This window comes from Sphingobacterium spiritivorum ATCC 33861 (assembly GCF_000143765.1).
Classification (GTDB): domain Bacteria; phylum Bacteroidota; class Bacteroidia; order Sphingobacteriales; family Sphingobacteriaceae; genus Sphingobacterium; species Sphingobacterium spiritivorum.
The window spans coordinates 865074-922744 of record NZ_GL379771.1 but is presented as its reverse complement, the minus strand read 5'-3'; the positions used below and the strand labels follow the sequence as shown (position 1 = coordinate 922744).

Sequence of the window (57671 nt, the reverse complement as noted above, 5' to 3'; positions counted from 1 at the left end):
CTGGTAGAACGATTCCTCCTTTTTCTGCCATCATCTCCTTTGCGGTGATTTCCAGTACATCTATTTTCCGGCTTGTGATGACGATATTGGCTCCCAATTCCAGGAAATAAGTTGCCATTTTACGTCCAAGTCCTGTTCCTCCTCCGGTGACGACGATTGTTTTTCCTTTTAACGCATTTTCTTTTAAGGCTCCTTCTACTTTTGACTGTTCCATATTATGCTTTTTTTGCGGTTAAATTTTCAATAATTGTTTTGAGTACTGCCCGGGTTGCGGGGGCCCACCATTGCTTGAGTACCTGATCAATAGCAGCTTCCTGCTGTTGAGTGATACTTTCGAGTAATTCTTTTCTTAGATTCTGTTTGGTACTTCTCCAGGAGTTCTTTTCAAATTGTGTTACTGACTTTATCTTACGTAATGCTGCGGTTCGAATACGGTCCGGGTCGACCACTTCATCTATAAGGCCGACTTCAAGCGCCTTTTCCGGATTAAGTAATTTCCCTTCTAAGAGGTATTGATAAGCCAGACGTTGTCCGATCCAGAAACTGTACAGTTTAAAGATACTTGGCGGAACAACAATGCCCACCGGTACTTCATTAAGACCGATAATAAATTCACCACGGGCCATTACCCGGTAGTCGCAACAGATCCCAAGTACGCATCCTCCTGCGGGGCTATGGCCGGATATCGCTGCTACAGAAGGTTTGGAAAAAGAGGTGAGTGTATGTATCAATGTCATAAACCTGGACCAGAAGATCTTCATCTGCTCCTCATTGTATTGATACAGGGTGATCAGATCGAGTCCTGAGGTGAAAAAATTCTCTTTTCCATGTAAGATAATGCCTTCAATAGCGGGATCTTCCTCTGCTTCGAGGATAGCCTGTGTAAGCTCGTCAATCATTTCCATGTGCATGGCATTAGACTTTCCTCTGTCCAGTGTAATGTGTGTGATCCGTTCTTCGGTACTGATAGTGATAAACTGCATATTCTAATTATTTTACATCAAATTTTAAGACTTTTCTTCCAATGCGTCCCTTTGTATCAACGCCTTCAAGTGTAATTTGGTATGTTCCTTTTTCATCTGAAGTGAAGAATGAAAAATTTGTTCCTTTCTCATCTTTAATAAGAAGATTAGGCTCCCAGTGAATTGTTGAGCGGTAATCTCGGGCAAAAGCTTTTTCAGGATCATTGACTTCGTAATCCGGCTTAAAAAAGGTCTTGTTAAGGTGAAATCCTTTTGGTGTGGCTGTCGCTATTCCTTTTGGATCAAAATTGCTGGTCATGGAAGCTTTTCCGGTTTTGGATGAGATAACAATCAGACCTCCGCCTCCGTATGAGCCGTAGATAGCGGTGTACATAGGACTGCGGAGTACCTCAATACTTTCAATATCGAATGTATTAATCATACTGAGTTGATCAGCTTCAATGTACATGCCGTCATATACAACCTGCATAGGTACATTTCCCCGTGTATTGTATGGAATCCCTCCCTGAAAATAGACACCCATTAACCGGCCGTTAAGACACATTTCCAGAGTCGGACAGGTTTGCAGATCTTCTTCCGTCAGAATCTGATCCGCACGACCGGAGCCGTTGAGATTGCGGGAATTTTCGGCAGCTTTTTTCTCTACACGTCGTGTAATAGCGACTTCTTCCAGAAAAATAGTCTTTTCCAAAAGCCCTTTTTGCTGCATTTCTGCAAACATCCGCTGGTTTTCTTTTATAGTTTTTTGAAATGTAAAGTTTACATTGCTCGATTCTTCAGGGGCATTTTTATTTTCTTTTACAAACGGAGCGACGGTAGGATCAATATCGATCTCCACATTTTTTTTGCCTTTCTCATCTGTCGCAGAGATCAGGAATTTGACGCTGTCCGGAAATACGAGGTCATCGAAGTTGAATCTTCCGTCTGCATTCGCTGTGGTATCAATAAAATCCATAAAATTTCGCGTGGAGATCAATTGTAGTTTGGCATTCGGGACAGTCGCTTTGCGGGCATATTTCCTTACCACACCTTTGATAGACAGCATTTTTTCGGGTTCAAATGCAGGTTTAGTATTTGCTAATGAGTCTATTTTCTGCCATTCAATCTTTCTCCAGCCTTGTGTGATCATGAGATTGTCGAGATCCGTAATATTAATGCTGTCCGGATTTTCAAAATAGTATCCCGGACGTTCAATATATCCTTTTATATCCGAAGATAGCAGTAATTGGGAGTAGATATTCGGAGCATCTTTATCGTATGGCTCATTCCGGTTAAGGTTAATGACGGATGCCGAAAGACTGGCAAAATTGGATGCCTCCTGAATGGCGTCATCCAGACGAACGTTTACTTTACTGCGTGTTGTGTAATCGGTCTTGTCCGTACTTATTTTTAGCGGAAGGATGTTTTGCGGATTGGAGCTGAAGACCATTCTTTCGACAAGAGGCAGGCCAGCTTCAGAAAGTAATGTGATCTGATAGATACCGGTTGGCAGATTTTTTTTCGGGATCATAAAAAGCAATTCGCTTTTACTTACTTTTTGCTTAGCCACGTAAAGGAGTTCTCCTAAGTGCTGTACCAGCAGATAGACTTCTTTCTGATCTACACGATCGGGGGAAAAACTGTACTGTGCTGCAATACGGTCCTGCATAAACGGGTTTACAGCAACGCTGATACCGGAGCTCTGTGTTTCGGGAAGTTTTGCAGATGAGACGGATCCGTCTTCAAAAGTGACTTCGGCCATGTATTGCTGATCTTTGAACGGATTAAAAGTGAAGCTGCCTATACCGAGTTCGTTGGTTTCAAATTCAGCGACGACTTCTTTTTTATTGTCCATTACCTTGCCTTTGACCTTTATACCCATGCCGTTTGGCTTCAGGGCTTTGACACCGATCTTTGATAATGTATTATCCAGTAGAATTCCGCCCTCAGGTAAGAGTTGCAGGCTGTTGTCGGAAGGTTTCTGAAGTGGAATAATCTTCTTTACCGGGCGCTTGTCTGTAGATTCGAAAGTCAGAAGAATGTACCCTGAAGTGAGTTTTTTATCTGTTTTGAGTGTCAGATCTCCTTTATCATCTGTTTTTTCTCGGCCTTTGTCTTCTGTCTTGTCCCCCATATAGATGCGGTACTGTACATTTGTATTGATCAATGGGGCTCCTGCGAAATTTTTCAGATTGATCACATAGGTGTTTTTCTTTTCTGCAGGGTCTGAGGCAGGGATAAAAGAGGTGGTCGAAACAACATTGTCACTTCGGCCGTTTGATATTTGTATGGTCCGGTCGTAAAAGTAAGCATCATCATTATTGCGCATCCAATTGGTATAGGCGCGGATACGGTAAGAGCCTTCTGTCAGGGTATCGATGAGTTCAATGTCACCAATGCCAAGACCTGCAGTCATAGGAATGGTCAGGGATTTAATGATTTTCTTTTCAGGACCGATCAGTTCGACGTAACCCACACCACTCATATTTGACAGCAGGTTTTCTATTCCGACTGTAGTGTAGGCCTTAAACCAAATAGTCTCCCCCGCACTGTAATGTTGCTTATCAAGATGGAGATATATTTTTTCCTGAATATTGTTGCTTAGATAGGTGTCGAGTTTTTGGGTGACATTGTCAATGACTGCTGTTTGTGCCATCGCTGAGATTGAAAGCGATGTAAACAAACACAGGTAGAAATATTTTAGACTCATGATCGGTTTTTTTAGAAAATTAAGAAAAAATACAGAAAGTATAAAGGTTATTTGATAATTAGCAGATTAGACTCAAAAATATCCTCGCATTCCGGCCAAAACAAATATATTTGCGGTATGAATATCCTAATCATTGGTTCAGGCGGTCGGGAATCTGCCTTTGCATATAAAATTGCTCAAAGTAAAAAATTAGACAAATTATTTATTGCTCCGGGAAATGCAGGTACATTGGCCTATGGAGAAAATGTGCCTTTAAAAGTAACTGATTTTGAAGGACAGGCGCAGTTTGCGCTGGATAATAAGATTGATCTGATATTGGTCGGACCTGAAGAACCTCTTGTAAAAGGAATTCATGATTATTTTCTCAGCAGAGAAGATATAAAGCATATCCCTGTTATCGGCCCTCAGCAGGAGGGAGCACAATTGGAGGGGTCAAAAGATTTCTCCAAACAGTTTATGCAACGCCATCAGATTCCTACAGCGGCTTCCCGTTCATTTGATCGGTCTAATCTGGAAGAGGGACTTGCTTATCTGGAAACACAGAATCTTCCGATTGTACTAAAGGCGGATGGTCTTGCTGCAGGTAAAGGGGTATTGATATGCGAAAGTCTTCAGGAGGCAAAAGATGAGTTGAAAGCGATGATTGCGGATGCGAAATTTGGCGCAGCCAGCGATGTTGTAGTCGTTGAGGAGTTTTTGAAAGGAATAGAGCTGTCTGTATTTGTTCTTACAGACGGGACTTCATATAAGGTGTTGCCATCGGCAAAAGATTACAAACGCATCGGTGAAGGCGATACAGGACTCAATACAGGTGGTATGGGCTCTATTTCTCCTGTTCCGTTTGCAGATGAGATTTTTCTCAGCAAGGTGGAAGAACGGATTATTAAGCCTACGGTAGATGGTCTGAAGAAGGATAATATTCCTTACAAAGGATTTATTTTTATCGGTTTGATGAATGTAGGCGGAGAGCCTTTTGTGATCGAATATAATGTACGCATGGGGGATCCGGAAACAGAATCGGTATTGCCTCGTATTGAATCCGATCTGGTTGATTTACTTGAAGGTGTTGCACAGGGAAATCTGGATACCCGCTCGTATACTGTTTCATCAAAAACGGCTGTTACGGTAATGTTGGTTTCTGGTGGATATCCGGGTGATTACGAATCCGGGAAAGTGATATCAAACATAGAGAATGTAAAAGAGTCTATCGTATTCCATGCAGGTACAAAGGAGCAGAATGGCGAGGTGTTAAGTGCCGGAGGACGTGTTATTGCAGTGACTACTCTGCAGGATACATTATTTGATGCTTTGCAGCAGGCGACAGCTGATGCAGGCCGCATATACTTCGATGGTAAGTATTTTCGCCGTGATATTGGCTTCGATCTGATCTGATTTAAAAAACATTTTTCTCAGTCTCAATAGCTTACGTTGTGACTGAGAAAAATATTTTGGAAGCAATGAAAATCCTCTTATATTTGCATCACCAAAAAAATAATGGCCCGTTCGTCTAGGGGTTAGGACGCAAGATTTTCATTCTTGAAACAGGGGTTCGATTCCCCTACGGGCTACGAAAGCGACTTCAAAAGAGTCGCTTTTTTGCTTCCTTCCCTTTTTTACAAGGCATAATATTTTTATTTAGTAACGGATAATTTTTAAATACGGAGAATTAGGATGCTTATATTTTATTATTAAATTGCGGCTAATTATTAAGCTGGAAAATATAATCGAAATATGAAATCACTACTCTTACTGGTCTTCATTCTGGCCGGATCTATTTGCTGTGCACAGACTATCCGAAAAGAAAGATTAGACTCAGTACTCAACCATATTGAACAGTACAATCAGAGCCTTGGAAATGTATCTGTCTATAAGGACGGAAAGGAAGTGTATAACCGAAGTTTCGGACAGTCAAAAGTCAGGGATCTAACCTTTGATGAACATACAAGCTACCAGATCGGTTCTGTGACGAAACTGGTAACGTCTGTACTTCTCTGGAAATTGGTTGAACAAGGTAAGTTAAATTTAGAGGAAAAACTGAGCACCTATTTTCCTGATATCCCCAATGCAGATAAGATTCATTTAAGTCAGATTCTCAGTCACAATAGTGGTTTGGGAGATTATACAAGTATTGGAGAGGGCGAACCCTGGCTAATAGAGAAAAGATCTGTGGATACCATATTGAGTGTTATACGACATGGAAAACCTCTTTTTGAGCCCGGAACCGACATGCGGTATTCAAATTCAGGATTCTATTTATTAACGAAGATCATAGAAAAATGCTATAAAAAACCTTATGCAAAGATCGTTGAAAAGGAGATTGTCAAACCATTAAAATTGAAGGATTTCAGATCTTTTGACAATTATAATAATAACTATTTCCGGTCTTACAAATTTATTAAAGAGTGGATTGAGGTGCCGGATTTTTATCCTCAGAATATTATCGGTGTGGGGGATATTCTTGCTACTCCACGGGATCTGAACAATTTCCTTGAAGGGCTGTTCGCAGGTAAGCTGCTGAAAAAGGAAACGCTCGAAAAAATGAAGGCAGGTAAAGATAACAATGGTTTTGGAAAAGGGTTTATGTATATTCCTTATAAGAAGAATGTCTTTTTGGGACATGGAGGAGATACCTATGGTACGCACACCTTAGCGGGATACAATGTGCAGGATAAGATAGCTATTTCTATTACAATTAACGGTCAGCGGTATGAACATAATGCTGTCTATATTGCTATTTTGGGTGCTATCTATGACCCTGAACTTAAATTACCCGAATTTGAAACTAATGTTCTGAAACTTTCTCCGGAACAGTTAAAGCAGTATGAAGGACTGTATTCATCTGCAGATTTTCCACTCAAAATAAAGATTTTCCAGGAAGATGGAGAGCTGTACGGTCAGGCCGACGGTCAGGGCGCATTTCCGTTAACCTGTTATAAAGAGGACAAGTTTATGTTTGAGGCTGCTCAAATCTATATGGATTTTTCCCCGGCTCAGGATAGTATGTTCTATCGCCAGCGTTCGAATGAAGTCAATTTCAAACGCCTAAAAATAGAACAGGTTAAAGAGTAAATAATTAGTTCAACTATGTAAAAAGAGGCTTCTTATGAAGTCTCTTTTTTTGTGCTTTTATTTATTTCTGAGAATTTGATTCCCCTTTCTAAATTAAATCATATTTCTGTGATTTAATTTTTAAATTTTGAATGAAAGTTGTTATAATTGCAGTCATTGTTAATTATTGTATGTTTTCTGTTAAGAAAATGTAATGAATTTATTGTGAAGTAATCACAACGTTTTTGTTGTTTTTTTTCACGATATAATTTTGCAATGAATAACTGGTTTATTAAACTAAATATTATTAAAGGTCGTGAATTTATATCTGAAGCAACTGTTTTCGAAAATTAAATGTCTTATTTTAATTTATTCTTTTTTCTCTTTTAGTTTTAATCTGTTTGGTCAGACGGACCAATATAAAATCAAGCCGCAGATAGCTTCCCCTGATGTCGCAGCTTTTCTCATGTATGGAGAATATAATGTTGGTGTAAATACCGGAGTTCCGGATATAAAAATTCCGTTGTTTAAAGTACAGTCCGGATCTCTTTCTTATGACGTAGATGTGGACTACAATGCCTCCGGGATAAAAGTTTCTCAGGTCGCCTCTTCGGTAGGGCTGGGTTGGTCATTAAATTCTGGAGGAGTTATTAGCCGGTCAGTAAGAGCTTTGCCTGATGAGTATGCACAACGGGGATATATTGATTTGAATGTTAGTTATGAAGAAAAATACAGCTATACGACAAACCAACAAAAGCAAGTGTATGCGGACTTATTCTATGATGGAGAGCCTGATGTCTTTAGTTTCAGACTTCCTACAGGTGAAGGTGGAAAATTTATTTATGATGTCTCAAAAAGAAAATTTATCAATGATTTTGATCCCGGAATTAAAATCGATTGGATAAACAAATCTTCTTATCAGTCAAGTTCATTTGTGCTTACAACGACTAATGGCAACCGATACTTTTTTGAAACGACTCAGGTTACTTTTGATGATTCCGCCTGGGAAATACCATTAATATTAAAGTCTTATACTCAATCCTGGTTTTTGTCCCGGATTGAGAATATTAAGGGTGAATCGATTGCTTACCAATATGAAACGGTTTCTGCATATGCCTCACTTCCTTCGGGTTCTTCGGTAAAACCGGAATGGCTGGTTCAAAAATCATTTGTGAAGAAATTTCTGTATCAGGCTGATAGTAGAGATTATGGTATGCCAAGAGAGGTTTATGAGCAAAATTTGAGCTATTATACTCAGGTTGAGCCACGCATTAAGGAAATTACAATGAAATCAGGCAAAGTCCTTTTTAACTATACTGTACCCCGTTATGATTTCCCCGGTCATCAACTCAATTCTATTGATATTTACGCAGACCAGCAGATTATTAATAAGGTAGTCTTTTCATACGACTACTTTGTGGGAAATAACCCGGTTACGCAATTTGACTATCGATTGAAATTAAATTCTTTATCTATCGGAGTGTCTAATGATCAAAGATACGGATTCAGATATGACATGTCTCACCCTTTGCCGGCAACCAATTCAACCGCACAGGATTACTGGGGATATTATAATGGACGGATATCTGACTTTTTACCAAAAATAAAACCTCTTGCTTTACCGGGAATCGATACAGACCGCTATGTCGGAGGATCGGACAGAAGTGTAGATACATCTTTAATACAATCCGGTATTCTGAAAGAGATTGTCTATCCGACTGGAGGAAAAACAATATTTACATTTGAACCGAATTTTTATAGCGGGCAAAGTAATACAGAATTAAATAAAGTTTACGGAAATTTAAAAGTAACGGGTAAATCCAAAAGGATCCCGGTTCATGATACAGTAGATTTTGTTGTGAATGAGAACGTCCTGAATAACACAGGCTATTTAAAGATTTACTTTTCACCATTAAAACCTCCTGGACCATATTACTCTCCACCCGATATGCAGGTTGTTAGATTGATTGATTTGACAACTAATCAAAATGTTATAATAAAGAATAGAAGTACTAATTATACACAGTCAGAATCTCATAACTTACAGGTTTCGCTGATAAACGGTCGTATTTATCGTCTTATAACTACAGTTGTTGATGAACCTTCCGATAATTTATTTAACGCTTCCTATGTTGAGGCCTCTGTTAGTGGTAAATATCACGCTACTGCAAATCGTAATATTTTTGCTGATGGCGTACGTATTCAAACTATTGAAAATTTTGATCATACAGGTGTTCTTGTTAATATGGATAAATTTAATTATTCGGAAGGAAAAGTTCTTAGAGAGCTTAAAGAGGTTGATGATAATCATTATTTTCAAAAATTAAAGATTGATTATCAATGCGCAGAAATGATCCCTTGTGCCTGTTTCTATGACCGTAATTATCTGGTGTATACAGGACAGGCAAATATTCTTGGTCCCAATATTTTCGGAAGACATATTTATTATGAATCTGTACAAAAAATACAGTATAATAATAAAAGAGAAATAACCGGTAAAATAGGTTACAGCAAAAATCTGAGCTTAGCTGTTCCATATAGTTTCCATTCTCCTAATTCTCCTTATCAGAAAGAGTTTGTAAACAATATGGTATTTATCGGAAATGCACCATCGGAGTCTTATTATAAATGGGATAATGTTTCCGGGAAATTTATTCTCCAGCGGATGGTTGAACGTAAGTATGATCTTATCAGTAATCCATTACGTGTAATGAAGTTTTTCAGAACAAAGATATATGTCAATCCAACTTGTGCGGCATCTCAGGTATCTATTGATTCTGATTTGTTTGGTCAAACTCCATTCATGTTGTATATCCCTGTTTACAGACTTTCAAGAGAGACGATCTCAGAATATGATGCTAACGGCACTACTATATCCACCACAAATAGTACGGAGTCCACATATGATGATGTTTTTGGTCAGCTAAGGACGAATAAAATACAAACAAGTGATGGAAAAGTTAAACGTAATTATTTCATTTATCCCTATGATTATATTGACAGTACTCCATTTTTAGCTAAACTTCTTGAAAAAAATGTAATTGCAAATCCAATTGAAAGTGTGACGCTTGTCGAAAATGGAGGAAGTAAACGAATTTTGGGAGGTAAGCACTTTACGTATGATAACTTTAATCGTTTACATTCGATTTATGAACTCCGGATCAATTCTAATGGCATTGTTTCAAATGATTTTAAATTTAGTAATCGAATAAAAGGCGTTATTTTTCCGGAGGGTGAGCAAACAGCCTTCCTGCCCGATGAACAATATGAAAAACGACTTGAATGTATCCTTTATGATAATTTCAATAATCTGTCGGAGGTTCTTGAAAACGGAAGCCTTTCGACCAGTTACCTCTGGGGTTACAACGGCCAGTATCCAGTTGCCGAAATTGTCAATGCACATTATAATGATGTCGTTTCAGCCATTGGTGGACAAAGTGTAGTCGATGCACTGAACAGCGGAACCGTCACAGCGGATTATATCCGTCAGAAGATGGAGATTTTACGCTCCAACCTTCCCGGTTCTCAGGTTACTTCCTATACCTACAAACCCCTAGTCGGCATGACAAGTAAGACCGATGCCAGAGGGCAGACAGAGTATTATCAATACGATGGTCTGCAACGCTTGCAACATGTCCTGGATCAGTTTCAGCAGCTCAGACAAAGCTACCATTACCATTACCGCCCCCAATAAGTCCGATTATGAAAAGACCTCTTATATCCACGATATTAACCCTATTAACCTTATCAACGGTTAGTGCACAAAATACAGATCTGATCCTGACCAGCTACAGCGGCCAGAGTCAGATCAAAGCTCAGGGCAGTGTTACGCTGAAACCGGGCTTCCATATCCCTTCAGGCAGTACAGTTCGGATCTACACCAGCAGCAGCCTGCAGACACATCCCGTTTTACAAACCCAGCCGAGTGGAAACCAGAACTACATCCTGACACGCACCTTTCGCAAGGCAGGAGTGACACTCGCCAACCTATCCCAGTCCCGCACCGTAGAAGAAGAAAACCAGAGCATCCAGTACTTTGACGGCCTGGGCCGGCCCCTGCAAAGTATACAGGTCATGGCTTCCCCTACCCACAAAGACATTGTACAGCATGTAGAGTATGACGGCTTTGGCAGGGAGAGCAAAAAATATCTTCCCTATGCCACTTCGGGGAGTATGGATGGCAGCTATAAACCCACAGCCGGAGTGGATGTGATGAATTACTACAGTCCCACTGTGGGCTGGGATGCAGCCGTAAAGAAAACAGGCTATCCCTATGCAGAGACCCGGTTTGAGAACAGTCCGCTGAACCGGGTACAGGCTCAGGGCTCACCCGGCGAATCCTGGCAGCTGAACTCAGGCCATACCGTCCGCACAGACTATGGCACCAATGAAACTAATGATGTGAAACTCTGGCAGCTCAATGCATCCGAAAACGGCGCTACAGCCACTTATTACCAACCGGGCAGGCTGTACAAAACCACCATCAAGGATGAGAACTGGAGCAGTGGCAAAAGCGGCACCGTAGAAGAATACAAAGACTTTGATGGAAGAGTAGTCCTGAAACGTGTCTGGGAAACAGAGAGCAAAAAACTGGAGACCCATTATGTCTACGATGACTTCGGCGACCTTCGCTATGTGATCCCCCCTGCAGTAACTGTTAACACATTCAGTGAAGATCCTGCAGACCCCAGCTACGATGCATACATCTATGGCTATAAATATGACGGACGCAGACGGTTAACAGAGAAAAAGATCCCCGGCAAAGGAAAAGAAGAACTGGTGTATAATAACAATGACCAGGTAGTACTGAGCCGTGATGCCAACCGCAGAGCAGCCGGAGAATGGCTGTTCAGCAAATACGATGCATTCGGCCGGGTGATTATGACCGGTATCTATACCAGTACAGAGAGTGCAGTTGCGCTGACTGCCCAGATCAACAGCAATGGCCAGACAATAGGCCGGCTCTGGGAAAACCCTGCAACCACAGACCAGGGGTATACCAATGCTGTCTTTCCGACGAATATTGCGTATTACCATACGATCAACTACTACGACCGGTATGACTTTCCGGAGAACAGCTTTGGCGCTCCGACAGGAAATCAGGCTTCCGGAGCACGGGTCAAGACCTTACTGACCGGCACCAAAACCACCACACTGGGCACAGGTACTATGCTGCTGACCACCCACTATTATGACGACTATGGCAGAATAATCCAGAGTAAGAGTCAGAACCATATCGGCGGTACAGATATCACCGACAACAGTTACAGCTTCACGGGAGAACTGGAAAGCAGCACCCGCAGACATACCGTTAACGGACAAACCACCACTATCACCACCACCAATGAATACGACCATGTCGGCCGTCTGGTCAACAGCAGGCAACAGATCAACAGTCAACCGGAAGTCACTTTATTGACCAATAGTTACAATGAAATCGGTCAGCTCAAAACAAAGACAGTAGGCGCAGACCAGCAGGGGAATAACCCGGTGAATACGACAGACTATCGGTACAATGAGCGGGGCTGGATGACAAGCACGACCTCACCCCACTTCAGCCAGCAACTCAGTTATCAGGATCCGGTCAAAGGAGCAGCAGCACAATGGAACGGTAATATCTCCGAACAACAATGGGGTCCGACGACAAGCCTCAACCAACACTTTGTGTACAGTTATGACAAACTGAACCGGTTGACAAACGGAAACAGTCCCACATCCGGCATGTCCGAAATCCTGAACTACGATGATATGGGTAATATCACCCATCTGACCCGTGACGGATCCGGGATCAGCTACAGCTATACCGGCAACAGACTGCATACCGTATCCGGTGTTATCAATGGCAGCTACAGCTATGATGAAAACGGCAATGCAAAGACCGACCGTATGGGTATGAATCTGAGCTACAATCACCTGAATCTACCACAGCAGGTGACAGGAGCAGGGAACACGATTACCTACCTGTATGATGCAGGGGGTAATAAACTTCGAAAAACAGCCAGCACCACAGGACAGCGGGATTATGCAGGCGGAATAGAATACCAGAACGGAGTAATTGAACTGATCCATACCGCAGAAGGGGTAGCCTACCGGAATGCAAACGGCACATACAGCTACCGATACAACCTGACAGATCATCTGGGCAATGTCAGAGCCACCATCTACCGGAACCCGAATACAAATGCAGTGGAAGTACTGCAAAGAGATGACTACTATCCGTTTGGTTTACAGAAATCCCCAAATCCTGTATATGGAAATAATAAGTATCTTTATAATGGCAAAGAGAAACAGGAGGAGTTAGGTGGCCAGCTGGAATACGGAGCCAGATTCTATGATCCTGTGATGGGAAGATGGAATGTGATGGATCCTATGTCAGAAATGTATTCTTCTTATTCTCCTTATGCCTATGTAGGAAACGATCCTATTCTGTTTCATGATCCGAATGGCATGTACCGTGTGGATGCAAACGGTAATATAACCATAGATGATAGTGATGAAATTTCTTCGTTCTTCAATTATCTGAACAATACCAGTGGAGCTTCTATAAATGATATTTCTAATCATGTTATCAGTGCTGGAAATGGTTTTAGTTGGGAATTGGATGCTGTTAATGTAACGGGAACATCCTCTTTTGAGAGTGGGAGATGGCTAAGTAATGTACAGGGGCAGGTTAGTAATGCTGTTGGTATAATGGGAAATATTAAATCTGTTTCAACTGCAAACTTTGGATTTGAAGGCACTAAGTCAGCCTTAGATATGACAGGGGAACTATTAGGTGCATCGGAAATATTGGTTGCTCCTGGCAACAAATGGCTCGGTAAGAATGGGAAATACTATAATAGCTCTTGGGGTGGCAATCAATATGCGGGAAGTCGCTCAGGAGCATACAAAATAGCCGGGATGTATAAATGGGCAGGTAGAGGAACCGTCATTGCTTCTGTACTCGTTGGAGGTATAGAAACATACAGAGGGTACCAGATGGATGGTGAACAATTTGGTTACAATGCTCAAAAAGCAGCAGCAAGCAGTGCTGGAGGAATAGTTGGAGGATTGGCTGGAGCCAAAATTGGAGCATCTGCTGGTGCTGCTATTGGTGTTTGGTTTGGTGGTGTAGGTGCAGTTCCTGGGGCATTGATTGGTGGTTTTATTGGAAGTTTAGCCGGAGGATATATGGGTAGCAGTGCGGGAGAGCAGTCCGTTAATTATTATTATGAGAGGTAGTTATGGAGAAATATTTTAATACGCTACATTTTTGTATTTACAGAGCTTTTCATAAGGTACATTTGTTTACCGAAAGAATTAACCCTGCAAATCTTATACATAAATTGCCTTTTCAGAGAAAGCGCTATGAAGAGCTTGGAATTGACATTCATCAGGAAATCAACAAGGCATGGGGAGACAAGCGGTTTGGTCTTAGTACTGTCGCTGCGGGCGGTTTCCTTTGGGGTGGTTTGGCTCTCTTCTTTTTTTCTGTTCTGATGATGTTGAAAGTAAGCATATCCACATTGCTTATAATAGGCTGTGTGGTTGGCTCTGGCCTGATCTGTTATGTGTTTGTTTTCAGGCAGGATAAATATATAAAATACTTTGACAGATATGAAAAGTGGTCTAAGCAGGAAAAGCGTAAATATGGCTGGTTGACCGTGGGGTCAGTACTGTTTGTTCTGTTGTCTTTTTATCTTTGTCTGATACTTTGATATCGGATGATAAGTATAAACTACATAACCTAAAAAATATGACTGCGTTATTTATTGTGTATTAGTCGGAGAAATCGTTAACTAAGGGAATTTTCGAATCCATACAGTAAAATCCTGAACTAAACTATAGAGTAGTTGATAATAGAAATAGTAGAACTTTAAAGTCTATCGTTTAGACGATTGTAGATGTTTGGGATAAACTTTCTGAAAAAATGTAATAGGTAAGAAGTAAATTATGGACATATTTTAAGAAATTTATGAGTGAAGAATTTTCAGGGTTTTGATTTCTTTGTTAAATAGTATACGATGAAAGCTTATTTTAAGAAAATCGGCAATGCTGATTTATCTTTTGGAATATTGTATTGGAACTTATTTTTTGGAGGTCTGCCTTTTATACTAGTGGCAGCTATAGCCTCATTTGGAATAAAACCAGTGGCAGTAAACAATGTTTATTATGATGGAATAATAGGATTTATTATTCCTTTAATCAGCTTACCTATTGTTGTATTTATTTCGACGGTATTTATATGGTTTTTTCTTTTTGTTGGTAAAAACCTTATCCGCATTATTTTTTAAATCTTCTGTAATCTTATTTTTTTAAAAAAAGTACAGTCGCATAATCAAAAAAGTCAGGAGATTTTTATGTGATAAGGCAAACTGGTAAAAGACCAAATGTCGTTGGGGAACAATATTTAAAAATTATGAAGATTATTTTTAATGCATTCTGGTTAAGCTTATTTATAATATTGCTGGCCTGTAATGAGTCTAAAATTGATAATAGTCAATCGCAGAAAGAAGATTCGACAGTAATGGAGATCTACTATGAGAATGGAGATGTAGATGACAGTGGCTATAAGTTTCCAGACTTTGAAGAGGAACAAAAAAAGTACAGTTATTTATTTAGAGATCTAGGTCAAAAATATCTCGATGCAGCTTCTTTTGAATATCTGTACAACAATGTAGATAATGGGCCGTACAATAAATCTACGGAAGAAAGCATGAGATATTCAGGTGATTTCAAAATTTATATTCTGCTTAGAGGAATTAAAAAAGATAGTATTGTGCTAAATATTGATAATAATTTTTATTCCCTATCAAAGAAGCAGGGATTTCAGAATGATAGTCTGGCTTACCTGATTCGCAATACTATAGGACATTACAATATTTTAACTTCTGACGAGTTAACAGATTTTAAAGAGTTTCACAAATTTCGCAAATATATAAAATATGTGTACCAGTCTCCTGATGAAGATAAAAGTAAGCCTCCAACCTGGTTCTCTAAGATTATATTACGACCTGAAGCAAGCTATTAAGGAATAATTCCTAAAGAATTAGCCTCTCTTTGCTAACCCCGTCTCTGCAGACACTTAAAAATCCGTTCCTTCGGATTATTGAAAACAGGTGTATGCTCAGATCCATTGTGTGTCAGATTATCGATGACACTGTAAAGTGATCCGCCCACTTTCTTAAAACCTGTACCCCGGAAATCGGTAAGATAGATGTCAAATTCGTGTGGTTCAGGGTTTGACTCATAATCCCAGAACAGGTAGAGTCCATTTTCGCTGCTGGCAAAAGGAAACAATCGTTTTAACAATTCAGGGGAACCATCCGGTTCCAGTTCAAACCAGATATCATTGTTATAAACATCTTCGATATACGTGTTTTTGATTTCTTCCGATCGCACAAACAGGGAATCACCGTAGTCTCCCATAGGTATGTAAATAAGAAATTCTCCCAGAGCCACGCCATATCCATAGGTCAGCACAAAATTTTTGTAAGAATCCGGAAACCCTTTACCATTTGGGAATCTATAGGTTTCCAGTAATTGTGTATCCCCAAACGCTGTCGGAGTTCCTGAGAGTTTAAGGTCAAAATTTTGAGATTTCATAAAGCAACGTAATTATCAGAATGTGTAAATATAATCTCCCTTTAACCAATATCATTAAAAGAAGTAATCTGGTTTTTGTACAGATCTATTTTTTGATAAGCCCTGTTAAAAAACATCTTTTTATCTCGGGTGCCGGCAGTATTCAGAAGTTTGGAGTTTTTGAGCTGATGCTGAAAAAAATTAGAAACATGCTTGCAAGTATCTGTATCACTGGTGATAAAATATCCCAGCATGGTATAGGGCACAAACAAAGATTTACGTTGTTTGTCTGCCACGAGAACATTGTTATTCAGGATCAGCAGATCGTGATAATAGAGACGGTATTGTTCATTTTGTGCGGTACATTTTTTTTCCAGGGAAAATATCAGTTCTTTAAGATTTTCACAGAGGGATTTTCCGTTATCTGCAGTTAGAAGACCCGCATGAAAGAAATACATGATTTGCTGCAGAGTACTGTTTATCGTTGTATCATTCCAGATTTCATGAGCACTTATGGCAGAATAGAAGTGATTTAGTTTTCTGCTGTTATCCATAATCCGGGCATTTTTTTCAAAGGTTTCAAAAGAAATATCCAAACCTTCCATATTCAACATATTCAGCCAGACATAACGCTTGAATGTAGATAAGAGATCTGTATTTATCGTATAGAATATCGGAATGTCTTTAGCCGAATAATAGAGACTGGTCTTTGTATCGGGAAGGTAATCCATCAACGATTTGAGAGAGTTATCCAGATAACTGCTGAAGTCATTTAACGTCTGAATCTCTTTTGTTCTTTTGACCAATACATGCTCACCCCGCTGAAAAATCTGATCCATTGAAAAACCAAAGTAATTTGCCAGCAGAACGGTCTCTTCAATAGAAAACTTACTTTTCATTGATATGCGCCGGTGTGCAGCATCATAGCTGATGTCCAGAGCAGTAGATACTTCTCCGATCAGCGACTGATGCCTGCCTGTTTTTTTCTGGATTTCGCGGATTAACAGTTCCTGATACATCGTGTTATTTGTGATTTTCACAAAAATGCAAAATATTATTATTGATTGTCACAAATTTAATAACGAAAATCGCAATATGTTTGTGTTTACTAATATCAATTATATGGCCTCATCAATTGAAAAAGCAAACAAAGCGTTGCACAGGATAGAGACAGAAATCGGAAATATAATACATAGTATAAAAAATCGCAGACCTGCAGAATTAACGGTTGATTGCACACTTCCGTTATCTGCAGAAGTAAACAGGGAAGGGATGCTGCAGCGACACTCTTTTTTGCAAAAGATTACAGGGAAACAATTTCCCTTTCTGTCGGGAGAAGAGATCGGAGAGCCGGATCGGCTGAATGGAAATATAGAAAATTACATCGGGATGTCATGTGTGCCAACAGGAGTGATCGGTCCGCTGCGGATTATCGGTTCTGCGGCGAATGCCGATTTTTATGTCCCTCTGGCAACGAGTGAAGGCGCTTTGCTGGCATCTTATCATCGGGGTGCAAGAGCCTGTTTTGTGGCCGGAGGCATTACTTCAATATGTCTGATAGAGGGCGTACAGCGTAGTCCCTTGTTCAAATTTGAAAATGTAGGCGAACTGGGTCTGTTTGTGAGCTGGCTACTACCGCAGGAAGAAAAACTAAAGGAAATTACAAAACAAACCAGCCGTTTTGCCCGGTTAACCTGTATCCAGATTCAGATCGAAGGAAACCATCTCATTGTCACTTTTGAGTACCAGACTGGGGATGCGGCAGGGCAAAATATGGTCACCATATGTACAGATACTATATGTCAGTATCTGATAGCCCATAGCCCTGTTAAACCTAAACTGTGGTTTGTAGAAGGTAATTATTCCGGTGATAAAAAAGCAACGGCTCTATCTTTTACAAATGTCCGCGGCAAAAAGGTAACTGCGGAAATTGTGCTTCCGGAGACTATTGTACAGCAAGTATTAAAAACGACACCGGAACTCATGGCAGAATACTGGCGCTCTTCAACAATGGGCATTATCCAAAGTGGTGCTATCGGAGCTCACGGGCACTATGCAAACGGATTGGCGGCTTTATTTCTCGCTACCGGTCAGGATGTCGCCTGCGTGGCAGAGGCGGCGACTGGTATAACACGTATGGAGCTTAATAAGGATGGGTCCTTGTACGCAAGTGTAACCTTACCCAATCTGATGGTCGGAACAGTGGGTGGAGGGACTCATCTGTCCACACAACGGGAATGTCTTGAAATAATGGATTGCTATGGTGCAGGCCAGGCCAGAAAATTTGCTGAAATATGTGGAGGTCTTGTACTGGCTGGTGAACTCTCTATCGCAGCAGCGTTATCTGCAGGGCATTTTACAAGTGCTCACCAGAAATTCGGACGTAAAAAATCGATATAACGATGGACACTAAAAAAGAAAACATATGGAATGTGCCCAATGCCTTATCCATATACCGTATACTGGCTTTGCCTTTTATTATTTATGCAATATATGTAGGAGACAAACCGCTTTTTATCACACTTCTGTCCATCAATCTGATAACGGATATTCTGGATGGCCTTATTGCCCGTGTATTTCGTTTGCAAACGGAATTCGGTGCAAGACTCGATTCTCTGGCCGATATCGGTACCTACATTATGGCTTTTGCGGGAATGATAATGCTGGAGAAATCTTTTGTTATGGAGCATAGGATAGAATTCAGTCTGCTTATCGGGATGTGGCTGCTTCCTCAGTTAGTAAGTTTGATCCGTTTCCGCAGATTTCCGAGTTTTCACCTCTGGTCCTACAAAGTGACGGGATATGTGCAGGGTATTTTTATATTCACATTTTTCATATTCGGAGTAAGTACGATTTACTTTTATATTATGCTGGTCATCAGTCTACTGGCCTATATGGAAGAGTTACTTTTAGTATCAATTCTGCCCAAACTCCGCTCCAATGTGAAAAGCAGTTTATTCGTGTGGAACAAATCAAAGGAATGATGTTTTTAAACCTGATCTATATTGTTGTTTTATTTTTCGGAATTGGTGCTCTGCTTACTGTAATACTAAATAAAAGCAGCAATCCGGAGCAAAAAAGATCCCGGTGGATTAAGTATATTCTTTATTTACTGATCATCCTTATTACAGCCGGGTGCATTCAGGCCGGGCTGATGATTTTTTTGGCATCGGGGCTCATCTTTGCTGGATTTGTGGAGCTTCTTCTGGTGGGCATGCGTTCTAACCGGGGTGTAATTTTCAGTATAGGATCAATCCTTATTTATATCGGTATTGCTATTGGTTTCTATAGGTTTATTGTCAGCAGTACTCCTGAAGAATTGCTGTATATCTATACCATTATTTTTACGTTTGACGGCTTTTCGCAACTCTTCGGACAGTTATTTGGTAAAAGAAGGATATTGCCAAAGATCAGCCCGAATAAAACTGCTGCGGGAACAGTCGGAGGGAGCATTGCAGGCTATGCAACAGGCCTGCTTATTATTGCTCATGCGCAAACTGTTGATGGGTTTAGCCTGATTTTACCTTTATTGATTTGTATCTGTGCATTTGCCGGAGATGCACTGGCGTCCTGGTATAAGCGACTTTGTGCAACGAAAGATTACAGCAGGCTGATTCCGGGACATGGAGGGATACTGGACCGCTATGACAGTTTTATTTTCACCGGGTCGATTTTCGGTTTAGTTCATTTCGGGCGAATAATATGTTAACAGATATGGAAACAGGAATAGTTAATGCACTGATACTTTCAGGACTTTTTTTATCACTGTTTGCTGTTGCAGAACTGTTATATCACTGCTGTAAAGTAAGGGCTGAATTCACCCGTAAAATCGTACATGCAGGCACCGGGCTATTGGCATTGCTTTTTCCACTGATGCTGGATAATCATTGGTGGGTTTTAGTTTTATGTACTTCTTTTACCATTCTGCTGATATGTTCTGTGCATTTTCGTTTACTCCGGTCGATTCATGCTATTGACCGGAGATCTGTTGGCAGTCTGGCGTATCCGGTTGCGGTATATGGCTGCTATCTGAGTTATACCTTCCTGAACAATCAGTTGATATACTACTATCTTCCGGTTCTGATATTAGCGATTAGTGATCCGCTTGCCGCATTGAGCGGAAAGCGATGGCCATTGGGTGCTTATCAGATCAGGGGAGCACACAAGACAATGGTCGGTTCCCTTTTCTTTTTTATCAGTGCCTATTTGATTATGTTGGTTTCCTGCCTTATATTCCGGTATCCTTTGCAGGGACAGGAGCTGCTGGTATTAGCACTGCTTTCCATTATCACAGCTCTGACAGAGGCATTGAGCCGTGAGGGGTATGATAATGTCACGATCCCGTTTGCCGTATCTGCAGGTTTTTACATCTTTGACACTTTACCCTTGTGATAATTTATCTCTAAAAGATCATTGCCGGAATATGGTTGCTTTTCAAAATCAGTGTGTATCCAATGGTCTGAAAATGACGATGTACCTAATGTCCGTAATCAAGACACTAAGCACAAACCGCCATCTTCTATTAATTAACCAAAACCAATTCTTAACTATTATTCACCAGACATGGCTAATGTCAGATCTGTTTCAAAAGTCAGGCCTGTAGTGGTAACCGCTTTGATTATAAACTTATAACTTCCCGCTTTCAACGCATCATCTTTTTTGACAGTTACTACTCCGGTAGAGGCATTAACGGCAAAAGTGTTGTTGCTATCCGTAAAAGCTTTGCCATCCTTCTCTACAGAAACAAGACTGAATGAAGATTTGTATTTATCCGGATATAAAGTAGGAGCAGTAGACACATAGCCGTTAGATAAGCCAATATGAATCAGATTGAGCCTGATTGTCAGGTTGTGTTCCGGATAATACATCCCAAAGAAGAATTTGATTTGCGGAATAAATATAACCTGGAAAGGAGTTGAGGCAACTGGAAATCCATCTTTTAGCAAAGCGGGTGCAAGATCATATTTTTTTTCAGCTTGTTTGTGAGGGTCTCCGGCAGTGACGGCAAATTTGATATGATTGCCGTCTATGCTGACTGCCGTATCTCCATTCTCCTGCTTTGGCAAGAACCAGGAAGTACCGGTAGTGGGTATTTTCAATGCATCCAACTCAAAACTAGCTCCTTTATCATTGTATAAGACATAGGAAAAGGGAGTCTCGCCGTTGTTTTGGACTCCTTTGATGCTCACTTTGGCAGGAGAAACCTTGATTCCCACCGTTTGTCTGCCCACTAGAGTACCGTTAGCCGCAGTAGCTACCACTGTAACTTTGTAAGTATCCGGAATTTTGATGCCGTTCTTAATAGAAACGACTCCATTCGGGTATAGAACATTACTGTTAATGTGAATCTTGTTTTGATTCTTCTGGATGGTGAAGGCCTGACTTAGTTTATCGTGCAGTTTGGTTGTTCCCGAAATCGTAATATTCTCCGTTTCAGCGTATTCCAGTCGCAGCGAGACATCCCCGTGTTCTGCTAAGGAGCCGGGCAACGTCAGATCTTTCTCTTCGCCATAAAGCAGGGAAAGTTGTGAAGGTAATTGAAGTTCAATCTGAGGATCAGGTGTTTTTTCATCTTTTTTGCAGGCCGAAAACGTAGACAGCAATAAGGCTGTGGCGCAAGCAAAAAGTAAGGATTTAGAGTAATTGTAGCGTTTCATAAAATGTATTTTTTGACGAAGGTAGGAATATATTGCAATAAAAAGCAACATTGTTGCATTTAAAATTTGTTTTTATATTTTTGCATGATCATTTAAACATACTTCTCAACATAATATGAAATCGCTTCACTATCGCATTCCGTTAGTACTTATTCTATGCACAGGTATATTTTATGTTCCCTGTCTCCAGGCGCAGGGAAAAGTCACTCCTGATAGTCTGAAAAAGATCAATCTACCCACAGCTATTGTAACAGGAAGTAAATCCTCAAAGGGAAATGTGTCTGAACTCGGGCGTAAAGATCTGGATATATTACAGGCAAAGACGCTGGGTGAAACCTTAAGCCGTGTTCCCGGAGTACAGAATGCGAACTTCGGCCCGAATTCTGGAGCGCCAATGATCAGAAGTCTGAGTGGAAATCGTGTCAAAATCCTTACTAACGGATTATCTTACAATGATCTGTCCGGTATAAGTCCCAATCTGAACAGCAATGTTGACATGGATAATTTACTGGGAATAGACGTGTACAAAGGCAGTGCGAGCGTGCTCTATGGAGGCAAGGCAATCGGAGGAGCTGTGGACATGCATGATAACACAATTCCTGCGACATTATTTGCACAGCCTTTTGGAGGGCGGGTCACGGTGGAAGCGGGTACAAATAGCGGAAACAGACAAGCAGTCGATATCAACGGTAATCTCGGAAAAAAATGGGCCTGGCATTTGGGGGGAATGAATCAACATCATAATAATCTTAAAATTCCGGGAAATACTAAAGCTCCGATAGCGTATGATCCGCGGATTGACCACCTGACCGAAACAATGGCACAGGTTCATGTAGACAGAGAGACTATTCGCAACTTGAGTCTCTATCCTTACCTCAGCCAGTTTGTGCTGGATCATATGAATGACCCCAAATGGGGGCTTTCGGAAGCAGATCTCTATACTTTTGAATCCCATTCTGTAATCGGTACCGAACGCATGCCTAACCCCTCAAACGACAAATATATACCTGGACAAGATCCCAATACTCCTCTTTCGACGACTTTAGTACATGGGATTTCGGATTATGCACCCGTGACCAGAGGGATCATGCCCAACAGCCATGCGGAGAGCCGGGCGATAAATATCGGAACGAGTTATATTCAGGATCGGTGGCGGATAGGCTTAGGCTACCGTGCATTGGAGGGATATTATGGAATTCCGGGATTTGCGATGACAAGTAAACCGAAGCATTCACACGATGTGGTGGTGCCAATGCCAGACTATGCACCGATCAATACAAGGGCTCTGGCTCACAGTGCACTTTTTGAAACAGCTTATCGGGCTGATTCTTCTATTATATCCGCCTGGAAACTCAATTATATGATGCAGCGATCTGATGACAGAGAATTGGTGGGAATATACCAGGTCAATAAATTCAACAGCACCAGACACGCTTTCCGAACAGATATGGAACATCAGATTAAAAAATTCTGGAAAGGAACCAGTGGAATAGATTTTTCCTTTTTAAAAATTGATGGAACGGGGGCACAAAGATATTTACCCAATAATTGGAGCCGGGAGGTTGGCGCATTTACCCTGCAGCAATTTACTTTCCAACCCGTACTGTTGAATCTGGGGTACAGACATGATTGGGTCGTACGGCGGGCAGAACATGATGCCGGATATAAAACGAGTCGCGGGATGGCAGGAGGAAAGCTTTCCGACCGGAATTTTGATCTGAATCATTTTTCTGCTGATCTGCGCTGGAATATTTTGAAAACAGCTTTTCTTAAATTATCCTACAATCATGCTGAACGGGCACCTGACGTAAATGAACTTTACGCAGGCAATGATCATTTCGCAATTATGATTGAAGAAAACGGAGACGACAGATTACCAAAAGAGGTTGCTAAAACCTATGAATTCGGAGCCGGTTGGCAGGGGTACGGTTTTCAGGTGAGTGCAACATATTATGAAACAACGTTTGACAATTACCTTTATCTGGCACATACCGGAATATCCCGGTCCGGAGGTTTTCTGGTCAAGGAATGGAGATCTTCCGATACGAAAATTTCAGGTTGGGAAGCTGAGTTAAGCTACAAAGATTCCTGGACTAAGGACAGAACGTGGGAGATATCCTCTTTCTTTGATCTGGTCAAAAATGAAAATACAGCAGATGATAATATGCGTAAATGGGCTGAAGGGGATTATATGCCAAATCTTCCTACAAGCCGATACGGTCTTGCAGGATCGCTGCAGTTAGATAAGATCTTTTTTCATGCATCCTTTGACCGCTATCTGAAACAACGTTATTTAGGGAAAAATATAAATCCGGAGCCTCCAATGCCAGCTTATTCTCTGCTTGCGGGACGAGTCGGATATAGATTGAAGTTTATGGGACAGACAGTAGAATGCTATGCGAATGGTAATAATCTGCTGAACGTAGAAGCCAGACCCCAGAATTCCTTTTTAAAATATCTTGCACCTCTTCCGGGTCGGAATATCTCTTTGGGTGTCAAAGTGCTTCTGTAACAGTCACATTTATGAATAAAGATTGTTCGGAGCCGGTTTTTTGTGTAAGTTTAGTTGGTAAGATCTTGTAAATGAAGGTGGTTTGCTTTCGGGAGTTCTAAATAAACGATGCTATGCTATGGAAGAAATCAGAAATGGAGTTAAGGTGATATATGCTAAATCGAGGGCAGAATGGCGCCAGTGGCTCGCGGATAATCATCAGGCCGCTGATTCGGTGTGGCTTGTGGTTTTCAGAAAAGAGTCTGCTGTACGAAGTGTGCTGTACTCTGAAGCAGTGGAAGAGGCACTTTGTTATGGGTGGATTGACAGTCTCAAGAAAAAACGGGAACCGGATGGATGCTTTCAGTTTTTTTCCAAAAGGAAAGCGAAGAGCAACTGGAGCGCTGTAAATAAGAAGAAAATTGCATTGCTGATTGAGCAGAATCTGATGACGGATGCTGGTTTGGAAGTGGTTGATATGGCCAGGAAAAATGGTATGTGGGATGCATCAGATAATGCGGAGAACCTGTTGATCCCTCCGGATTTGGAGCATGCTTTTCTTATCAATAAAGAAGCATATAAAAATTGGGAAAGCTTTTCGCGAACTTCAAAAAAAGAAATTTTGAAATGGATCTATAATGCGAAAAGACCGGAAACCAGACAAAGGCGAATCGAAGAAACAATCTCTTTAGCCACTGAAAATAAAAGAGCAAAATAGTTTATAATTTGAATTTAAGGAATAGCAGGGAGAAAATAAATTCTTTATATTGGACGTTTATATATCAGCCATTTATAATTAAGAAGAAACCCTTTGTTTAGAAATTTACTACAAATCAATTATACAACTATATGAATCAAAAACCATCAAGTGCATTTATTGCTGCTTCCTGGATTGCTCTGGCAGCAGGAATTGCCGGCTTTCTTATCGGACTATGGAGAGCTGAAATGCTGTTAAATGAAAAAGGCTATTATTTCACTGTTTTAATGTTCGGACTTTTTGCTGTTATCTCCGTTCAGAAGAGTGTACGGGACAGACTGGAAAATATTCCGGTTACAGATATTTATTACGGACTTAGCTGGTTTTCGACTATTCTCGCCATTGTATTACTGACCATCGGGCTTTGGAATGCAACCCTGCTTCCGAGTGAAAAAGGATTTTATGCCTTCTCCTTTTTATTAGCTCTATTTGGTGCTATTGCTGTACAAAAAAATACAAGAGACAGTCAGCAACTGGCGAAGAAACAGGATAATCAGGATCCGAATTTCTAATAATTACTACCTATTCTTACTTATATATCGTGTGAGAAAGAATAGATTTTGAAACATGCTTCCTGACAAAAAATAATCAACTCTACTGACTTCTCCGTTGGGGAGTTGATTATTTGTCACAGAATAGATATACGCTATATGTGTGTATATAGAAATTTTAGAACTATTTTTATATACAGATACCTTTGAAAAACAATATGTATGTCAGGAACCGACATACATATTATTATGATAATACAAACGGCTAACCCATGAAAATCACCATCACATTGTTTGTACTTACTATCGGAACTTTGTTAAGTTGTCAATCCACAACAGATAAACGCACAAAAGAGCAGGTGAATGTGCAGGATTCATTATATCAGGTGTTTACGCTGGCAAATAATAAAGGGATGACGGCCAAATTCTGCGAAAACGGTGCAAGAATTATGAGTCTGCTGGTACCTGATAAAGATGGAAATCCTGTAGATGTCGTGATTGGATTCGAAGATCCTGCAGATTATGACACAGCTACTGAACCTTATTTCGGAGCAACAATAGGCCGGTATGGAAACCGGATTAATAAAGGTAAATTTTCACTTGAGGGTAAAGACTACCAATTGACGATCAATAATGGTCTGAATACATTGCACGGTGGAAAAACAGGATTTCAATATAAGAAATGGAACCTCGAAAAAGTTGGTGACAGCACACTTATCTGTACACTGGTTTCACAGGATCTGGATAATGGCTTTCCCGGAAATCTGACGGTCAAAGTGATATATACCCTTACGAATCATAATGAGCTGACGATGGAGTATGAAGCGACAACTGATAAAACCACAGTCGTGAATCTCACCAATCATGCTTTCTTCAATCTGAACGGATCCGGTAGTATTCTGAATCATGTCCTTCAGATAGATGCGGATCAGTATACGCCTGTGGACAGCTCATTAATTCCTACCGGAGAGCTGTCATATGTGGGAGGAACAGCTTTTGATTTCAGAAAGCAGAAAAAAATAGGAGCTGACATAGACAAAAAAAACGAACAGTTGAGCTTCGGCAAAGGATATGACCATAACTTCGTTCTTAGTAAAAAAACTGACGGGCCGGTGGCAACCATAAAAAGTACAGATTCCGGAATACAAATGCAAATCTATACCAGTGAACCCGGATTGCAGTTTTATTCCGGCAATTTCATGCAGGAAAAAAACATGCTCAGAAACGGTAAGGATGTTTACAGATCCGCATTTTGTTTAGAAACACAACATTTTCCGGACAGCCCCAACCATGCAAACTTTCCTTCAACTGTGCTTCGGCCGGATGAGGTATATCATACAAAATCAACCTATGCTTTTTCAACCGTTAAATAACTGAAAAACGTTTGGAAAAAAAGAAACAAACTAATGATTATGAAAAAAGTAATATTGCTGATACTGGTGGGGTGGCTGGCTGTTGCTCAGGTCTTTGCACAGAAGGAATGGAAAATAGTGCCCGGAAAAATTACCACAGAATGGGCTGCAAAAGTAAATGCATCTTCTCCCCATGCTGAGTATCCACGACCGCAATTAACACGTAATAATAACTGGAAAAATCTTAATGGCCTTTGGCGATACACGATTTTGCCTGATGCTGCTGATGCGCAGATTCCGGAATCTTTTGACGGAGATATTCTGGTTCCTTTTGCCGTAGAATCCGCATTAAGCGGAGTGGGCAGAGCTGTCGGGAAAGAGAGCGTACTATGGTACTACAGGGAGATTGAAATTCCTTCTTCTCTGCGGAAAGGGAAAGTGTTATTACATTTTGGAGCGGTAGATTGGGCAGCACAGGTCTATGTAAACGGGACAAAAGTCGGAGCACATGAAGGAGGATATGATCCGTTTTCGTTTGACATCAGCTCTGCACTGAATAAAGGCACAAAACAAAAGATTGCTGTTCGGGTCTGGGATCCGACAGACGAAGGGCCACAGCCTGCCGGGAAACAAGTCAACAAACCGGAGTCTATCTGGTATACACCAGTCACAGGGATCTGGCAGACCGTATGGGTGGAGGCTGTTCCTGAAACGTATATCCTGTCAACCCGTCAAACTCCTGATATTGACAAATCTCAGCTGCAGCTGACAGTAGAGACAAGTAATCTTCAGACGGGTGATCAGATAAAAGTAACCGCACTGGACGGATCAGTAAAAGTTACAGAGCAGTTGCTGACAGACGGAGAGACGACTTTATCTATTCCAAATGCAAAACTATGGTCTCCTGAAAATCCTTTTTTATATGATCTGAAAATAACGATACTACGCAAAGGGAAAATAATAGATGAAGTTGGAAGCTACTTTGGAATGCGTAAAATATCCATGTCTAAAGATCAGAATGGAATACAGCGTATGATGTTGAATAATGAGTTTGTATTCCAGTACGGACCATTGGATCAGGGCTGGTGGCCGGATGGATTATATACTGCTCCAACAGATGAGGCACTGGTATTTGATATTCTGAAAACCAGAGAAATGGGATTTAATATGATCCGTAAACATATTAAAGTAGAACCCGCAAGATGGTATTATCACTGTGATAAGCTGGGAATGCTGGTATGGCAGGATATGCCCAGCGGAGACAGAGGAGATAATAAGTGGTCTCAGCACCTTCGGGTCAAGATGCCTGCCGGAGAGAAAGTCGATGCTGATCACGATCTGATAGCGCAGGCACCAGATCTCAAATTTGATAAGGAGCGTTCTGCAGAATCAGAAAGGATATTCCGTAAAGAGTGGAAGGCAATCATGGACAAATTCCATAATTATCCGTCTATCGTTGTCTGGGTTCCGTTTAATGAGGCCTGGGGGCAATTCAAAACGAAAGATATCGTGGAGTGGACGATGAAATATGATAGCAGCAGACTGATAAATGCTGCAAGCGGAGGTAATTTTTTCGTGGGCTTGAGTCCAATACTTGATCTGCATTATTATACAGGACCTGCTATGCCGGATCCGGCTGTATATGGCAGCAAACAGATCCTCGTATTAGGCGAATTCGGAGGATTGGGACTTCCTGTCAAAGATCATGTATGGCTGGATAAGGGCAACTGGGGATATAAGTCCTATGATGACAAAGAGAAACTGCTGGTTGAGTATGCTAAGCTTATAGGGCGTCTTCCGGAATTGATCCGCGCCGGACTCTCTGCAGCGGTATATACCCAGACTACAGATGTGGAGATTGAGACCAACGGGCTTATGACGTATGACAGAAAAGTAATAAAGATTCCTGTAGACGAATTAAAAAAGATTCACAGCAAACTTTATAATAAATAATTGATTTACAGCACATGTTGTTTTGTAATAAGAAAGCTGTCTCTTTGAAGACGCTTTTCTTATTTGTTCTTTTCTGTTATCCAAAGAGACATATATTTAGTGCTTTGCAACGTGTGATGTTGCAGGATCTGCCCTACAAAATGAGTTTGCCGGTGTAAGGCAATGGCGCGCTGTAACTCAAATAACCTTTGTATAAATGTTTCCGCAAACTTCCTGCGGGAATACCGGTTATTGATAATGGAAATACCTTTTTTCTGCGCCTCATTCCAGATCTCCCTGTCCCGATAAAGGATAGTGGCCTGTTCTGTAAACAGGTTTACATCGTCTTCCACTGCGCCAGGCCAGTTAACCCGGTCAGCCATTGATTCGGCTCCTAGCGAAGAGGTAACGGAGGGTGTCCCGGTTTGCATGGCATCTATAAACTTACCTTTTATACCCGCTCCGAAAGGGATAGGTGCGATCAGCAGTCTGTGTTTCGCCATTGTTTCTCTGGCATCTTCTGCCCGGCCGGCTATAAAAAAACGCTCTTTAGGGTTATGAAGTTGTAAGACTTTTTGAGAAGGGTAGGCACCATAAATATAAAGTGAGGCTTCAGGCATTTTTTTACGAAGTAGCGGCCAGATGTTTTTCTTAAGATTCAGCACCGTATGCCAGTTGGGTTCATGCAGAAAATTGCCTATAAACATCATATCTTTTCTCTCTTCAAATGTCTTCCAGGATGCAGCTCTTTCATGATCAATTTCCTGTTCCAAAAAAGGAAGATAATATAGTATATCCGGGTCTATACGGAATGTGGAAGTCAGGAGATCCATCTCTGTCTCGGAGATAATCAGACTGATGTCAGATCGCAGGATAGCAGCGAGTTCACGTTTGGTGACATCGTTGTAAAGGTCGGGAGCAGCATCTGTCGTATTCTGCTGACGTGCGTGGCGGAGAAAATGAAGATCTTCGGTGTCTAGGATCTTTAGCGCATCCTGGCAGTGCTGTGTTACTCTCCATCCATACTGCTCTTCGATCATAAAGCGGTCAAATACCACCATAGCAGGATTCAGTTCTTGAATAAAAGTATCAAAAGAAGGATCATTCAGCAGTATCGGGGCTTCTTCTACTCCCATCGCAGCAAGATCAAGGCTGTATGCAGACTTTTGAGCAGCACAGGCAAAGACGACCTGTAAATCATGTTGAAGGAAAAGTTCTATCAATTGCCGCATCCGGAATCCTGCCGCTGAGGATGTCGGTTCCGGCCACACAAGGCCAATAATTAATACGTTTTGCTGTTGCATGAAGTCCAAAGTTAAGCCAATTTTAAGACGATGGTTAATTTTTTTTAACATTGCTTTATTGAGAAATAATACTACATTCGTTTCATCAATGAGGTTATAATGAACGCATTGCTCAAAGAAAAAATAAGGAGTTTTTCACCAAAGACATATTGGAAAGAGATCGTAGCCATCTTCGTTATCCTTTTGGCTTTTTTCTTTTTCCGTAGTGAACGTAAGGAACTGGCGTCCATTCTTCCGCAATTGCAGCAGGCTGATCCCGCCTGGCTTATTGGCGGAGTCTGTATAACCATACTGTATATTCTTCTTCAGGGCTGGATGTACATCCAGAGTTTCCGTACTATAGGAGCATCTCTTCATCTTTCAGATGCTATAGAACTTTTTTTAAAGCGTAATTTTTTAAGTGTATTTCTTCCGGCAGGAGGAATCAGCTCGCTCGCCTATACCACGGCACAGCTGCGCCGGCGCAAGCTCAAAGCTACACAAATCCATCAGGCTGGCGCGATTTACGGCTATGTGGGCCTTTTGACGGTATTTATTATCGGAGTTCCGGTTATTATCTACACAGTGTGGGATCATCGAAATTTTAATGATGCCTGGTTGGCCTTGCTGGCATTAGGTCTGCTTCTGGGTATTGCTTTTGCTGTTTTCTGGTCCTTTAGAACCAAAGGTAAACTTTACGGCCTCGTAGAACGGCGGTTTCCAAAAGTAATCCATCAGATAGACGAAGTCTTTTCAGGTAGTCTGGACCGTAAGCATCTGTTGTACACCGTTTTTATCTCTACCCTGATCGAATGCTGTGGTATTCTGCATGCTTTTGTGAGTATGTATGCCTTAGGTGTACACATCTCTTTCGAAGCGGCTGCGGTAGGCTATACGATTTCGGTAGTGCTGATGATAATTTCTCCTTTTCTAAGAGGACTGGGAGCTGTGGAATTTACGATGCTGTACATTTTTACAGCCTATGGATACGCGCATGATCAGGCTTTAGGAATTACATTGCTGTATCGGGTATTTGAATTCTGGCTGCCTTTGTTTGCCGGAATTGTTTCGTTTTTGTGGCGGGGAAAACAGCTTATTGTACGGATACTTCCGGCGGTATCTATTTTCTTCTTGGGGCTCGTCAACCTGATTTCGGTGGCCACGCCACCTCTCGCTGAACGGATGCGACTGGAGAAATTTTATTTGCCAGCAGAAGCGATGCATGCTTCAAAGCTAATGGTACTGGTCATGGGAATAGCGCTTATGGTGACATCAGCCTATCTCTTGAAGGGTCTTCGGTTAGCCTGGGTTGCGGCTATTATCTTTACTGTACTTTCGTTGTTCGGCCATCTTGGAAAAGCCTTTGACTATGAAGAATCCATCGTTGCCTTGCTCATTCTTTTCCTGTTAATGAGTAACAGAAGACAGTATAATATCAAGACAAATCTGAATTGGATCCGGATTGGCTTTATAACATTCTTTACGGTTCTGGCCGCAGTGGGTCTGTTCGAATTTCTGAGCTTCTATTTTATCGATAAAAAGCACTTTGGTGAAGACTTTTCCTGGCAGGAATCGCTATACCATACGATCCGCAGTTTTCTGTTGTTTTCGGATGATGAATTAGATCCGCGCACAAACTTCGGCCGCGATTTTCTCAATATCACCAGATTACTGGGCCTGTGTTCCTGGTTGTTATTATTATATACTATTCTTCGTCCCAAGATCGTGCACCCCGAAAAGATTCAGGAAGGTCACGAGTTGGAGAGAGCAAAAAATCTGTTGCAGCTCTACGGACATTCCCCAATGGATTATTTCAAGGTATCTGCCGATAAGCAGATCTATTTTTCAACACTGACAGATGGATTTGTGTCCTATGCAACAGCCAGTGAGTTTGCCATAGTACTGGACGAGCCTGTTTGTGAAGAAGAAGATAAGGAAGAAGTAATTGCCGAATTTGAAGAGTACTGTCATGGGCTCGGTCTGAAGACGGCATATTACAGGGTAGATGAAAGCAGTCTGGTGTATTTCATGGATATGAAAAAGCAGAAGATCGTAATCGGTCAGGAAGCTATCATGGAAACACGCTCTTTTTCCCTTAGCGGGAAAGACCGGAAGTCCTTACGAAACGGGCTTAATGCGCTCACAAAGAAAGGGTATAGTGCTGAGGTGCTGTATGCTCCCCACGGCTCTGATCTGGTAGAGGAACTACAAGCTGTCTCGCATGAATGGTTAGAATCGTTTGGCAAAAGAGAGATGATCTTCTCACAGGGCATGTTTGAAGCCGAAACCATACAATATCAGGATGTAATTGTCGTGAGAGATGAAGAAAAAAAAATACAGGCTTTTTTAAATATCATTCCCGATTATGCTCCTGAAGAATGTACCTATGATCTGATCCGTAAACGTGCCGAAGCTCCGGGGGGATGCATGGATGCACTTATCGTTGAATTAATAGGGTACGCACAGCAAAAAGATCTCAACTATCTTAATCTGGGGATGATTCCTATGAGCGGACTCAGTAATCCCGACAATCCGGCAGAGCAGATTATGAAGTTTGCTTCCGAGAAAGTGGGCAGTTTTAAGCATTATCAGACCTTGCGGAGTTTCAAGGAGAAGTATGCAACTATATGGGAAAATAAGTACCTTGTATTCAGTAATGATTTTGATTTACTACAATTACCTGTAGCACTGACAAAGGTAATGAAGCCTGGAAAGTAGGAGGGGTCTACATATGAAAAAAAATTGGGGTTTATTGGCAGCATTGATGATCTTAATGGTTGTGCAGGCTCAGCAAAATACGGTTCCTATGAAAGAATGGCAGGGAAACACAAAAGTTCCGTTTATCTTATTTTTTAGTGGGGATGGCGGATTGAATACTTTTTCGAGCAACCTTTGCAGTACATTGGCAAATAAGGGCTATGGCATTTCCGCTGTAGATTCCAAAAAATACTTCTGGAATAAGAAGAGCCCCCAGCAACTTGCTAATGATATGGCCGTATATCTCCATAAGATTCTGGACAAAAGACCTAATACACAGTTTGTCATTGCGGGATTCTCTTTTGGTGCAGATGCAGTTCCTTTTCTTGTAAACAGACTTCCGGCAGATCTCAAAAATAAATTGTATCGGGCTATAATGATAGAGCCTTCAACCTCTACAGATCTGGAAATCCATCTGGCAGATATGGTAGGCCGGAGTCGTGTCAAAAGAAGCCTGGATGTCATTGCTGAAATAAATAAAATAGAAAACACACAAACCCTTCTGTTGATGGGAAACGATACCCGGGATTTTCCTTCCTCACAACTCATCACAAAACACTTACGTATTCAGGTACTGAAAGGAGATCATCATTTTGACGGACATGAAGACGAAGTGGCGAATGCTGTGATCAGCGAACTAACATCGCATCATTAACAATCAATTTGACAATGCCGGTACTTAAAAGCGGCATAATATCCTTATTTTTATATTTTGAAAAGAAGAGGTTGATATCTGCAGATTATTAAACAGCTTCTACTATTTACTCTTTTTACTTTGTATATGTTAGGATTGAAATTATTAACGGATCCCCGTTGGGCAAATATTGCAGAATCTAATTTAGAGGAGATTCTTACAGATCACGCCTGGTGTGAACAAAAAGCAGCAACAAATGCTATTTCACTGATTACGTATAACTCTGAACATGAAGATCTTGTGCATGAATTGACGGCTATTGCCATTGAAGAAATGCAACATTTTCAGATGGTTATTGAGATTATCCGGGAAAGAGGGTATACGTTGGGAAGAGAGCGTAAGGATGACTACGTAGGCCAGCTGATGAAGTTTTCAAAGAAAGACGGAAGCCGTAATATGGCTTTTATTGATCGCCTTCTTTTTGCCGCGATGATAGAAGCCCGAAGCTGTGAACGGTTCAGAGTATTATCTCAAAATATCAAGGATCAGGATCTTGCCAGATTCTACCATGATCTGATGGTCTCTGAGGCGAATCATTATACTACATTTCTGAATTTTGCCAGAAAATATTCTACAGATGTAGATGTTGATAAACGTTGGAAGGAGTGGCTTACATTTGAAGGAGAATTGATTCAGAGTTACGGTAACAAAGAGCTTATTCACGGATAAGCTACACTAGATATTTTCATAACAAACGTTTCTTATCATACATCAATGCAGGAACAACCAATCTTATCTAATTTTGTTGATATAAAATGGAGAATATTATGGAATTAGGAATAGGAATGTTTGGGGATCTTCAAATAGATCCTGCTACCGGCAAGATACAGGCTCCACAGGAGCGTTTACATCAAATTATTGAAGAGGTCAAGCTGATGGATGAAGTCGGTCTGGATTTCTTCGGAATGGGAGAGCACCACCGTTCAGATTATGCTGTAGCTGCTCCGGAGATTATTTTAGCGGCGGCAGCATCCGTTACTAAAAATATCAAATTGGGAAGTGCAGTTTCTGTATTAAGTTCTGCAGATCCGGTTAAGTTATATCAGGATTTTGCTACCGTAGATTTACTTTCCAACGGTCGTGCTGAAATCATGGCCGGAAGAGGTTCTTTTATTGAATCATTTCCATTATTCGGGTTTAAATTAGAAGATTACAGTGAGCTTTTTGAAGAGAAATTAGACTTATTGCTTCGTATCAATAAACAACAAACGGTTAACTGGACCGGTAAGTTCAGGCCATCTCTCATTAATCAGGAAATTTTTCCGAGAGCTGTGCACAATGAACTTCCGATCTGGATCGCAGTCGGAGGTACGACTTCTTCTGTTATCCGTGCCGGTAAATTAGGACTTCCTGTTATGTTTGCGATAATCGGAGGAGCTGCAGAACAGTTTCAGCCTTTGTTCGAAATGTACCGCCAGGCATACGAAGATAATGGACATGATATGAGTAAATTTCAGGTAGGGGTACACATGCATGCCTTCTTTGGTGAAGACAGCAGAAAAGTATCGGAATACTACTATCCTGTATATGCTGCTCAGATGAACAGAATCGGTAAGAGTCGCAACTGGCCTCCTTACCAAAGATCACAATATGATTTTGGTCGTTCTATCCATGGACATTTGATCATAGGAAGTGAAAATGAAGCCATAGAAAAAATCCTTCATGTCCAGGAAATGTTTGGATTGACGCGTTTTTCAGCGCATATGGATGTCGGTAGTCCGGATCACGATATGATGATGAAATCTATTGAAATATTCGGTACAAAAATAGCTCCGGCTGTTAAAAAAGCATTAACCAAAGCCGAATAAATAAGTATACATTTTTCTTTTATGGAATTTGATCTGATGCTGCATCATGTCTAAAATTCAAAAGAAATGAAAAATGTACAACGAATCTTGTTAATAGGATCAGCAGTACTGATCCTATTTTCGTGTAATAGGGCTTCAGACACTTCTAAGGTCGCTTTGTCCGAACCCGATGCAGCAGCAGAGCCTATGGCGCTGAGTCTGGAGGATCAGAGTGAGCCGGATGCTGCCGTTGATGCCGCGGCAAATGAGCGTCTGATTGTGCCTCAGAAGAAAATCATCAAGACAGGATCTGTTTCCGTAGAATCGCGGGATGTGGCGAAAAGTAAAAAAGATCTCGATGCGCTGGTCAGCAAACATAAAGGGTTTTATGAAGAAGAGACACTTTCAAAAGGAAATTCAATAGCCTCGTATAATCTTAATATCCGGATTCCTGTACAAAGCTATGAAGCATTCATTGCAGAACTGGAAAGCGGAAAGGACAATATTACCAGTAAGAGTATTCAGTCTCAGGACATGACGGGTCAGTACTATGATCTGGATTCCAGATTGAAAAGCAAAAAAGCCTATCTCCAGCGGTATACAGAACTGCTTAGCAAAGCCCGGAATGTCAAAGAAATATTAGAGATCGAAGAGCAGATACGGGTAATTCAGGAAGAAATAGATGCGACCGCTGCTTCTCTCAAATCTTTAAATGAACAGGTCGCATACAGTACGCTTTCTGTTTATCTCTATCAGGAACAGTCTAATATTTCCATCGGGGCAGACAGCTTTGGCACCAAGCTGGTGGATGCGGTTCGTTTCGGGTGGACTGCATTAGAAACCTTCTTTATTATCCTGATTCGCATCTGGCCGTTTTTACTGATCGGAGTATTGGGATTTGTAGTTATCCGCAAATATAAAAAGCGCAGGAAACAATAAAATTTACGGTTGTCTTGTGTTAGAAATGATGCCGCTATATCTGGAAATAGCGGCATTTTTTGATAAATAAATAGCGGCAAAATGTATCTTATACACGTAAACGTTTTCGTAATTTTTTCGTTGTAAACGCAAAAATATTAGGCGTATAGATCATTATATTTGGTTGATACCAATCAAATAAACTACTTATGAACAATCTAAAAACACTAATCCTGGTGGGGATGTTGGGCATGATGTACGCTTGTCAGAAACCCAATACAACGGATACACTATCCGATTCCAAACTTTCCAATACAAATACTGTTGCCAGTCTCCCGGTGAATGCAGGTGGATTTGTATCAAATGCGAGGAACCTGAATATTATTTATTTTGTTCCTTCCGACAATCCGGCAGTAAGTGGTTATAAAGAGCGGCTGAGCGATTTGCTTATTCATTTTCAGGGATTCATCACTTCTGAGATGACGCGTAACGGATATGGGGGCAAAACTTTGGGACTTCCACTGGACAGTACAACCAATCGTGTAAAAATTATTACGATACAAGGTTCACAGCCTCAGGCAAGTTATCCGTACAGTACGACAGCTGCGAATGCCATTATAAGTGAAATAAATGCGTATAGATCCACGCATCCGCAGGAATTTTCTACAACATATCATAATCTGATTATTTTGCCTCAGCGTACGGACGGCGGAGGGCAGCCTTTCTTCGGCCTTGGAAGAAATTGTTTTGCTCTCGACAATCCTAATATCAGCCTGGCAGCTATGCCAACTACTACATCTGCTTATATCGGTGGACTGTTTCACGAGTTGGGACATGGTCTAAACCTGCCTCACAACAAGGAGAAAGTTTCAGAAGCTCCGATATTAGGAACCTCATTAATGGGGAGTGGAAATTCTACTTATGGTAAGACGGGCAAAAAGACCTTTCTTTCTGAAGGCGATTGTGCGATATTATTTCGCAATGAACTGTTTCAGCCGGCAGTCGTTGCGGGACAATATGGAAGTCTGACTACAAATGTATCTCTTACAGAAGCCTATTACAATACGGCAACATCAAAAATGGTTATTTCTGGAACATTTACCAGTAATCAGATATTGGCAAACGTCCTTTACTACTTTGATCCGGTCAGTAGTCCGACGAATACAGATCATGACTCTCCCATGTGGGTAAATGCTCCTTCCGGAAATACATTTCATATAGAAATGCCTGTCGGTGATTTACATTCTCTGGGTAATACATCTTATAATTTTACCCTGCGACTCCTTGCTGAAAACGGTAATATCAGCTCTAAAGGATATACTTTCAGTTTTGTAAACGGAATTCCAAAATTTGCAGGAAATACAACTACCGTAACGCAAAACTGTTCTTACGGAGGATATAACATTACACTTCCATATGGCTCTTATACCACAGCAGAGTTGTCCGCATTAGGAGTCGCAAACAATGATGTTTCCGGCATAAAAGTACCGATGACAGGCGTCAGGGTAAGATTGTACGATCAGGACAACTTTGCCGGAACTCCGCTTCTGATGACCACAAGTGCAGACTGTCTGGCCGGAAGTTATGGTTTTAATGATAAGACCAGCTCTGTCATTGTTGAGCCCTATGGTGGCGGGGGTTCAGCCAAATTTTATAAACATTGCAGTTATGGAGGATATGAGGTCGAATTACCGGTCGGAGGATATACAACAGCCGAATTAATCGCTAAAGGAATCTCCGATAATGATATTTCAGGAGCGTTATTGTCTCCGAATATACGGGTGACACTGTATGATCAGGACTACTTTAAAGGCAGCAGTTATGTATTAAATGCCTCAAACAGTTGTATTACATCATTTAATGATAAGGCATCTTCCGTGCTTATAGAATATGTGAATTAATAATGAAACAGGTGATTGATAGCAGGCTGCTTCGGAGACGGAGCAGCCTTTTTTGATATTGCCGTGGCATTAGAAAAGACGGATTTCCAAAATTAACCGTAACTTTGCGCCGTGGCAGTAAAAAGTAACATCATCGACATCAGAAGTTTAACACTCGATCAGCTGAAACAAAAGCTGGTTGAAATGGGTGAGCAGGGATTCCGCGCCAAGCAGATATATGAATGGCTGTGGCAGAAATCCTGTACAGATTTTGATGAGATGAGCAACCTGAGTAAAGCATTGAGAGACACATTAAAGGCAAATTTTGCTATTAATGCCGTGACTGTCAAAGAATCACAGGTCAGTTCGGACAGAACTATAAAAAGTTCTTTCTGGCTGTACGACAACAATGTTATCGAAGGAGTACTTATTCCGACTACCGATCGTATGACTGCATGTGTCAGTTCCCAGGTGGGATGTAGTCTTACCTGCAAGTTTTGCGCAACCGGATATATGGATCGCAAACGTAACCTGAATGCGGATGAAATATACGATCAGGTTGTATTGATCAGCAAACAGGCTGAAGAAAAATACGGACAACCGCTGACAAATATTGTATATATGGGTATGGGCGAGCCTTTGCTTAACTATGCCAATATGATGAAGTCTGTAGAACGGATCACCTCTCCGGATGGTTTGAATATGGCCGCTAAACGGATCACCGTATCTACTGCAGGTATCGCCAAAATGATCAAAAAACTGGGCGATGATGGGGTGAAGTTTAATCTGGCACTTTCTTTACATGCAGCTAATGATCAGAAGCGTAATGAAATCATGCCTATCAATGAGCAAAATACACTGAAAGCACTTGCTGAGGCACTGAAATACTTCTACCTGAAAACCAAAAGCCCGATCACCTTCGAGTATATAGTCTTTAATAATTTTAATGATGAGCTTGAAGATGCGAAGGAGCTGGCCCGTTTTTGTAAACATGTCCCCAGCAAAGTCAATCTGATTGAGTATAATCCCATATCATTAGCAGATTTTACGAATGCTGATGCTGATAAAATAGATGTTTTCGCAGAATATCTGCGTAGTCAGGGCATCATCACAAATGTACGCCGTAGCAGAGGTAAAGATATAGATGCTGCCTGCGGACAGTTAGCGATCAAAGAAGAAGAAGCTGTATAGCCGGTTTTTAGTTTTCATTTTCATTGGTTAACTTTAAGGGAACCAATGACTTGAATGTATGAAGCTGGCGTTCTATTGGAAAGATTTTCTATCCTTATTTTTTCCGGAATGTTGTTTTGGCTGTGGAGCAGGGTTGCTCTATCAGGAAAAATTTCTGTGTACCACATGCCTGTACCATTTGCCGCTGACCTGTTTTCACCTGGACAACAACAATGAACCTACACGCCAGTTAAGAGGAAAATGTGATTTTCAGAATGCAACGGCGATGTTGTTTCTGTCCAAAGGAACACTCGTAGAGCGTATTCTTTATCAACTCAAATATAACGGTCATCCTGAAATCGGTTATTTTCTGGGTATGAAATATGGTGAAGTACTCAGGAGAACCAGAGAATATGCTGATGTGGATCTCGTTGTTCCAGTTCCTTTACACCGTAAGCGTCAATGAAAAAGAGGCTATAATCAGGCGGAGTATTTCGCGCAGGGACTCGCAGCGTCAATGAGGATACCGTTGGATAGTGTCAGTATGGTTCGGACTGTAGAGACTTCGAGCCAGACTATGCATGCCAGACTGGATCGGTATGACAATGTAGAGGGCATATTTGACATTTTAAATAAAGAAGCATTGACGGATAAACATATACTCCTTGTCGATGATGTATTGACAACAGGAGCTACCCTGGCTTCTGCTGCCCGTACACTAACAGGCATCAGCGGAGTCCGGGTGTCCATTGCGACCCTTGCAAGAGCCTGACTTTATTTTCGCTTGCCTGAGTTCACAGAAGGACAACCACAGTCTTTTTTAAAGATGGAGCAGGAGCTAAGACATACCGTCGTGAGGGCAATCATAAGTGTAAAAATCCAGTATTTTCTTTTCATATTGTTCTTTTGTGATAGAGTAATGAATACGCAAACACACCCATTCCTATACCTACGGTGTCTGCAAAGATATCCCACCAGTCTGCACTTCTTGTCGTTGTAAGATACAGCTGTATCCCTTCCGTAAGAAAGGCAAAGGATACTGCTATTAGTATGATTATAATGCTTGTCTTCAGCTTGGTTGCCCTTCTTTTGGACTGTAAAACCGACCCGAAGTAAGACAGGACTGTAAATACAAAAAAGAAACCTGTGTGTACAAGCTTATCAAATCCCTGAAATGTACTGACGCCATCAAAATCATTGGACGGAAGGCTGATCAATATAAGAACGATTATGGACCACAAAATCGTCCATGAATAGTTTATTAAAAATCTCATTAAAATATTCTTTCATTTTAAGGAAGGCTAAGATTGCCTTCCATGTTTTAAAAATAGGGAAAAATAACCGGATAATAATTTTTTTAACTTTTTGAAGAGCAATCAAAAAAAATACAAAAAAAATATTTACCTGATTATAAGGCGATTATGTTCGAATATTTAAAAATTATAGTACTATGTATTGCAAAGTACAGGATAAAGCATATATCTTTGTATTGTTATGATAGCTGAAAATACACAAACACAAATGAGGAAAGGGATTCTGGAATACTGTATCCTTTCTATTATTTCCCGAGGGGAGATATATGCCTCAGATATTATCAGCGAACTAAAAAAGGCGCAGTTACTGGTAGTAGAAGGTACCCTATATCCATTACTTACTCGACTTAAGAACAATGGTTTGCTGAGTTATATTTGGAAGGAATCGACTTCAGGTCCTCCAAGAAAATATTATGAGATCACTGCAGAAGGTCTTCAGGTCCTCGAAAAATTAGATGTTACCTGGAAAGAACTGGTATTTGCAGTATCTACATCAATTGAAGGAAGAACAAACTAAAGGCTAACAATTAGAAACATATATCATGAATAAGACAATAATTATCAATATTAACGGGATCGTCTTCCACATAGAAGAGGATGCTTACGAGACACTCCGATCTTATATGATCGACATCAAACGCCATTTTGGTAAATCGGAGGACAGCAAAGAAATTCTGGAAGATATCGAAAACCGGATTGCAGAGATGTTCAGCGAGCGTATTGAGAGCGGACGTAAAGAAGTCATTAATAACGAGGATGTAAATGATGTGATCGCTCAGATGGGGAGAGTGAGTGACTTTGATACTGCGGATGAATCTTATGGCGAAGGATATACACAACAGGATTATACGAATAACCAATCTTTTAGTTTTGGTAAAAAACTGATGCGTGACCCTGATGATACGGTTATCAGTGGTGTATGTAGCGGTATCGGACATTATGTAGGACTTGAAGCTCGTTGGGTACGTCTCCTGTTTGTTTTGTTTGTCCTTCTGGGAGGTTCGGGTATATTGGCTTATGTGATTCTCTGGATTATTATGCCGGTAGCAATCACCCGCGCAGATAAAATGGAAATGAGAGGAGAAGCTCCGAATCTGCAGAATTTTAAGAAAAATTTTGAAGAAGAAATGAGTGGGTTTCGCGAAAATTTTTCGGGGGCCGGCGATTCTCTTAGTCAAGGAGTTCGTTCGGCCGGCGATGTTATCGTCAAGATCTTGACTGTGTTTGTAAAAGCAATAGGACTGGTGATCGCTTTTTCAATAGGGCTGAGTTTGCTGGGACTCTTGATTGCTGTAATTTTCTTCGCCTTCGGAATTTCAGGATTCAGCGATAACGGGATAATGTATCCTGTCAATTTCATGGAACCTAATCAGGCTTATATAGCACTTATTGCAGCTGCTTTTGCGATCGCAATACCGATGATAGCTATTTTTTACAGCATTATACGGGCGCTTTTCAATAAAGGTTCTATGAATAAATATGTATCCATTTCCCTATTCATTGTATGGTTGCTGGCTACAGGAGTGAGTATTTCCTATGGTGTCAATACGATGAAAGACTTTAAAGAAGAAAGTACAATCGTTGAGGAAAAACCACTTCAGAGACAGGCGGTATATCATCTTAGTGAGCGTGATGTAAGAGTGATCAAAGTAGAGGAAAGCAATACCAAAAGAATAATCAAGATAGACGACAGAGATCTTAGCGATTTTCTGAAAAATAATATCAGGGTGAGAGTTGAAAAAATAGACTCTCTGAAAGCTCCGTATATCAAATATGAATATTCATCAAGAGGTAAAAATTATCAGCTGGCTACCAATCGTGCCTCGCAGATCAGATATCAGGTGACTCAGGATAGTCTGGGCATACATTTCGACAGTCATTTTAAATTAAGAGAGAAAGAATTGTACCGAGACCAGGAAGTAACAGTGACACTCTACCTGCCTGTCGGATCTAAGGTAATCATTGACCGCTCTTTGGAATATAAATTAAGAGACATCTCTTACTACGATTGTAAAGTAAGATATGAAGAGGATGTAAAAGAGACAGAGTGGAACGTGACAGATCTGGGATTGAAATGTGCTATCGAACCTAAAGAAGAAACTCCGGAAAATCAGGAAGTTACTATTGAGCAGGATACCATTAATCACAATGATGATGAGACAAATGTAAATATCTCTAAAGATGGTATCAAGATCACAACGAAAAACTCAAAAGACACATTGGTGAATATCGGGAAAGATGGGGTGAGGATAGATACCAAACAGAAGGATAAAAAATAAAAAGCGAAAGCGGGAAAGGAATGCAACCTTTTCTTTCCCGTTAGCGTCTAACCTATATAAAACAGTAAACAGCAACAGGCCAACCGCCACAAACTGATCATCAATATATCGGAGTGACAGCTTATTTCGGAGAGAATTTTCCGGAACAGGGAAGCCTTATTTTTAAAATCTATGAAAAGACTAATACAATTATTAATTATTACAGCCGTATTCTATGTTGGGAAACTGAATGTGTTGGCGCAGGATAATAACCTGAAAGGAAGGATTGTGGATGAAAAGCAACAGCCCGTTGCGGCAGCGACTATGTATCTGTATGTTGCGGAAAAACAAGTGCTTCTGAAGTCGACAGTATCCAATGAAAAGGGAGAGTATGAATTTGTAAATGTTCCGGAGGGCAAATATATTATTGAAGCAAACAGTGTAGGATATGCAAAGGAAAAATCAGCAGTCACGGATATAAATGGTCAGAACAGAAGAGTAGCTGACCTTGTTCTCAAAAATTCTTCAACCGTACTTGCAGAAGTGCAGATACAGGGAAAGAAGCCTTTGATCGAGAATAAACAGGGAAAGTTAATTCTGAATGTAGAAGACTCACCATTGGCTGCGGGTAATAATGCACTGGAAATTATCAAAAGAGCTCCCGGTGTAAGTGTAGATCAGAATGACAATATTCAGTTGATGGGGCAGAGTGGTATCAATGTGACGATAGATGGCCGTCAGACTTATATGACCGGAGATCAGTTGGCTACTTTATTAAAGAGCACCGACGGTAATCAGGTGAAGTCTGTGGAAGTTATTACGGCTACTTCAGGTAAAGACGATGCAGAAGGATCTACGGGTACGATCAACATCGTGCTGAAGAAGAATAAAATTGAAGGCTTCAACGGAAATTTCAATGTATCTGCCGCTCAGGCACGCAGATTCAGAGGCAACACTTCCCTGTCTGTAAATTACAAAAAGAACAATACAAATGTGTTTACATCATATTCTTACTTCAATGAGCGCTATATCAACGATATCAATGTTGACAGAACTATTGCAAATAATGGAATAAACACTAATTTTTCTCAGATTAGTCAGATTGATGCACGGGACAGGACACATAGTTACAAATTTGGTGTAGAGCAGAAAACATCAGCAAAGAATACAATGGTACTGCAATTCATCGGTCGTAACAATAATGAACTGAATGATAATGGGAGTACAACGGAAGTGCGGATTGTGAATAATCCTGTTGATTCGATCGTAAGGTCAGTTTCAGATTATAAAGAGCGTTTCAATAACTATTCTGTCAATTTTAACAATGAATTTAAGATTGATTCTACCGGACGTAAGCTGGTACTGGATCTGGACTGGAGCAGATTCCGAAACAGCAAAGGAGCGGATTATGATAACAGAACTTTTCGTCCTGATAACCAGCTGATAGGTACAGCAGAATTGCTGCAAAGTGATATGCCGGTCGGGATTGATATTTACGTTGCAAAATTAGATTATTCTCATCCCTTGAATAAAAATCACACAATAGATCTGGGAGCGAAATATTCGAATGTGAAATCCGATAACGACCTTTTATTTGAGCAGTTTGAAGGGAATAATTGGGTAAATGATACGACCCGAACAAACCACTTTATCTATAAAGAGCAAATCGCTGCAGGCTATGTGGATTATTCGGGTCAGTTTGGCAAGTGGGGATTAAAAACCGGACTAAGAGCGGAGTATACGCAGTCTGATGGTAATTCCATTACAATGGGTAAACGCTCAAAGCGCGATTACCTGGATCTGTTCCCTACCGGTACACTTACCTACACGGCCAGCCCTAATCATATTGTGTCTGTAGGATATGCCAGAAGAATCAATCGTCCAAACTATAAGTATCTGAATCCGTTCGATTATTTCATTGATAAGTTTACATCAGAGAGAGGAAATCCGTATCTGAATCCGCAATATGCAGATGAATATAAGTTTAACTATACCTTATTGCAGAAATATAACATCGCTATGGGCTACACAGTCAAGAAAGATGCGATCGTGGAGAGTATGGGGCAGGATGCAACAACAAATACAACCTGGGTAACACGCGAAAATCTGGGAAGAAATAAAGAGGCTTACATCAATCTGAACGTTCCGGTAACCGTGACAAAATTCTGGTCGATGTATAATAACATGACAGCTGTTTACATGAAGTTTGAGGGAGAGGTTGCCAATAATGCATTAAACCGGCAGACGGTACTTTTTCAGGGAAATTCCATGAGTACATTTAAGATTTCTTCTTTGTTGTCTGCAGAGGCAAATGTGAATTATATGTCACCGTTCTCCTATAATATTTACAAACTGGAGTCTCGCTGGAATCTGGATCTGGGAGTTACCAAGACCTTTAAGAATCAAAGAAGCCTGATCAAACTGGCCGTAAACGATATATTCAATACGGGTAATCATAATCTGTCAACAAACTTTGGTGAATTCAATACCAGAATCCGTCAGACACATGACCGTCGTGTGGTGAGATTGACATACACCTATAAATTTGGAAACCTGAAAAATAATTTCAATAAAAAAGACACAGGCAACGAAGAGAAAAGCCGTGCACAATAAAAGATTGTTTCAATGTTTAGTTAGTTATGACCGTAAGCGCGCGAGGCACTTACGGTTTTTTTTATAGATACAACTTCTGAATGTTTTACGATTATCATTAACTTTAAAACGATGAAAAGTGTAGCTATATTTTGTGCGTCAAGTCCGGGATTTGATGAGGTTTATATGAACAGTGCTTATTTTGCAGGACAAAAACTTGCGGATGAAGGTTTGCGTATTGTGTATGGAGGGGGGCATGTAGGATTAATGGGAGCTGTTGCAAATGGTGCTTTGGCTCAGGGAGGTGAAGTGATCGGCGTGATTCCTGATTTTCTCAATAGCAAAGAGATCGGACATAAAGGAGTGACGCAGCTGCATGTCGTGGAAAGTATGCACGAACGCAAGCAGATGATGAATGACCTTAGTGATGGTGTGATTACGCTGCCCGGAGGTTTTGGAACAATGGAGGAACTCTTCGAGATGATTACCTGGGGACAATTGGGACTGCATTCCAAACCTATAGGATTGTTAAATGTTAATGGATTTTATGATCATCTTATTCTTTTTGTAAATCATATGGTAGAATCAGGTCTCTTATCTGCCGAAAATCGGGATATGTTATTGGTTAGTGATACTATCGAAGATCTGTTGGAAAAGATGAAAAACTATCAGGCCCCTCTACGACCGAAATGGCTGACGAAGGACGGCAATTAATTTTTTTTCGTATCTTTAAGATTATAAGCTCTTTATATTATGAAAAACACAATTCTAAGTCTTTCCCTTTCCTTTCTGTGCGTTACAATGGCAGAGGCACAACATCAATTAAAAGAAATCTGGCGTACACAGGAAGAAATGCCTGTTCCGGAATCTGTTCTTGCAGTACCTGACAAACAATTGTATGTGTCATTGATAGACGGAGGCGGATCAGAAAGAGACGGAAAAGGAGGTGTTGCCCTGTTGCATACGGATGGGACAGTAAAAGATAAAGATTGGGCAACCGGAATGAACGCACCCAAAGGATTAGGACTGCATAATAATAAACTCTATGTAGCGGATATTGATCATGTGGTGGTGGTGGATGCTAAAAGCGGTAAATTATTAGAAAAAATTCCAGTTCCTGATGCCACTTTTCTAAATGATATCGCAATTGATGCTAAAGGAACAGTATATGTCTCTGACACGCGTTTAGGAAAAGTATTCAAACTGACGAACCACAAACCTGAGGTTTTTCTGGAAGTAGTACAAAGTGCAAACGGACTTTTGGTTGTCGGGGACAACCTTTTGGTACTCGCCGGCCCGGAATTGTGGAGTGTAAATACAAAGACTAAAGAAAAGCAGATTATCGCAGAAGGATTTGAGCATGGCGGGGACGGAATAGAAGCTGTAGGTAACGGGGATTATATTGTTACCTGTTGGCCGGGAGTGGTATATTATGTGAAGGCAGACGGAAATTTTGAGAAATTACTGGACGTAGAAGGAGAGTTCAATACAGCTGATCTGGGCTATGACGCCAGAAAAAAAATCGTGTATATACCTACTTTTAATGGCAATAGCGTGATTGCCTATCAATTAGACTAATATTTTCCAAATCAGACGGATTATACAATTTGATTTTATAAGGAAGAATTATGCTCTTATTTGTTAACCGTTGACAGACTCTTGCATATAGTTACAAGTTTATCTAAGTTTGTGAAACAAATTCTTGATCATGACTATTGAAGCGCTATACGATTTATATTTACAACATCCATACGTATCTACAGATACCCGTAATATTTTGCCTGGCAGTCTGTTTTTTGCGCTTAAAGGAGCTAATTTCAATGGAAACAGCTTTGCCGATCAGGCCTTACAAACCGGAGCGAGTTATGTGATTATTGATGAGGCTTCATATGCCAAAGATGGCCGTTATATTTTGGTAGATAATGTTTTGGAAAGTCTCCAGAAGCTTGCTAATCATCATCGTAAGACGTTGAGTATTCCGGTTATAGGTGTGACAGGAACAAATGGTAAGACGACCACCAAAGAGCTGTTGCATGCTACATTATCGCAGAAATTCAAGACGTATGCGACAAAAGGCAATCTGAATAACCATATCGGTGTTCCGCTGACTTTATTATCTGTTGATTCGACTATACAAATTGCAGTAATAGAGATGGGAGCAAATCACCTCAAAGAAATAGCTTTCTTATGTGATATTGCAGAGCCGACACATGGTCTGATCTCCAATGTAGGAAAAGCGCATCTGGAAGGTTTTGGTTCGTTCGAGGGGGTAAAGAAAACAAAAGGCGAATTGTATGACTATTTGCAGAACCATAATGGTACGTTGTTTCTGCAGGCAGATAATCCACATCTGAATGAGATGGCTGCGACGCGTAAAATAAGCGAAGTGGTGACTTATGGATTTGCCGAAACAAATGATGTAATCGGCAAATTGCTAAAAGCGGACCCGCTTCTGCAGATCGAATGGAAGGAAAAAGATAAGCCCGACTCTTATACTGTCCACACACAATTAACGGGATCCTATAATACAGAAAATTTTTTAGCAGCAATAGCTGTAGGACTATACTTTGGTGTCAGTGCGGAGCAAATCAATACCGGAATTGAGCGTTACACTCCTAAAAATAACCGTTCACAGGTTACAAAGACAGAGCATAATACCATTATAGCAGATTATTATAATGCAAATGCCAGCAGTATGGCTGCAGCTCTGGATAATATTGAAGTGATTGATGCTTCCCGCAAAGTGATCATATTGGGAGATATGTTTGAGATGGGGGATGAGTCTGATGCAGAACATGAAAAGGTGGTGCAACGGGCAAAATCTATTGGAGCAGATCGTTTAATTTTTGTCGGAAAGGCATTCAAAAAACAAGCGTATCTTGAAGCGGAGTTTTATGAAACCTCCGAAGAGGCAAAGCAGGCGTTGATTGACCGGCCGGTAATCAATAGTACAATACTGTTAAAAGCGTCCAGAGGAATGGCATTTGAACATTTGATGGATGTATTATAAAACAAAAACGGCCGGAAATATTTCCGGCCGTTTTTGTTTTATCCTGCCCGACGCATTTCATCATCGTTTGCATTGGATCTGTTTATTTCCCGCTTTTTACCTTTTTTGAAATTATAGCGGACAGTCATGCTGACCTGCTGGCTATTGGAATATTTGTACCGTGTACGGCGAATATCATTCACGTAGGCATCATACTGGAAAGCTGCGGATTTGAACAAATCATTCCCGTTGAGTGAAATCTGCAGGGTATCTTTGACAGCCTGATAGGTAATGCCTGCATGCTGCACAAATCTGGCTTTGGTCTCCAGTACACTGGCATTGCTGGGCGAGCTGTAAGATGAATTTAAAGTCAGTACCAGTTTGTTGTCTGGCAATACCTGAATCTGTTGGTACAGACCGGCGGTTACGTTAAAGCCGCTCGTATCATCAATCAATGCCAGATCCGAACCTCTTTTATGTGCCTGAAAAGCTAACTCAGGGGACATTTTCCATCTTTTCCAAAGGTTGAAATCAGTACTTGCATACAGACTGAGAATATCCTGATTGACAAAATTATCTACTCTGCTTTCGCGCTGTCCGGTTGTAGTATCGATTTTCATATATTCAGCATAGACATTACGTGTAGAATAATAGCTGGCATAAAATGTCCACTTTTGCCTGAGTACATACATAAAGGTCAGGTCATTGCTGAAATAAGGTTGCAGAGAAGGATTTCCATGTGAGTACTCGTATGCATTGGTATACCAGGCAAACGGGTTGACCCATGAAAACTCTGGCCGCTGGATCTTTTTACCATAGGACAGGTTGAACGTATTGTTCTCATCCTTATTAAATGATGCACTGAAGGAGGGAAAGAATTTTGTATAATTCCTTTTTGTGATCTGTCCGTTAGTAAGGCTGCTGCCTTCTGTCTGGGTCGCTTCCATGCGAAGTCCTCCCTGCAGCTCCCACTTGCCTATAGTTTTATTTCCCTGAACGTATAGCGCCTGAATACGTTCTTTATACTTGAAATTGTCAAACTTATCTTCACTGGCATCCCAGTCGTTATTTACAAACTCATAAAACGAAGTCTCATTCTGATTTTTGTTGAAGATAAGTTTCCCTCCGACATTCATATTCACAATTTTGTTAGGTAGATCCAGAGCAAGATTGGCTGTCTGAACTGCTACATTTTGATTGTTTCCGGAAAAGAAGCGTTGCGTTTGTGTAGCGTTTCCATCTTTGATGACTGAATTTGTAAAATCCTGCTCCCTGTCAAACAGTGTAGATACCTGTGCATAGTCAAATGTCAGTTTTCTTTTGCTCTTTCCGAATGTATGTACGTAATTCACATTGTAGGAAAAATTGCTGTAATCCTGAGGGTTGATGCCTGTCGTTCGCAGTGTAGAATCCAGTATCTTCTGGATATTGTAGATAAATGATTGATTATACTCTTCTCCTGTCGAAGGGCCTTTATAATAAGAAAAAGAGGCATTGATTGCATTATTAGAATAGGGTACAAACTCAATTCCGGCAGTTGCGGACAGGCTTTTTTGGTTGGTTACCTGTTCATTTTTATCCTGCCATAGTCCTGAAGTATAAAAAATGTCATTGGTGCCGTAGGTCCAGTTTTTTCCTTTATCTACACCTGCAGACCCCCATGTCTGCCATTTCCCGGCTAACATATTAAAATTACCTCCTAATGAAGTATTTGCATATTTGGATTTTGTCTGGGTCACATACGTAGAGGCATTTACTCCCTTTTCTTTTAATTCTTTCAATACAATATTGATGACTCCTCCTTTGGCATCGGCATCATATTCTGCTCCCGGGTTGTGTACTATCTCGAGTTTTTCGAGCATGTTAGCTGAAAGAGTAGCTAGATAAGAAGTCAGTTGTTCTCCGGTCATATGTATTTTTCTGCCGTTTATTCGGATCTCCGTTCCGGTCTTTCCGAGCAGATTGATCTGTTCTTCCTGTATCTGCACTGTCGGGGCGATCTTCATGATTTCCAGTACAGATCCGGTTTCAACTACACTGGGACTGAATTCTAATTTCCCGTTTCTGAAAGCGACCGTTGGTTTGTACTTTCTGATCTCTATTTCAGCCAGCTCTTTGGATTTACCATCTTTTTCAACTGTGATAAGCCCCAGATCAAGTTGTTTTTCGACTGTTATTTCTTTTTGATAAAGGAGCTCTTGTAAAAAAGTAACTTTCAGCAAATAAGATCCCTTATCTGATGTAAGCTGGAATTCTCCGTTTTCATCTGTAGCTCCTGCTGTGATCATTTTACCTGCGCCTTTGCCTTGATACAACGTTACTACAGCCGATGAAACAGGAGAATCATTTGAATTCCGGATTTTACCGGAGATATTAATCTGTGCAAATGTGTGTTGCGAAATACCTATAGCTAAGGGGATTATTAACATTAACCGGTAGAGATTTTTCATGATAAATAGGTTTAAATCTGTACAGTAAAAATAGGATATTGTTTATTAGCAGGTTGTTAAATAAGGTTAACAAATGTTAAAATAGTTACAAAAAAAGCACATAGCGCTTGCGCTACATGCTTTTTTATATTTTGCTTTCTGATAGGGCTTAAGATCTGATGTCCAGATTTAGTTCTTTTTCTTTATTGATAAGATGTGCTATACTCGTATCATTGAGGATCTGCAGCATTGCATTGCGGACGTCGATAAATGTATCGCGTATACCACATACATGTTCTTCCGTACATTCATCACAGGAACGATAAAAGTTAAGACTCACACAGGGTAATAATGCAATAGGCCCATCGATAAGGCGCATGACCTGTGAAAGAAAAACATCTTCCGGAGCTTTGTTAAGGCTGTATCCGCCGCCAGCACCTTTTTTGCTGTAGAGGATACCTGCATTTCGCATTTCTAATAAGATCTGTTCCAAAAATTTTTTCGGAATGTTTTCTTCATCAGCTATTTTAACAATTTGCATAGGCTCTTTTCCGTAATTTCGTCCCAAAACCATCAAAGCCTTGATTGCGTATTTTGTTTTCTTAGAAAGCATAGTTTAACTCCATTGATAATCCACAAAAATAAGCAAATTAATTGCGATTTTCATAGGATGGTTTTATTGACCTAATACTTCCAGTATCGGCTTACCAATATTGCCATTCGGTTCAGTAATATGCAGTAAAGAAGAAATCGTCGGCGCAATATCTGTCATATTAACCACTCTGTTTGAAGCTCCCGGTTTGATTCCCCATCCCATAAATATAAGTGGAATATGTGAGTCATAAGGTGTCCACGTACCGTGTGTAGTACCGGTAGAGCGCGGAGATCCGTCATACCATTGTGGTTCCAGTACAATCTGGATCACTCCGCTTCTTTTCATGTTGTATCCGTTGATGATACGTTCACGAATAGGTTGCGGGATCGCCATATTGTCCCCTTTCTCTACATCCACAACATAGGCTATTCCTTCTTCTTTTTTCAATACTTTGATAATCTCTTCTTTTACCTTATCGACATCCAGATTAGATTTTTCGATCAGCGGGTAATTCAGGTGAACCTGATAGTTCATCAGGCTTTTGACCAGCTTCGTAACGCCGAATTTTGCGTTCAATGCTGCATCCAGATCTTTCATTACCTGACGGGAAAAGAAATAACCTCCATTTCCTTTCATGTCCATAAAATAGCGGGAGTTATAAGAAGCTCCATGATCTGCGGTCAGGAATAAAGTATAATTACCCTGTCCCACTGTTTTATCCAGATAGTTGAAAAACTCTTCCAGCTGTTGATCCAGACGCAGATAAGTATCTTCAATTTCAATAGCAGATAAAGAATAACGGTGACCTACATAATCCGTGGATGAAAGGCTTACACAAAGGAAATCCGTGTTTTTGGTCGGATTATTTCCCATTTTTTCATTTTCAATAGCTGCTTTTGCCAGATCCAGAGTCAACTGATTACCATATGGAGTTGTTTTGATCAGCTCATAACCTTCATCCTTCATCAGCTTGGAAGTAAGGTGAGGGAAAGTTGGTTTGTCCTCGCCAGCCCATTTTCCTTCATATACATTGTCATCAGCAATACTGGATGTATAGGTTGAAATATCATATAGCGTATTCCAGTCTTGTTTCAGGTATTTGTCGGCCAGTTTCCTGCTGTTAAAATCCTGTACCCATTTCGGCAGTTGATCCATATAGAAATTACTGCTGATCCAGTTCCCTGATTTGCTTTCGAACCAATAAGCGGCATTTGCAAAATGACCTGCAGGCAAAATTCCCCCTCTATCTTTGAGAGCAATACCGATTACTTTTGATTTGAAATTAGTTGCCAGGCGCAATTGATCTGTCACCGTAGATGTTAACAGATTGCGTGGAGACTGTTTCCCTTCTTTTTCAGTCGTTCCTACACCTGTAACGCTTGTATCTTGTGTACAGTACATAGATTCTCCGGTCTGTTCCATGATCCAGTCATTTCCTGCAATACCGTGAATAGAGGGTACACTTCCGGTGTAGACCGAACTGTGTCCGATAGCAGTGTAAGTAGGTATATAATTAATGTACGTATTCTGGCAGGTAAAGCCGTCATTTAACAGTCTTTTGAAACCTCCTTTGCCGTAGCGGTCAGCAAATCGGTAAAGGTAATCCCAGCGCATCTGGTCTACCATTAATCCGACAACGAGTTTTGGCCGTTCAGGTTGATTTTGTGCCTGGGCAGTCAATCCCAGTATTCCGACAGTGGCTAATATTAGTACTTTTTTTAGCTTCATAGTAATATTAATTGTTGTTTAAATGATTCTTTAGGTATTGTCCTGTATAAGATTCCTTGCATTTGGCGAGTTCATCCGGAGTTCCTTCAAAAACCAGCTGACCGCCTTTATTTCCACCCTCAGGACCGATGTCAATGACCCAGTCAGCAGATTTGATCATCTCCATATTGTGTTCGATCACCAGAATACTGTTACCTAATGCGATCAAAGCATCGAAAGATTTCAGCAATTTTTTGATATCATGAAAATGCAGACCTGTAGTCGGTTCGTCAAAAATAAAAAGGGTCTTTTTACTGTTGTTCCCTTTGATCAGGAAGGAGGCAAGTTTGATTCGCTGTGCTTCTCCTCCGGACAAGGTACTGGAAGACTGCCCCAGTTTTACATAACCCAGACCTACATCCTGCAGGGGCTGCAGTTTGGAAATGATTTTAGCCTGATCCTTGAAAAACTCAAGAGCTTCATCCACGCTCAGGCTCAATATATCGGATACATTTTTGTCCTTAAACTGTACATCCAGGACATGTGGTTTGAATCGTTTGCCTCCGCATGCTTCACATGGCAACACAATATCCGCCATAAATTGCATTTCGATTTTTACTTCTCCCTCACCCTGGCAGACATCACAGCGTCCGCCTTCTACGTTAAATGAGAATGCAGCAGGCTTTAAGCCTCCGGCTTTCGCAACCGGAAGATTGGCGTATAGCGCACGGATTTCATCCCATGCCTTTACATACGTCACCGGGTTGGATCTGGAAGAACGGCCTATCGGATTCTGATCTACCATTTCTACTTGCTCAATACTGTTGATATCTCCTTCAATTCCATCGAATATACCTGTCTGTTCCCCGGAATAGTTACCTATAGCCTTTTGCAAAGCCGGGAACAAAATTCTTTTCACCAAAGAGGTTTTTCCTGAACCGGAAACTCCTGAAACAACCGTAAATACATTTAGCGGGAAGGCAACATCTATACCTTTGAGGTTATTTTCTCGGGCACCTTTAATCTTGATGCTATCATGCCATTTTCTTCTTTTTGCAGGAATATCAATTTGTTGTGTTCCGCTGAGGTACTGGCCTGTAAGGCTTTTCTTATCCTTCAGAATCTGGGAGTAAGTGCCTGCAAATACTAATTCTCCTCCGTTGATACCGGCTTCAGGACCGATATCAATAAGGTAATCCGCAGCTTCCATCATTTCCTGTTCATGTTCGACTACGATCACGGTATTGCCAATGTCCCGAAGTGATTTCAGGACGCCTATAAGACGTTGTGTATCACGGGGATGTAGTCCTATTGACGGTTCATCCAAAACATAGATTGATCCGACTAATGAGCTTCCTAGTGAAGTAGCCAGATTGATGCGCTGAGACTCTCCACCGGACAAAGAGTTAGATAAGCGGTTAAGAGTCAGATAACTCAATCCTACATCGCACAGGAACTGGAGTCTGTTGTTAATCTCTGCCAATAAACGTTTCGCTACAATCTCTTCATTTTTAGTCAGTTTTATTTCCCGGAAAAAAGTAAGGGCCTGATCTAACGGTAAGAGTACAATATCAGTGATCGAACGATCAGCGACTTTTACATAAGTTGCATCTTTACGGAGGCGGGATCCTTTACAGTCCGGACAATCAGTTTTACCCCGGTAGCGGGATAGCATGACGCGGTACTGGATTTTGTAGGTTTGCTCTTCCAGTTCCTGGAAAAACTCATTCAGTCCTCGGAAATAAGAGTTCCCTGTCCATAGCAATTCCTGTTGTTCAGGTGTCAGGTCTCCATAAGCACGGTGTATCGGGAAATCAAATTTGAGTGCAGATTTGATAAGCACCTGCAGCCATTCGCCCATTTTTTCACCACGCCATGGTGCGATCGCACCGTCGTATACTGAGCGGCTCTTATCAGGAATTACCAGATCCGGATCTATACCTATAATTTTTCCGTAACCTTCGCAACGGCGACAGGCACCGTATGGATTATTGAAACTGAAAAAATTGGGAGTGGGTTCTTCAAATGTGATACCATCCAGCTCAAATTTATCAGAGAAAAAATGCTTAGCACCGTCTATATCGACAGTACAGACTCCTTTTCCTTCGAAAAAAGCAGTTTGCACAGAATCTGCCAGACGACTGATCGTTTCTTCCTCCTTATCTAACCGGATGCGGTCAATAACAATCTGTACTTCATCATCTTTGAAAGATTTGTTAGCAACACCTTTATCATCGATAAGCTGCTCTATCTTTTGCATTTTGTCCTGATACCATACACGGACAAAACCTTTTTGTAAGAGTAAAGAGAGCTCTTCCTTTAGTTTTCTGTTGTTCAGCGGAATTAAAGGAGCAAATATGGTAACGGTAGTATCGTCCTGTGCTTTCGAAATAAAATCTACAACGCTTGATACAGTATCTTTAGTTACTTCCTTTCCTGAAACAGGAGAGAAAGTCTTGCCTATCCGGGCAAAAAGAAGTTTAAGGTAATCATAGATCTCAGTAGATGTTCCTACCGTAGACCTGGGATTACTGGTAATGACACGTTGTTCAATAGCAATAGCCGGTGCTATACCTTTTATATAATCTACTTCAGGTTTGTTCATCCTGCCCATAAACTGACGGGCATAGGAAGAAAGACTTTCTACATAACGGCGTTGCCCCTCTGCATAGAGGGTGTCAAAGGCTAAAGAAGACTTGCCTGATCCGGACATTCCGGTAATGACCACAAGTTTGTTTTTCGGCAGACTGACATCAATATTTTTCAGGTTATTGACTCGTGCTCCTTTAATAAGTATATGGCTTTTAGGGCTGTTTTTTTCAGAATCTTGCATGCAATGGTGACTTATCACGCTGTTTTTCAGTGAATTTTCGAAAGCAGCATGGCAAATTTAAGGAATTAAAATATCTTATGATACCCTGATCGACGGAAACTAATTAAACAACAATATCTTTACACTTAGGTTATATGCCTGTCAGTTACTCCTCTTCGGGGTTAGCAGGCGCCTCAGCAGGGGCCAGATTCGCCAGAAGCTGGTTTACTTCTTCTTCTGTAGAAGTCAGTTTGGTACGACATATTTTGATCAGGAGAGCTGCCCGCTTGATCTTTTCGGACAATTCATCAATATTCGTGCTTCCTGAAGAGATATCATTGACAATTTGTTGCAGTTCGTTGAATGCATCTGTATAGCTGTAGTTAGTCTCCATATTGTAGGGTATTAGTGGCATGTACTGTACTGGAGATTTCTCCGTCCTGCACGCGTGTGCTGATGTTGTCTCCCGGTTTGACCTGTGTCGCTGAAGTCAGTAATTGCCCGTTTATTTTTGTTATTGAAAATCCGCGTTGCAGCAGATGTACCGGATCGGCTAACTGCAGCAGTTTTTCTGTGTTTTCAAGAAATGAGAACTTTTCTTTTACCTGTTGCTGAAATCCGGCTTTAAGATCCTTTTCCAGGATATGAATATTGTTTTTGGCCATCTCGACCATATGTTGCGTAGTCCATCTGATATCTGTAGCAAAGACATTCAGTTTCTGAGCTTGTTGTTCAAATATCAGACTACTGTAATTTCGGATTGTTTCGGTGGCGCGATCCAGCGGAATAGCAAAATTATGAAATTTTTGCAGGAGAAAATCAGCTAATTCACTTGGTGTAATTGCGTTTTTATAAGCCACCATTTCACTAACCGTGAGGTTTGTCGAATGTCCGATTCCGGTGAGGACAGGCAACGGAAATATAGCTATAGCTCTTGCCAGAAGATAATTGTTATAGCTGGATAGTCCGACTTCTCCTCCTCCTCCCCGGATTATGGCGATCACATCATATTTATCCTGATGCTCGGCGACTATACTCAATTGTTGAATAATAGAAGGCACAGATTTATCCCCTTGCAACAGAGCCGGATATAGTGTGCATTCAAACCGGTATCCCCAGGGATTCTGATGAATGATTTTGTAAAAATCCGATAATCCCTTACTTGTTTCAACGGATATGATAGCAATACGTTTGGGAATTACAGGAAAAGGGAGAGACTTGTTCAGATCGTAGATGCCCTCTTCTTTAAGACGTTGTATGCTCTCCAGTTTCTCTTTTTCCAGTTCGCCCAGGGAGAATGTCGGATCTATATCTACAATTTTGAGACTTAATCCGTACATAGGATCGTAGGAGATGCTGGCCTGAAAAAGCATGGTGATACCTTCCCGGAGCGGTTCGCGTACCGTCTTCATAAAATTTATATTGATCCGGTTGTAGTCAGCTTTCCAGAGGATAGAACGGATCTCTGCGACAATTTTACCGTCTTTTTTCTCAACCAGTTCGGGATAACAATGTCCGGAATG

At 40.9% G+C, this 57671-nt stretch carries 44 protein-coding genes, 1 tRNA gene and 1 pseudogene (2 of these 46 cut by a window edge); 32 read left to right on the top strand and 14 right to left on the bottom strand.

The features are described 5' to 3' along the window. The 3 genes in view from HMPREF0766_RS13970 to HMPREF0766_RS13960 are tightly spaced (at most 7 nt apart) and all read right to left on the bottom strand, a layout consistent with a single transcriptional unit that may run on beyond the window. A protein-coding gene (locus tag HMPREF0766_RS13970; protein ID WP_002998378.1) for an SDR family oxidoreductase crosses the window boundary here: on the bottom strand, nt 1-214 show its beginning. It extends 668 nt beyond the left edge of the window; 214 of the gene's 882 nt are visible here — the first part of the coding sequence; it begins with the start codon at nt 212-214; its stop codon lies beyond the left edge, outside the window. Between the two features lies 1 nt (nt 215). Next, entirely contained in the window at nt 216-983 is a 768-nt protein-coding gene (locus tag HMPREF0766_RS13965; RefSeq protein ID WP_002998376.1) for an enoyl-CoA hydratase/isomerase family protein, read from the bottom strand. A gap of 7 nt (nt 984-990) precedes the next feature. Further along, a complete protein-coding gene (locus HMPREF0766_RS13960; protein ID WP_236590621.1) occupies nt 991-3672 on the bottom strand; it encodes a TonB-dependent receptor plug domain-containing protein in 2682 nt (893 codons plus the stop codon). A 117-nt stretch (nt 3673-3789) separates the two neighbouring features. On the opposite strand from HMPREF0766_RS13960, the gene purD reads away from it, so the two are divergent. From purD to HMPREF0766_RS13920, 8 genes are all read left to right on the top strand, one after another. Continuing rightward, nucleotides 3790-5064, top strand: a complete 1275-nt coding sequence (gene purD, locus HMPREF0766_RS13955) for a phosphoribosylamine--glycine ligase (RefSeq protein ID WP_002998372.1) — start codon at nt 3790-3792, stop codon at nt 5062-5064. Between the two features lie 104 nt (nt 5065-5168). Then, nucleotides 5169-5240 (top strand) — tRNA-Glu (locus HMPREF0766_RS13950). A gap of 163 nt (nt 5241-5403) precedes the next feature. Beyond that, nucleotides 5404-6741 carry a serine hydrolase domain-containing protein gene (locus HMPREF0766_RS13945; protein WP_002998370.1) on the top strand — a complete coding sequence of 446 codons (1338 nt, stop codon included), beginning with the start codon at nt 5404-5406 and terminating at the stop codon, nt 6739-6741. A gap of 445 nt (nt 6742-7186) precedes the next feature. Beyond that, entirely contained in the window at nt 7187-10414 is a 3228-nt protein-coding gene (locus HMPREF0766_RS13940; RefSeq protein ID WP_138944207.1) for a hypothetical protein, read from the top strand. Nucleotides 10415-10422: 8 nt separating this feature from the next. After that, nucleotides 10423-13941: a DUF6443 domain-containing protein gene (locus tag HMPREF0766_RS13935; protein ID WP_002998365.1), complete on the top strand. Its 3519-nt coding sequence runs from the start codon at nt 10423-10425 to the stop codon at nt 13939-13941. A 2-nt stretch (nt 13942-13943) separates the two neighbouring features. Continuing rightward, on the top strand, nt 13944-14417 hold the full coding sequence (locus HMPREF0766_RS13930) for a hypothetical protein (RefSeq protein ID WP_002998363.1): 474 nt from the start codon (nt 13944-13946) through the stop codon (nt 14415-14417). A gap of 306 nt (nt 14418-14723) precedes the next feature. Further along, nucleotides 14724-14993, top strand: a complete 270-nt coding sequence (locus tag HMPREF0766_RS13925) for a hypothetical protein (RefSeq protein ID WP_002998361.1) — start codon at nt 14724-14726, stop codon at nt 14991-14993. A 125-nt stretch (nt 14994-15118) separates the two neighbouring features. Beyond that, entirely contained in the window at nt 15119-15730 is a 612-nt protein-coding gene (locus tag HMPREF0766_RS13920; RefSeq protein ID WP_037460286.1) for a hypothetical protein, read from the top strand. Nucleotides 15731-15762: 32 nt separating this feature from the next. Here HMPREF0766_RS13920 and HMPREF0766_RS13915 read toward each other — a convergent pair whose 3' ends face one another. Both HMPREF0766_RS13915 and HMPREF0766_RS13910 read right to left on the bottom strand, forming a co-directional pair. Further along, nucleotides 15763-16305: an SMI1/KNR4 family protein gene (locus HMPREF0766_RS13915; protein WP_002998356.1), complete on the bottom strand. Its 543-nt coding sequence runs from the start codon at nt 16303-16305 to the stop codon at nt 15763-15765. A gap of 41 nt (nt 16306-16346) precedes the next feature. Continuing rightward, entirely contained in the window at nt 16347-17324 is a 978-nt protein-coding gene (locus tag HMPREF0766_RS13910; RefSeq protein WP_236590622.1) for a hypothetical protein, read from the bottom strand. A gap of 82 nt (nt 17325-17406) precedes the next feature. Between HMPREF0766_RS13910 and HMPREF0766_RS13905 the strand changes: the two genes are divergently transcribed. The 4 genes from HMPREF0766_RS13905 to HMPREF0766_RS13890 are packed head-to-tail and all read left to right on the top strand — an operon-like array spanning nt 17407 to nt 20676. After that, nucleotides 17407-18684, top strand: a complete 1278-nt coding sequence (locus HMPREF0766_RS13905) for a hydroxymethylglutaryl-CoA reductase (protein ID WP_037460404.1) — start codon at nt 17407-17409, stop codon at nt 18682-18684. A 2-nt stretch (nt 18685-18686) separates the two neighbouring features. Beyond that, the gene (locus tag HMPREF0766_RS13900) at nt 18687-19268 is read left to right on the top strand and encodes a CDP-alcohol phosphatidyltransferase family protein (RefSeq protein ID WP_002998350.1); all 582 of its coding nucleotides are present in this window, start codon (nt 18687-18689) and stop codon (nt 19266-19268) included. Then, on the top strand, nt 19265-19993 hold the full coding sequence (locus HMPREF0766_RS13895) for a phosphatidate cytidylyltransferase (RefSeq protein WP_002998349.1): 729 nt from the start codon (nt 19265-19267) through the stop codon (nt 19991-19993). The genes HMPREF0766_RS13900 and HMPREF0766_RS13895 overlap by 4 nt, the downstream gene beginning before the upstream one ends. A 5-nt stretch (nt 19994-19998) precedes the next feature. Beyond that, a complete protein-coding gene (locus HMPREF0766_RS13890) occupies nt 19999-20676 on the top strand; it encodes a diacylglycerol/polyprenol kinase family protein (RefSeq protein ID WP_037460401.1) in 678 nt (225 codons plus the stop codon). A 158-nt stretch (nt 20677-20834) separates the two neighbouring features. Here HMPREF0766_RS13890 and HMPREF0766_RS13885 read toward each other — a convergent pair whose 3' ends face one another. After that, nucleotides 20835-21941, bottom strand: a complete 1107-nt coding sequence (locus tag HMPREF0766_RS13885) for a hypothetical protein (RefSeq protein ID WP_037460285.1) — start codon at nt 21939-21941, stop codon at nt 20835-20837. A 115-nt stretch (nt 21942-22056) separates the two neighbouring features. On the opposite strand from HMPREF0766_RS13885, the gene HMPREF0766_RS13880 reads away from it, so the two are divergent. The 5 genes from HMPREF0766_RS13880 (at nt 22057) to HMPREF0766_RS13860 (ending at nt 28985) form a co-directional block, all read left to right on the top strand. Continuing rightward, nucleotides 22057-24453 carry a TonB-dependent receptor gene (locus HMPREF0766_RS13880; protein ID WP_002998342.1) on the top strand — a complete coding sequence of 799 codons (2397 nt, stop codon included), beginning with the start codon at nt 22057-22059 and terminating at the stop codon, nt 24451-24453. Between the two features lie 118 nt (nt 24454-24571). Then, nucleotides 24572-25150 (top strand): YdeI/OmpD-associated family protein, encoded by a 579-nt coding sequence (locus tag HMPREF0766_RS13875; RefSeq protein WP_002998339.1) that lies wholly within the window; start codon nt 24572-24574, stop codon nt 25148-25150. A 131-nt stretch (nt 25151-25281) separates the two neighbouring features. Further along, nucleotides 25282-25701: an inner membrane protein YiaA gene (gene yiaA, locus HMPREF0766_RS13870; RefSeq protein WP_002998337.1), complete on the top strand. Its 420-nt coding sequence runs from the start codon at nt 25282-25284 to the stop codon at nt 25699-25701. Between the two features lie 251 nt (nt 25702-25952). Continuing rightward, on the top strand, nt 25953-27053 hold the full coding sequence (locus tag HMPREF0766_RS13865; protein WP_002998335.1) for an aldose epimerase family protein: 1101 nt from the start codon (nt 25953-25955) through the stop codon (nt 27051-27053). A gap of 39 nt (nt 27054-27092) precedes the next feature. Beyond that, nucleotides 27093-28985: a glycoside hydrolase family 2 protein gene (locus HMPREF0766_RS13860; RefSeq protein WP_002998333.1), complete on the top strand. Its 1893-nt coding sequence runs from the start codon at nt 27093-27095 to the stop codon at nt 28983-28985. A gap of 59 nt (nt 28986-29044) precedes the next feature. On the opposite strand, the gene HMPREF0766_RS13855 is transcribed toward HMPREF0766_RS13860, so the two are convergent. Continuing rightward, nucleotides 29045-30268 (bottom strand): glycosyltransferase, encoded by a 1224-nt coding sequence (locus HMPREF0766_RS13855; RefSeq protein ID WP_236590623.1) that lies wholly within the window; start codon nt 30266-30268, stop codon nt 29045-29047. A 99-nt stretch (nt 30269-30367) separates the two neighbouring features. Between HMPREF0766_RS13855 and mprF the strand changes: the two genes are divergently transcribed. The 9 genes and pseudogenes from mprF to HMPREF0766_RS21860 all read left to right on the top strand — a co-directional run. Beyond that, nucleotides 30368-32965, top strand: coding sequence for a bifunctional lysylphosphatidylglycerol flippase/synthetase MprF (gene mprF, locus HMPREF0766_RS13850; RefSeq protein WP_002998328.1), 2598 nt, complete (start codon nt 30368-30370; stop codon nt 32963-32965). Between the two features lie 13 nt (nt 32966-32978). After that, nucleotides 32979-33659 carry an AcvB/VirJ family lysyl-phosphatidylglycerol hydrolase gene (locus HMPREF0766_RS13845; protein WP_002998326.1) on the top strand — a complete coding sequence of 227 codons (681 nt, stop codon included), beginning with the start codon at nt 32979-32981 and terminating at the stop codon, nt 33657-33659. A gap of 126 nt (nt 33660-33785) precedes the next feature. Then, on the top strand, nt 33786-34367 hold the full coding sequence (locus HMPREF0766_RS13840) for a MiaE family protein (protein ID WP_002998324.1): 582 nt from the start codon (nt 33786-33788) through the stop codon (nt 34365-34367). Nucleotides 34368-34465: 98 nt separating this feature from the next. After that, nucleotides 34466-35506: an LLM class flavin-dependent oxidoreductase gene (locus tag HMPREF0766_RS13835; protein WP_037460398.1), complete on the top strand. Its 1041-nt coding sequence runs from the start codon at nt 34466-34468 to the stop codon at nt 35504-35506. A 66-nt stretch (nt 35507-35572) separates the two neighbouring features. Continuing rightward, the gene (locus tag HMPREF0766_RS13830) at nt 35573-36424 is read left to right on the top strand and encodes a DUF4349 domain-containing protein (protein WP_002998319.1); all 852 of its coding nucleotides are present in this window, start codon (nt 35573-35575) and stop codon (nt 36422-36424) included. Nucleotides 36425-36612: 188 nt separating this feature from the next. Further along, nucleotides 36613-38304 carry a beta/gamma crystallin family protein gene (locus tag HMPREF0766_RS13825; RefSeq protein ID WP_002998317.1) on the top strand — a complete coding sequence of 564 codons (1692 nt, stop codon included), beginning with the start codon at nt 36613-36615 and terminating at the stop codon, nt 38302-38304. Nucleotides 38305-38415: 111 nt separating this feature from the next. After that, complete coding sequence (rlmN, locus tag HMPREF0766_RS13820) at nt 38416-39474, top strand: dual-specificity RNA methyltransferase RlmN (RefSeq protein WP_002998315.1); 1059 nt, start codon at nt 38416-38418, stop codon at nt 39472-39474. 58 nt (nt 39475-39532) lie between these two features. After that, nucleotides 39533-39919 carry a ComF family protein gene (locus tag HMPREF0766_RS21865; protein WP_002998312.1) on the top strand — a complete coding sequence of 129 codons (387 nt, stop codon included), beginning with the start codon at nt 39533-39535 and terminating at the stop codon, nt 39917-39919. Between the two features lie 30 nt (nt 39920-39949). Then, a pseudogene (locus HMPREF0766_RS21860) lies at nt 39950-40225 on the top strand (ComF family protein); the annotation flags it as partial. A 121-nt stretch (nt 40226-40346) separates the two neighbouring features. Here the strand turns inward: HMPREF0766_RS21860 and HMPREF0766_RS13810 are convergent. Then, nucleotides 40347-40727 carry a VanZ family protein gene (locus HMPREF0766_RS13810; protein WP_002998307.1) on the bottom strand — a complete coding sequence of 127 codons (381 nt, stop codon included), beginning with the start codon at nt 40725-40727 and terminating at the stop codon, nt 40347-40349. 220 nt (nt 40728-40947) lie between these two features. On the opposite strand from HMPREF0766_RS13810, the gene HMPREF0766_RS13805 reads away from it, so the two are divergent. From HMPREF0766_RS13805 to HMPREF0766_RS13780, 6 genes are all read left to right on the top strand, one after another. Beyond that, a complete protein-coding gene (locus HMPREF0766_RS13805; protein ID WP_002998305.1) occupies nt 40948-41283 on the top strand; it encodes a PadR family transcriptional regulator in 336 nt (111 codons plus the stop codon). A 25-nt stretch (nt 41284-41308) separates the two neighbouring features. Further along, nucleotides 41309-43045, top strand: coding sequence for a PspC domain-containing protein (locus tag HMPREF0766_RS13800; protein ID WP_002998303.1), 1737 nt, complete (start codon nt 41309-41311; stop codon nt 43043-43045). Nucleotides 43046-43216: 171 nt separating this feature from the next. Next, complete coding sequence (locus HMPREF0766_RS13795) at nt 43217-45637, top strand: outer membrane beta-barrel family protein (RefSeq protein WP_002998302.1); 2421 nt, start codon at nt 43217-43219, stop codon at nt 45635-45637. Between the two features lie 111 nt (nt 45638-45748). Next, nucleotides 45749-46330: an LOG family protein gene (locus HMPREF0766_RS13790; RefSeq protein ID WP_002998299.1), complete on the top strand. Its 582-nt coding sequence runs from the start codon at nt 45749-45751 to the stop codon at nt 46328-46330. Between the two features lie 39 nt (nt 46331-46369). Further along, on the top strand, nt 46370-47194 hold the full coding sequence (locus HMPREF0766_RS13785; RefSeq protein ID WP_002998298.1) for an SMP-30/gluconolactonase/LRE family protein: 825 nt from the start codon (nt 46370-46372) through the stop codon (nt 47192-47194). A 130-nt stretch (nt 47195-47324) separates the two neighbouring features. Continuing rightward, a complete protein-coding gene (locus tag HMPREF0766_RS13780) occupies nt 47325-48626 on the top strand; it encodes a UDP-N-acetylmuramoyl-tripeptide--D-alanyl-D-alanine ligase (RefSeq protein WP_002998296.1) in 1302 nt (433 codons plus the stop codon). A gap of 38 nt (nt 48627-48664) precedes the next feature. Here HMPREF0766_RS13780 and HMPREF0766_RS13775 read toward each other — a convergent pair whose 3' ends face one another. The 6 genes from HMPREF0766_RS13775 to xseA form a co-directional block, all read right to left on the bottom strand. Beyond that, nucleotides 48665-51055, bottom strand: a complete 2391-nt coding sequence (locus HMPREF0766_RS13775) for an outer membrane beta-barrel protein (RefSeq protein ID WP_002998294.1) — start codon at nt 51053-51055, stop codon at nt 48665-48667. Nucleotides 51056-51203: 148 nt separating this feature from the next. Beyond that, nucleotides 51204-51647 (bottom strand): RrF2 family transcriptional regulator, encoded by a 444-nt coding sequence (locus HMPREF0766_RS13770; protein WP_002998292.1) that lies wholly within the window; start codon nt 51645-51647, stop codon nt 51204-51206. 63 nt (nt 51648-51710) lie between these two features. Further along, complete coding sequence (gene pafA / locus HMPREF0766_RS13765) at nt 51711-53357, bottom strand: alkaline phosphatase PafA (protein ID WP_002998290.1); 1647 nt, start codon at nt 53355-53357, stop codon at nt 51711-51713. Between the two features lie 7 nt (nt 53358-53364). Then, nucleotides 53365-56169, bottom strand: a complete 2805-nt coding sequence (gene uvrA, locus HMPREF0766_RS13760; protein ID WP_002998287.1) for an excinuclease ABC subunit UvrA — start codon at nt 56167-56169, stop codon at nt 53365-53367. Nucleotides 56170-56314: 145 nt separating this feature from the next. Next, on the bottom strand, nt 56315-56542 hold the full coding sequence (gene xseB, locus HMPREF0766_RS13755) for an exodeoxyribonuclease VII small subunit (protein WP_002998285.1): 228 nt from the start codon (nt 56540-56542) through the stop codon (nt 56315-56317). Continuing rightward, nucleotides 56532-57671 carry the 3' portion of an exodeoxyribonuclease VII large subunit gene (xseA, locus tag HMPREF0766_RS13750; RefSeq protein WP_002998283.1) on the bottom strand. 135 nt of this gene lie beyond the right edge of the window, so the window shows 1140 of its 1275 coding nt (coding positions 136-1275); its start codon lies off the right edge, out of view; the stop codon is at nt 56532-56534. Before xseA ends, xseB begins: the two co-directional genes overlap by 11 nt.

Coding starts and splice junctions, on each gene's coding strand:
- HMPREF0766_RS13795 (WP_002998302.1), top strand. CDS start 43,217: ATGAAAAGACTAATACAATTATTAATTATTACAGCCGTATTCTATGTT.
- HMPREF0766_RS13810 (WP_002998307.1), bottom strand. CDS start 40,727: ATGAGATTTTTAATAAACTATTCATGGACGATTTTGTGGTCCATAATC.
- HMPREF0766_RS13780 (WP_002998296.1), top strand. CDS start 47,325: ATGACTATTGAAGCGCTATACGATTTATATTTACAACATCCATACGTA.
- HMPREF0766_RS13885 (WP_037460285.1), bottom strand. CDS start 21,941: ATGAAACGCTACAATTACTCTAAATCCTTACTTTTTGCTTGCGCCACA.
- HMPREF0766_RS13805 (WP_002998305.1), top strand. CDS start 40,948: ATGATAGCTGAAAATACACAAACACAAATGAGGAAAGGGATTCTGGAA.
- HMPREF0766_RS13940 (WP_138944207.1), top strand. CDS start 7,187: ATGTATGGAGAATATAATGTTGGTGTAAATACCGGAGTTCCGGATATA.
- HMPREF0766_RS13785 (WP_002998298.1), top strand. CDS start 46,370: ATGAAAAACACAATTCTAAGTCTTTCCCTTTCCTTTCTGTGCGTTACA.
- yiaA (WP_002998337.1), top strand. CDS start 25,282: ATGAATCAAAAACCATCAAGTGCATTTATTGCTGCTTCCTGGATTGCT.
- HMPREF0766_RS13965 (WP_002998376.1), bottom strand. CDS start 983: ATGCAGTTTATCACTATCAGTACCGAAGAACGGATCACACACATTACA.
- HMPREF0766_RS13930 (WP_002998363.1), top strand. CDS start 13,944: ATGGAGAAATATTTTAATACGCTACATTTTTGTATTTACAGAGCTTTT.
- HMPREF0766_RS13770 (WP_002998292.1), bottom strand. CDS start 51,647: ATGCTTTCTAAGAAAACAAAATACGCAATCAAGGCTTTGATGGTTTTG.
- HMPREF0766_RS13825 (WP_002998317.1), top strand. CDS start 36,613: ATGAACAATCTAAAAACACTAATCCTGGTGGGGATGTTGGGCATGATG.
- HMPREF0766_RS13855 (WP_236590623.1), bottom strand. CDS start 30,268: ATGCAACAGCAAAACGTATTAATTATTGGCCTTGTGTGGCCGGAACCG.
- uvrA (WP_002998287.1), bottom strand. CDS start 56,169: ATGCAAGATTCTGAAAAAAACAGCCCTAAAAGCCATATACTTATTAAA.
- xseB (WP_002998285.1), bottom strand. CDS start 56,542: ATGGAGACTAACTACAGCTATACAGATGCATTCAACGAACTGCAACAA.
- HMPREF0766_RS13935 (WP_002998365.1), top strand. CDS start 10,423: ATGAAAAGACCTCTTATATCCACGATATTAACCCTATTAACCTTATCA.
- HMPREF0766_RS13960 (WP_236590621.1), bottom strand. CDS start 3,672: ATGAGTCTAAAATATTTCTACCTGTGTTTGTTTACATCGCTTTCAATC.
- HMPREF0766_RS13830 (WP_002998319.1), top strand. CDS start 35,573: ATGAAAAATGTACAACGAATCTTGTTAATAGGATCAGCAGTACTGATC.
- HMPREF0766_RS13900 (WP_002998350.1), top strand. CDS start 18,687: ATGGACACTAAAAAAGAAAACATATGGAATGTGCCCAATGCCTTATCC.
- HMPREF0766_RS13915 (WP_002998356.1), bottom strand. CDS start 16,305: ATGAAATCTCAAAATTTTGACCTTAAACTCTCAGGAACTCCGACAGCG.
- mprF (WP_002998328.1), top strand. CDS start 30,368: ATGAACGCATTGCTCAAAGAAAAAATAAGGAGTTTTTCACCAAAGACA.
- HMPREF0766_RS13800 (WP_002998303.1), top strand. CDS start 41,309: ATGAATAAGACAATAATTATCAATATTAACGGGATCGTCTTCCACATA.
- HMPREF0766_RS13875 (WP_002998339.1), top strand. CDS start 24,572: ATGGAAGAAATCAGAAATGGAGTTAAGGTGATATATGCTAAATCGAGG.
- HMPREF0766_RS13890 (WP_037460401.1), top strand. CDS start 19,999: ATGGAAACAGGAATAGTTAATGCACTGATACTTTCAGGACTTTTTTTA.
- pafA (WP_002998290.1), bottom strand. CDS start 53,357: ATGAAGCTAAAAAAAGTACTAATATTAGCCACTGTCGGAATACTGGGA.
- HMPREF0766_RS13945 (WP_002998370.1), top strand. CDS start 5,404: ATGAAATCACTACTCTTACTGGTCTTCATTCTGGCCGGATCTATTTGC.
- HMPREF0766_RS13840 (WP_002998324.1), top strand. CDS start 33,786: ATGTTAGGATTGAAATTATTAACGGATCCCCGTTGGGCAAATATTGCA.
- HMPREF0766_RS13905 (WP_037460404.1), top strand. CDS start 17,407: ATGGCCTCATCAATTGAAAAAGCAAACAAAGCGTTGCACAGGATAGAG.
- HMPREF0766_RS13860 (WP_002998333.1), top strand. CDS start 27,093: ATGAAAAAAGTAATATTGCTGATACTGGTGGGGTGGCTGGCTGTTGCT.
- HMPREF0766_RS13865 (WP_002998335.1), top strand. CDS start 25,953: ATGAAAATCACCATCACATTGTTTGTACTTACTATCGGAACTTTGTTA.
- HMPREF0766_RS13895 (WP_002998349.1), top strand. CDS start 19,265: ATGATGTTTTTAAACCTGATCTATATTGTTGTTTTATTTTTCGGAATT.
- HMPREF0766_RS13925 (WP_002998361.1), top strand. CDS start 14,724: ATGAAAGCTTATTTTAAGAAAATCGGCAATGCTGATTTATCTTTTGGA.
- HMPREF0766_RS13790 (WP_002998299.1), top strand. CDS start 45,749: ATGAAAAGTGTAGCTATATTTTGTGCGTCAAGTCCGGGATTTGATGAG.
- HMPREF0766_RS13835 (WP_037460398.1), top strand. CDS start 34,466: ATGGAATTAGGAATAGGAATGTTTGGGGATCTTCAAATAGATCCTGCT.
- purD (WP_002998372.1), top strand. CDS start 3,790: ATGAATATCCTAATCATTGGTTCAGGCGGTCGGGAATCTGCCTTTGCA.
- HMPREF0766_RS13920 (WP_037460286.1), top strand. CDS start 15,119: ATGAAGATTATTTTTAATGCATTCTGGTTAAGCTTATTTATAATATTG.
- HMPREF0766_RS13775 (WP_002998294.1), bottom strand. CDS start 51,055: ATGAAAAATCTCTACCGGTTAATGTTAATAATCCCCTTAGCTATAGGT.
- HMPREF0766_RS13845 (WP_002998326.1), top strand. CDS start 32,979: ATGAAAAAAAATTGGGGTTTATTGGCAGCATTGATGATCTTAATGGTT.
- HMPREF0766_RS21865 (WP_002998312.1), top strand. CDS start 39,533: ATGAAGCTGGCGTTCTATTGGAAAGATTTTCTATCCTTATTTTTTCCG.
- HMPREF0766_RS13880 (WP_002998342.1), top strand. CDS start 22,057: ATGAAATCGCTTCACTATCGCATTCCGTTAGTACTTATTCTATGCACA.